This is a genomic window from Chitinophaga tropicalis, assembly GCF_009758205.1.
In the GTDB taxonomy this organism is placed as follows: domain Bacteria; phylum Bacteroidota; class Bacteroidia; order Chitinophagales; family Chitinophagaceae; genus Chitinophaga; species Chitinophaga tropicalis.
In genome coordinates this window covers 1326441-1384111 of sequence record NZ_WRXN01000001.1, presented here as the reverse complement: position 1 = coordinate 1384111, position 57671 = coordinate 1326441, and the positions used below count along the sequence as shown (strand labels likewise).

Sequence of the window (57671 nt, the reverse complement as noted above, 5' to 3'; positions counted from 1 at the left end):
TACATCGATAGAAGCGATATCGTCAGGGGCTATCAGGCTGATATCTACGCCAGGCACACCATCTACTACATAGAAAGGCTGTTGGGCAGCGCCGGTACGTAAGGTAGAGGCGCCACGCAGGATCATGGTAGAGGTTTTGTTAGGATCGCCGCTGTTTGTTACGTTCAGACCTGGTACTTTACCCTGGAGCAGCTGTGCAGGGTCGTTGATAGGACCACGGTTCAGATCTTCACTTTTTACGGAGGTTACAGAGCTGGTCAGTTCTTTGCGGCTCTGGCTACCGTAACCTACTACTACAACGTCACTCAGGCCCAGGGCGCCGGTTTGCAGGGCTATAGCAATGTTGCTGCGTCCTTCTACGGGAATCTCCTTTGTCTGGAAACCAATGTAACTAAATACCAGTACAGCCTTATCATCCACTCCGTTCAGGGTATATTCACCGTTGCCATTGGTCTGTGTACCTTTTGAGGTGCCTTTTACCTGTACAGATACACCTGGCAGCGGACTACCTTTATCGTCAGTTACTTTACCGGAGATTACCAGTGCAGGTGCGGCTTCAGGCTGTACCACCATAAGCGCACCACTGCCATGTTTTTTGGCTTTTACCACCACTGTTTTATTCACCAGCTCATAGGTGAGCGGCTGATCTTTAAATATTATGTCCAGTACCTTTTCCAGGTCAGTATTTTCAACCTGAAGGTTTACGTTCCTGGCATCTTCCAGCATCTGCAGCTTATAGAAGAAGGTATAGCCGGTTTTCTTTTTGATTTCGCGGAAAGCATCTTCCAGCGGGCGGTCCTTCAGGGAGAGGCTCAGCTTCTGAGCATATCCTGTGGCATTTGCCTGGAGAAAGATGACAGTCAACAGAAAAACAGTCAGTTTCATAACGAGAAATATTTTACGTGGCAACGAACGCGGTCTGACGCGGGTTGCGGTGCAGCAAGCTGCGTTTTTGGCTGATAAAGGCCGGAACATAGGAAGGGCCTTTACATAATCATGCAATTGCATAACTTTGCAGTGTTTGGGTTTAATGAAATAGTCCTTAGCAGATTGTTTTTAACGGCCCTGACAAAAAGGGGCGGGCTCAAGCGCCTCTTTTTCGTTGTATACGGGCAGTCTTTTTCAAGGTGATTTGTTCATCATACACGTGTAATTTGTTGATTTTGGTTGAATTGTCTTCTTGTTCGCCCCGTTATGGTTTTACTATAATCTTCCTTCCTTCTACGCGGAAATTGACCCCACTTGCTTCCAGTATTTTCAGTACAGACGTTATCTGTTCGCTCCTGAACATTTCACCCCGGAACAAGTCATGAGGAATGCCTTCCGGGTAAACAACCTCCATATCGTACCAGCGGCTTATCTGCCGCATTACTTCCTCTATAGTAGCATCATTGAATGTAAAAAGTCCGTTTTTCCAGGCCAGGGTGGATTCAAGGTCTGCCTTTACCACTTTCATGCCTCCATCTGCATCCAGCCGGGCCTGCTGACCAGGCTGCAGGACTACATTCCTGTTGTCTTTCGCCACTCTCACGGCTCCCTGTACCAGGGTGGTCCTGATTATTTTCTCATCTGAATAGGCCATCAGGTTAAAGCTGGTGCCCAGTACCTGTACTTCCATTCCTTCCGTCTTAACCAGGAAGGGCTGTCTGGCATTGGCGGCCACTTCAAAATAAGCTTCTCCTTTCACCTGCACTTCGCGGGCGTTGCCGGTAAATTTTGTAGGGAAAGTGATACTGCTGGCTGAATTGAGCCATACTTCCGTGCCATCAGGCAGGGTGACCTGGTACTGCCCGCCACGGGGAGTGGCAAGCGTATTAAGGGCTGCCGGCGCACCGGCAGCCGTCCCTTGCTCACTGTTGTAGGCCAATTGACCGCTTTTCAGCTTAATGATCTTAGTGCCCCCCTGAGTGCTTAATGCCCCGTTTTCTGCGTCCTCCAGGGTTATTACGTCCCCGTTTGCCAGGGTAAGGGTAGCCTTATTTCCCCCCGGACGCACTACCTCTGTCTTATTATGCTGTTTGCCTATTACGGCAGCTTTCCGCGATTGTGCCAACCACCAGCCTCCTGCTGCTATTAATAATAATACAGCTGCTGCGCTGCTCCACCGGATCACATTTTTCCTGACGGATAATTTCCGTACCGGTAATATTTCTCTCAGTAATTCCTGGCTCCGCTCCTGTGTATAAATGGGCGTAGCGCTTTCATTTTCCTTCCAGATGGCGTCCATGATCTCTTTTATAACCTGCTCATTGCCACTATCCAGCAGCTGCATCAGCTCCTCCTCCTCTTCGGGAGTAGTGGCTCCTTTATAATAGCGGAGCATCAGGTTATGTAAGTGTTGATCGGACATGTAATTTTGGTTGTCTATAATAGAAGACACCAGAAAAATGGAAACCGGGTAGTGGGGGAAGAAATTTTTTTAACTTTTTTTTGAGAAGGAGAGTTCCTGGTTCTTTAAAAGCTATTTCCTGAGAGAAATAATCAAAACCAGTATCAGGTGTAAATGTGACCTTACATAGGTAATAATGGAGCGAAGGGCGGCAGAAAGATGTTTCCGGGCTGTTTCGGGGGAGATATGCATATACTTGCCTATTTCAGCATATGCCATATGATGATGATGTTTTAACAGATAAACTTTCCTTTGCTGAGTGGGTAACAGGGAAACGGCTTTTTCAATCAGCGGGGTATAATCCTGTTCTTCTGTTCCTGCTGGCAGCGCTTCCTGCTCCTGTTCCCAGTTTTCCCGTTTCACCTTCTCCCTGGCCTGCTGCCGCAGGCAGTTAAAGGCTTCATTCCGGGCCAGGATGTACAGATAGCTGTCAATCTGCCTGATAACGGGCAGGGTTTCCCGCCGGGTCCAGATCTTCATGAAAACATCCTGTACAATCTCGTCTGTCATAGATTGGGAACGGGTCCATCCAAGCACAAAGGCACCTACCCTGTTGTGGTAGGTGTAAAACAATTCCGCAAAGGCAGCTTCGTCTCCCGCAGCTACCCTTTGCATCAAATCATCTCCACTGTGTTGAAAATCATACATATTTTGGCTCTTGGCAAACCCATCTTGTTACAAAATACGAAAACATCCGGATGTAAAAATGAAGTTTATCTTAAGATTTTAGTGACATAGCAATTTTTCTGATCGCGTAAATTAATTTCCGTATCTGAGATACTTACAGCCTGTATGGTTAATAATTTCATACAGCATTCTTAAAACCGAAAGTCTATGTCAATAAATGAAGTACAGGATAAACTGATAGAAGATTTTCTGCTGCTGGAAGCTCCGGAAAACCGTATGAACTATCTGAGAACTGTTGCAAAGTCGCTCCCTGTAATGGAGGATAAATATAAACATGATCATTACCGGGTACAGGGCTGGGTATCTGACCTGTGGGTACATGCTGTGTACATTAAGGAAAAGGTGTGGTTTTCTGCGGCAGGAACAGATACTCTCAGCAAAGGGTTGCTGGGATTGTTTATCAGGGTACTGTCCGGCAATCATCCCAGGGATATTGCCAATGCAGATATCTATTTTATGAATGAGCTTTCTGTTGCAGATATCTTTCAGCAACCGTTCAATATTCAATGGCCGTTAATATTGAAGAAGATGAAGTCTCAGGCGGTGGCTTATCAGATACAATTATTACAGGGTTTTTAATAAAAAAACGCTTTTGTCTGTGACAAAAGCGTTTTTTTATATGGGGGGATGTTCCCTAAAAACAAATTAAGGGTTGGTTGACCATAGCCCGGCTTCTTTCACGAAAGTACGCCTGTTAAGTTTCAGCTGCATTACTATCAGCTCTGCAAAATCTTCCGGCTGCATTACTTTTTCAGGATTGCCATCTGTGAGCTTCAATTCTATAGCCATATCTGTAGCAATAGTACTTGGCGTCAAAGTAGTAACACGGATATTGGATTTACGCACTTCCTGCATCAGTGATTCTGATAGACCTATCAGGCCAAACTTAGAAGCGCTGTAAGCACTTGTCAGCGGAGCACCCCGCTGTCCTGCAGTGGAAGAGATATTCACGATATCTCCTGTCTGGCGGGATAACATGCCCGGCAATACAGCCCGGATCACATAGTAGGCGCCAAAGAGATTCACTTTTATCACCTGCTCCCACTGCTCCGGTTCCAGTTCCAGGAACTTCGCAAACTTACCGATGCCTGCATTGTTAATGAGAATATCTATTGTGCCCAGTTCTGCTGTCAGCTTAGTGATAGCAGCTTCAACCGCCTGCCTGTCAGCTACGTCGGCAGCTGCATAAACTACTTTCACACCTGTTGCTTTCAGCTCTTCTGCCAAAATCTTCAGATCATTTTCTGTACGCGCCAGCAATGCAAGATTTACACCTTCTGCTGCCAGCTGCTTTGCTACTGCTTTACCTATTCCTTTTCCTGCACCTGTTACAAGGGCATTCTTACCTTTTATTGATTCCATCTCTCTTAAATTTAATCAGCTGCAAAGTTACAGTTATTCCCCCTTGCGTGTCAAACCACCCATCAATGGATCACTGAAACTGCCGGCGCCGGTTTCTACGTGACCAGCATAACGGCGAACAAACTCTTTATCTCCGTTTACTTCCACACTCAAATCATACCAGCCGTAACTGCTCTTCAGATCTAACTCAACAGTCTTCCTTGCACCAGGCCCTAATACCACTGTTTTACTACCCATGTTATAAGCGTTGTCTTGTATCACAATATGCTGCGATGCTGTATGGTGATTCTCCAGCAAAAGAGAAACATTACCGGTAAAGCGTTGTCCTCTCCGCTCATAGTCACACTTTACTTCTATCTGCGGATCATTCTTATATCCCTTAAACTCCCTGAAGAAACCGTTCGGGCCATATACCCTGAACTGGTAACGACCTGTCCCCTCTATGCTCCATTCATCAGTGAGACTGTCTCCCGCTGCTATAGCATAAGCTCTTACCTTGTTCTCAAAACCATAATATACATGGAAGGGGGCGCCTACCGCTTTTTGCCCTGCCATCTCTTTCCCGGCAGTGAATTTTATCCTGAAAGCGCCATCATCTTTCTTCCCATCTACGTACAACTCATAAGGCAATGCACAGGCAGGACGTATTCCTTCTTCCTGTTTAGCCATATGAGGAGCGTCAGCGGGATTTCTGTTGATAGCTGCAATCTCTTCCGGTGTAAGTTGTTTAAAGCCTGCAGGTACTTTTTTGAACTGTGCTTTATGGATCGTTTCTATAAAGGCATCTCTTTCCACAGGAGCAGGAGCATCCAGTTTCTCGCCGTTGTACGGACGGAATACAGAGGTCAGGTCTCCGCATATGGTACGCCTCCACTGACTGATATTTGACTCAACTATCTTTTTACCTGTTTTGTTTGTCAGAAAATGTTCCAGGAACTGCAGCACAGAGGTGTGGTCAAACACTTCCGAGTTAACATATCCGCCCCGGCTCCAGGGAGACGCCACTACCAGCGGTACACGATATCCTAATCCTATAGGGCTTTCTCTTGCATTCTCTTCCTTCACCCCTTTCTTTCTCATTTCCTGTTCCATCGTCACAAACTCCACGGAGGTATCTATACCTTCAGAAACAAGTCCGTTATCTTTACCATGAGGAGGAACAAAAGGAGGTACGTGATCAAAATCGCCATCATTTTCATCATAAGCCAGGATGAAGATGGTCTTCTTCCATACTTCCGGGTCCTGTGTCAGGATATCCAGCACCTCAGATATATACCATGCCCCATACCACGGAGCGCCTGGATGATCTGAGAAGTTTTCAGGCGCTACCAGCCATGAAACAGTTGGTAGTTGCTTATTCTTCACATCTTCCCGGAACTGATGCAACACATCGCCCTTCGGTACCTGTACGGTACGCTTTACGCCGTTATCATTATATTCAAGAGTAGTGAGCTGATGATAGTCCGGGTCATTCTTATTTGTAGTGAATGCCTTTTCGTGTAAGTTCTTTTCTCTCTGTGAAAGCGCAGCATATTTCTCCGGGCTCCATTTCTCCGTTTCTTCCGGCTGATCATTTTTTTTCTTCAGATAGTCATAATGTGCTGCAGAGAATTGCGGCAGGTATTGAGAAAAGAACTCCAGCGGGTTGTCCGTGAAGTTAGCCAGCCAGGCATCTTCTTCTCCTGTAAATCCAACGCCTACGCTCAATTCATTCTGGTATACCTTCCAGGAGATGCCATTGTCTTCCAGTCTTTCCGGAAATGTGGTCCAGCTTGCCGGTACTCCATAATCCACTTCTTCATTACGTACGTTGGGAGCGGCATCCGTGCTTTGCTTCTCCCTGATGGTGCCGCTCCAGAAATACAGGCGGTTAGGTGTTGTACCTGTCAGTGAAGAACAGAAATTCTGGTCACATATAGTAAACGCATCTGCGAAGGAATAGTAGAAGGGAATATCCTCCCGTGTAAAATATCCCATTGTAAGCGGCAGGTCTGCATATTCTTTATTCCCTGATCTCTTCACATCCAGCCAGCGATCATATTTACCGTCATTGCGGGCATCTACCTGGTTTTCCCAGGAGTGCGGGAGAGAGCTCATCCATGTAACCTTAGAGTCTTTCAGGTCCAGGCGGAAGGGTGCAAATGTTTGTCCTTCGGCATTAGACTGCAACCATACAAGGTTGTTATCGGGAAGTTTAACAGCGCGTGGATCGTTGAATCCGCGTACGCCTTTCAGGGTACCGTAGCAATGATCAAAGGAACGGTTTTCCTGCATTAACAGTACTATATGTTCTGCATCGAGGAAGCTGCTTCCCGGTGCAGGGTCAATGGCGAGGGCACGTTGTACAGATGCTGGTAATACGCCCAGCAGGCCGGTACCGCCGGATAATAATGCGGCTTTTTTGATGAAGTCTCTCCTGGTATCCATAATGATGACAATATACATAAGAGAGAGCAAGCTGCTGCTATTCTGAGGAAAGTTTTAAATGAATTAATATGGACCTATACCGGGAGATTATTATTATCTTTCGTCTGAACAAATCAGGTATATTATGAATAAGAGAATGTTGTGGTACCCGCTGATCATTGGTTTCTTCGGATTCCTCATCTGGCTTATCATCAGGCAGGGCAGTCATCTGCAGCAGCATAATATACACCAGGTATCACCTTCTGTGATCACTACAGCGGCATCGTCTGCAGAGAACGTGAAAAGTGCTCTTATACATAATATCCAGAATCCGCTGGCGCTGTTATTATTACAGATCATAGTAATCCTGCTGGTGGCCCGTTTATTCGGTAAGCTGGCCAATGCTATAGGACAGCCCTCAGTAGTGGGTGAAATTGTTGCAGGTATCTGCCTGGGCCCTTCCCTCTTTGGCTGGCTCTGGGGCAGCGGCAGTGCGTTCCTTTTCCCGGCAGATAGTTTTAAGAACTTGCAATTCCTCAGTCAGATAGGTCTTGCCTTCTTTATGTTTGTGGTGGGCATGGAACTGGATACCCATAAGGTAAAGAACAAAGCGCATGATGCTGTTATGATCAGTCATGCCAGCATTGTTGTTCCTTTCTTCCTGGGTGTATGTCTTGCTTATTACATGTATCAGCAGTTTGCACCGGCAAATGTGAGCTTCCTTTCATTTGCGCTGTTCATGGGTATTGCCATGAGCATCACTGCTTTCCCGGTACTGGCAAGAATAGTGCAGGAAAGAAAACTTAGCGGTACCCCGCTTGGTATGCTGGCTATTACCTGTGCAGCTGCCGATGATGTGACTGCATGGTGTATCCTGGCTGTAGTGATCACTATCGTTAAGGCCGGCACATTATGGACCGCGGCGCTGACGCTGGTACTGGCGCTTATTTTCCTGGGATTGATGCTTTATATCATCAAACCCTGGCTGTCAAAAAGGATCCCTAAGATGATGGAAGCCGGTAACTCAAAGTCAGTAGCAGCTCTTGGATTCATGGTGCTGTTGTTTTCTGCATGGCTTGCTGAGATCATTGGTATACATGCGCTGTTCGGCGCTTTCCTGGCTGGTGTGATCATGCCGGCAGATGTTTCTGTGCAGAAGCTGCTGACAGATAAGCTGGAAGATGTAAGTGTATTATTACTACTCCCTATTTTCTTTGTTTTCACCGGTCTGCGTACGCAGATAGGCCTGTTGGGACAGGGGCATCTCTGGGCAGTCTTTGGTCTGATCATGCTGGTAGCTGTAGGTGGTAAACTGGGCGGCAGCGCCTTTACGGCCAGGCTGATGGGACAATCCTGGATGGATTCTCTTGCCATCGGGGCATTGATGAATACACGCGGATTAATGGAGCTGGTGGTATTGAATATAGGTTATGACCTGGGTATATTATCGCCTGAAATATTTGCCATGATGGTATTGATGGCTTTAGGCACCACTTTCATGACCGGCCCGCTGCTGGATCTTGTCAAAAAGACGGAAGAAAGCCGGCTGCAGGCCAGTCAGATAGGTTAATTATCCGGCTATCTTTTTATGAATAACATAGGAGTAAGTGACCAGTATGGCGCTTACTCCTATCACAATAAAAAGAAGTAAGAACCGCAGCCATTGCACCGGCGCAAATACACAGAGAATAAATCCTGTTACCCCTGCCCAGAATGTCCATTTCGCTCCCAGTCTATGCGTTTTCACCCAAACCTCTTCATTACTTAATGTCCATGGTGTTCTGATACCAATAAACCTGTTAGGACGGATATTATACATAAAGTTCCCGATGATAGCCAGAAACAGGAATACAGCCTCAGGCACCAGGCGTTCTGCTTTCATTCCCTGACCAGCAAGGATAACGCCTATAGGAGCCAGGCTTGTTAACACATGTGTAGCTGCCCAGATGATATTGTATTGTTTCTCAGGCAAAGGTTTTTTCCCTTTGTTCTTCAGTTTGGAAAAGAGGAGATATTGGAAGATGTTAAGGATCACCAGTAACAGCACCATGACCAGGTTACCGGTTACAGTTTCGGAAAGGTCCGGTGTGTAGCCGGCTGCCGCCAGCATCAGGTAAACAGGCGCCAGAACAATGAACAGCACCATTGCCAGCTTGAAATAATACAGCCAGTTACCTGTGTATTGTTCATCCTCCCTTATCAGTCTGAAAAAAGAGGGAGCGGTCATGGCTGCATATACCACCAGGGCTGCTATGAAAAGAGAGATAACATTTCCCAGGGGGGACATGTACCTGTCTGCTACCCAGTTGCCGCTGTCATCTACTGTATAGTGAGAGGGGATGTGGTCAGGCAGTTGGGTATGCAGTAATAGATATGCTATCCATGGGATAGTGAGGATAATTAAAAAGATGCTTTCCTTATTCCAGTTAATTGTTTTCATATCCGAGGGTTTTATTGTCTTCAGGAAGAGGTTTTGAATTTGAAGTGAACTGCATTACCCATTTCAATAATTCATCTACTACAGTAGTGTTGAGGGAGTAATAAATGAACTGGCCTTTTTTCTCACTGGTGAGAAGTTCTGCCTGTTTGAGCAGGTCAAGGTGATGGGAGATAGTGGGTTTGGTATGCTGGAAGTGATCTGCGATCTCTCCCGCGGTTTTGTCACCGCTTTTCAGGAGTTCAAGAATGTCTCTTCTTGTTTTGTCATTCAGGGCTTTAAAGAGAGCGTTCATATATTTAGATATTTGTCTAAATATAAAATTAGTAGAAATTCCGGAATAAAAAAAGCCCGGTCAAATGACCGGGCTTTTCAGGTATTTTAATAAGCTAGTTAAGCTTTCTCAATGTTGTTGTTGTTTTCTTTGCAACTGGCTTTTTAGCTGCTGTCTTTTTTGTCGTTGCTTTTTTAGCTACTGCTTTCTTTTTAGCTGTGGCAGTTGATTTAGCCTTAGCTTTTGATGTTCTGGCAGTTGCTTTTTTAGCGGTAGTTGTTTTTGTGGTTACTTTTCTCTCAGCTACTGTATTAATTTTTGCCGGAGCAGGGAACCTTGATTTATCAACACCGCTGGCTTTGTCATCCAGCATCATCTGAAGTGATTCTTTCAGTATCTCTTCTTTCTCAGCCTGGAATTCCTTCATTTTATCTTTGGGAATACGCAGGTCGTAGCTGTTTTCCGGGCTGGCCATCATCCTGGCAAAGTCAGGGTTCAGATGTTCCAGTTCTGCCTGTTGCATGCTCAGCTTTTTAGCGATTGCTTCCAGGCGGTATTTACCGGATATATTGAATTCTACGGTATTGTAGATCTCTTCTTCTGTAAGTTCTGTTGTGTTGTATGCAGCGCTTGTAACAGGTATGTTTACAGGAGTGTTATCATTACCATCATCGCCTACACCGAAGAAGTTATTAAACCTGTCAAGGATATAACCGGTAGCGATGAATTTGTAAACATGGTTACGGGATTCTGCAGGCAGGAAGTATTGCATGCCCCAGAAATCACTGCGTCCGCTGGCATTCATAGCACGTTGTACACCGCCGGGGCCGCAGTTATAGGCAGCTACTACCAGGAGCCAGTCGCCGAACTGGTTATACAGTTCGTTCAGGAATTTGGCAGCGGCTACTGTGGATTTGTAGAAATCCTTACGTTCGTCCACTTTCTTACCTACGCTCAATCCGAAGATACGGGCGGTGCCGGACATGAACTGCCAGGCTCCTACTGCTCCTACACGGGAGCGTGCGTTTGTATTAAAGCTGGATTCAATAACAGCGAGGTATTTCATTTCTTCGGGGATACCATGTTCCCTGAATATTTTTTCTACCATTACGAAGTATGGTTGTCCTTTGGATACCATTACCTGTAAATGCTGGCTGTACCTGCTGGCAAAGTTGTTAATGTAACCAGCTACAATGTTGTTGTTGATCTGTTCATAGACCTTTGGACTGCTGATGCTGGACGGAAGGCTTTGTGCGTTCTTACGCACGGCCTGTGATGTTACCGTAGGCACAATTGCTGTGTCTTTAGGTAAACGCACCTTGTGGTTCAGTACCGTAGTATCCGGTCCTCCATAGGGAGTAACCATCTCTTTAGGTACTCCGTTGCCACCCATCGCCTCAGTATGCCACACACCCAAAGATGGTAACAGCAGTAGTAAAAAGATTTTCCTCATACACATATTTATTTTAAACAGGAGTGGCCTGGCTGATATTCATTACGTGATCTGCAATGTTCAGCAAGCTCGCTTCGCTAAATTGTTTTGTGATGATCTGTACACCATATGGCATTCCGTTTGAATGCCGGCGCAAAGGTACGGAAATTGCCGGAACCCCTGCCAGATTTGCCAGTACCGTGTAAATATCCGCCAGGTACATGGCTATTGGATCATTAGACTTTTCGCCTATTTTGAAAGCAGTGGAAGGTACAGTTGGCATTAAAATGGCATCGTATTCCGAAAGGATCTCTGATAATTTATCTACTACCAGTTTCCTAACCTGCTGGGCTTTAGTGTAGTACGCATCATAATAACCCGCGCTAAGCACAAAAGTCCCCAGTAATATACGCCTTTTTACTTCTTTACCAAACCCTTCTGATCTGCTTTTTTTATAGAAATCTGTTAACTCGAGATTTTTTAAAGATGTTCTGTGGCCATATTTCACACCATCGAACCTGGAAAGATTGGAAGAAGCCTCTGCAGTAGTCAGTACATAGTATGCAGGAACTACATAGTCAAGATAAGCGAAATCCACAGCAGTTACGGTATTGCCTGCAGTTTCCAGTTCTTCAAAAAAGATACTATACCCTTCTTTCATTTCGGGGTCCAGGCCCTCGTGATACAGTGCGTCTTTTAAATACGCTATTTTCCAGGATTTATTGTGTATTGTCTGATAATCAGGTACTTCTTCTTTTGAAGCTGTACTATCATATTCATCAGGCCCTGCAATTGACTGTAGCACCTTCGCTACATCCGCAATATTCCTGCCAAACACGCCAATCTGATCAAAAGATGAGGCATAAGCAATAAGCCCATGCCTTGAAATGCGGCCGTACGTAGGTTTCAGCCCAACAATGCCGCAAAAATCTGCCGGCTGGCGTACAGATCCTCCGGTATCGCTACCGAGGCTTACCATACACAGTCCTGCCTGAACTGCTACGGCAGAGCCTCCTGAAGAACCGCCCGGTACTCTTGTATTGTCCAGGGCGTTCAGTACGGGTCCATATGCAGAATTTTCATTGGTAGATCCCATTGCGAATTCGTCACAATTGAGATTGCCAATGATAATTACGTCTTCTGCAAGCAGCCTTTCTACAGCTGTGGCAGAGTACAGGGAAGTAAACCCTTCCAGTATACGGGAGGCAGCACTTACTTTATGCCCTTTATAACATATTACATCCTTAATACCTATTACAACGCCTGCAAGCGCCCCCACAGGTTCTCCGTTCTTTATACGGGAGTCCAGTGCGCGCGCTTTTTCCAGGGCTTCTTCTTCAAAAACCTCCAGAAAGGCATTAAGGTGTTTAGTCTGTCCGATCCGGTCCAGGTATAGCTGTACCGTCTCCGTACAGGTTGTTCTGCCGGCGTATAATGCTTCCTGGAAAGCTGATATACTGCTGAATTCAGACAAAGCCAAACCAGTTAATTGCTTATAGTGAAATAATAAATAAGGTCAAACCTGAAGCCGGATACTGAGCTGATCAGCTGGCATATTTGTATATCATATACCTGTTGGTATAATAGCATATACCTATCCTCTAGCGTGGTGATGCGACGTTTTTACTCCGGCACACTACTCCCCCATTCACGTTTGAATCAATTGAAGACAGTATAAAAACTACTCTTAGTTCTTATTGTCTGTGGTAGCTGGCTGTTCTTTCATGCCATCCTCGATCTCTTTGCGCACATTGTTCTTGGCATCGTTAAATTCACGGATACCTTTACCCAGTCCGCGCATCAGTTCGGGAATTTTTTTACCACCAAACAGCAACAATACAACCAAAGCTATTAAGAGTAATTCTGTCATACCTAATTCCTGGAATAATAAAAGAGGTGATTTAACTAAAACGGCAGTCATTTTCTCAGTTTTAAACGTTAAGCAAACAAAGATAGGTAAATATATCCGGGATTTAGCTACCGCCTTATTGGACCTGAGAAGTTTTAATTTTATTTTAAGAGAATCTCTCTCACGTGGCATCCGGTTTCCATAGGCATGAAAAAAACGGGAACCCGAACGGTTCCCGTTATCACTAATTTCCCTGTATTTATACTAAACCCTTTTCTCTTTGATACGGGCAGCTTTACCAGCGCGTTCACGCAGGTAGAACAGTCTTGCCCTTCTTACTTTACCAACTTTGTTCAGAACAATACCGTCGATGTTTGGAGACAGCAGAGGGAAAACCCTCTCAACACCAACACCGTCAGATATTTTTCTTACAGTAAAAGAGGCTGTAGCTCCAGTTCCCTGGATTTTCAGTACATCGCCTTTGAAGGACTGGATTCTTTCCTTGTTACCTTCAACAATTTTATAGTTAACAGTGACATTGTCACCGGCCTTAAACTTCGGGTAGTTTTTTTTACCTGTCAGTTGCTCGTGAACAAAAGAAATAGCGTTCATCTTTCAAATATTTATCGGAGTGCAAAGGTAACTTAGAAAAAGTTAAGTTCCAAATAACCCCAGGTTTATTAAAGAATAATTTTAAAAACAATTTGTCGGGTGCGGTTGAGCCTGATAGGAGTTTATAGCAGCAACGGCTTGTCTGTTCGTCATTTCTACCTCATTCCTACCTTATCTGTTCGTCATTTCTTCGTTTACAACAGGTCCGGGCGCCGTTCCTTTGTGCGCTCTACCGCCATATCATGCCTCCAGTTATCTATTTTCTTATGATCGCCGCTCATCAGCACATCCGGTACTTTCCAGCCTCTGAACTCTTCCGGGCGGGTATATACAGGAGGCGCCAGCAGGTTATCCTGGAAGGAATCCAGTAAGGCAGAGGTTTCATCATTGAGCACCCCGGGAATCAGCCTGCCTATAGCGTCTACCAGTACGGCTGCTGCCAGCTCCCCGCCAGACAGTACATAATCTCCTATAGAGATCTCTTTTGTGACAAAATGCTCCCGTATCCTTTCATCTATCCCTTTATAGTGCCCGCAGAGGATCAGCAGGTTTCCTTTCAGGGAGAGCTGGTTAGCCATTCCCTGGTTCAGGGTTTGTCCGTCAGGGGTCATGTAGATGATCTCATCATACTGCACCTTTGCCTGCAGGCTTTCTATTGCATTTACAACAGGTTCTATCATCATTACCATACCTGCGCCGCCGCCAAACTGGTAGTCGTCTACCTGGTTGTGTTTCAGCGTGGAATAATCCCGCAGGTTATGGGTATACACTTCCAGCAGCCCTTTCGTCTGTGCCCTTTTCAGGATGGAGTGCGAAAAGGGGCTTTCAAGCAACCCCGGTTGTACAGTAATGATATCTATTCTCATGATCTGTTGTTAATAGCCCTATTCCAGGTAAATGTCCAGCAATCCTTCCGGCAGGTCCACATGTACGATCTGTTTTTTCTTATCTACCTTCACCAGCGATTGTTCATTCAGGGGCAGGAGTACTTCCTTTTCCCTGAAGGTCAGCTTTGCCAGCGTCTGCATGGGCATTTCAATCACTTCCTCTATAGTGCCCAGTATGCCCTGCTCTTTATCCTGCACGGTAAATCCCAGTAAGGACAGGGGAGCGGAAGAGGAGGCCTGCTTTTTAAAATCGTCTTCAGCCAGGTATACAGGCATTTGTACCAACCGGCGTGCATCTTCTTTATTATCAATGCCTTCCAGCTTTACAAACACATGTTCATGGTCTTTGATACTGGTTTTCTGTATAAAATGAGGAATGAAGCTGTTCTTTTTTTCTTCCAGGAAGAGGACTTCCACTCCTGGCAGGCTGGTCTTTTTACCCAGGCTGTGTTTCAGAACAAACTCCCCCTGTAATCCGAAAACAGAGACCAGTTTTCCTATGCTGAAGTAATTATTCATAAGCTATACCCTCTCTCATGGCTATGAAAAAGGGAAATATCTGAAAGCAGATATTTCCCTTTAAATATGATCCAAAAGCTAATTAAGCTTCTGCACCGCCTTCTGGCTGAGCAGGAGCATCTTCAACTCTTTTTACGATAGGCTGAGCTACTCTTGCCTTTTTGTGGTTGTCACGACGGGCAGCAACTTTCTGCTCGTGCTCTGCCTGCCACTGTTCAAATTTCTGGAATGCTGTAGGCTCATCGAACAGACCCAGTTTCACACCTCTCAGGAGGTGTTTCAGGTAAAGAACACCTTTGAAAGAAAGTATTCTTCTAACTGTATCTGTAGGCTGTGCACCTTTCTGCAACCAACGCAGTGCTTTTTCTGTATCTATATTGATAGATGCAGGAACAGTCAGCGGGTTGTAAGTACCGATCTTCTGGATGAATTTACCATCTCTTGGCGCGCGAGCGTCGGCAACTACGATGAAATAAAAAGGTCTCTTCTTTGCGCCATGACGTTGTAGTCTGATCTTTACTGGCATAAATAATTCGAGTTATTTTTTTGCGAGTTAAAAAAAAATATTTAATCGGGCAGCAAAGGTATGCTTTAACCGGATTAGTTCAAAATAAATTCTGTTAAAAGTCTACAAAATGCAGGCACCTTTGACTGCCTTCAACCTGTCTCCCAATCTCTTTTTTACCTTCCTAAAGCCCTTAATCCTTTTCCTCCTGCCCCAAATTTATTCATCATTTTCATCATCTGGCGCATTTGGTCAAATTGTTTCATAAACTGGTTCACATCCTGGATATCCTTACCGGCGCCTTTTGCAATACGTTTACGGCGACTACCATCTATAATGTCCGGATTTCCACGCTCTTCGGGGGTCATAGACCCTATCATTGCCTCAATTCCCTTAAAGGCGTCATCACTGATATCGATGTCCTTGATAGCTTTTCCAACACCAGGTATCATGCCCATCAGGTCTTTCAGGTTACCCATTTTCTTGATCTGCTGAAGCTGCTCACGGAAGTCGTCAAAATCAAACTGGTTCTGACGGATCTTCTTTTCCAGCTTCTTGGCCTGCTCTTCGTTGAACTGGGCCTGAGCACGTTCCACCAGGGTGGTAATATCACCCATCCCCAGGATACGCTGTGCCATACGTTCAGGATAGAATACATCCAGCGTATCCAGCTTCTCACCCATGCTCACGAACTTGATGGGCTTTTCTACTGTATACTTGATGGTCAGCGCCGCGCCACCGCGGGTATCACCGTCCAGCTTGGTCAGCACAACACCACTGAAGTCCAGCCTGTCGTTAAACGCCTTGGCTGTATTCACGGCATCCTGACCGGTCATGGAATCCACCACGAAGAGGATCTCATTCGGTTTTACTGCGGTTTTGATATTGGCCACCTCGGTCATCATCACTTCATCCACAGCCAGACGACCGGCAGTATCTATTATAACGATATTATTCCCGTTCTGTTTTGCCTGCTGGATAGCGTTCTGGGCTATCTGTACGGCATTTTTATTCTCAGGTTCGTTATATACCTCTACTCCTATCTGTTCACCCAGTACCTTCAGCTGGTCTATCGCTGCAGGGCGGTAAATGTCTGCCGCTACCAGCAGGGGCTTCTTATTCTTCTTGGTTTTCAGGAAGTTGGCAAGTTTCCCGGAAAAAGTGGTTTTACCGGAACCCTGCAAACCTGCTATAAGAATAATAGTGGGATTCGCCTTGATGTCCAGCTCGGCCTCGGTACCACCCATCAGCTCTGCCAGCTCGTCCTTCACGATCTTTACCATCAGCTGTCCGGGAGATATGGCGGTGATCACCTTTTCGCCCAGGGCTTTTTCCCTTACACGGTCGGTAAAGTCTTTTGCTATTTTATAGTTCACGTCAGCATCCACCAGTGCGCGGCGTATTTCTTTTACCGTACTGGCCACATTGATTTCGCTGATACGGCCTTCGCCTTTCAGTTGTTTAAACGCCGAGTCAAGCCGCTCTGATAATGATTCAAACATCAGTAGTCTGTTTAGTGTTTTTTGCTGCCGGCCATCTGTTGCCGATTTGCAGCTTTAAGGGTTGCAAAAATAATATAAAGTAACATGCAAACCAGTATGCAGCTACAATTAACAAAAAAAGGTGAATATCTGCCCGATATTCACCTTTCTGGTTATATAAACTAAGTTAATTCTCTGTGACAGTTACTGCATTATCAGCTTCCCAGGTAATTTCTCAGCAGTTTGCTGCGGGAAGTGGTGCGCAGTTTGGTGATCGCTTTATCCTTGATCTGGCGTACCCTTTCGCGGGTCAGGCCAAACTTCTCTCCGATATCTTCCAGTGACATAGGATGTTCTACAGCTATACCGAAGTACAGGATGATCACATCTTTCTGCCTGTCTGTCAATGTGGAAAGGGAGCGTTCTATTTCACGGCGCAGTGAATCGTGATGGTCCAGTTCTTCGTCTGCGTTAACGGCGTTCGGGTTGGCCAGTACATCCAGCAGGGAGTTATCTTCCCCGTCAATGAAAGGAGCATCCATAGATACGTGACGGGCGGCTACGCCGAGGGTAGCTTCCACTTCTTCCGTATTGATTTCCAGGATGGTGGCCAGTTCGTCGGGCGATGGCTCCCTTTCAAATTCCTGTTCCAGCTGGGAATATGCCTTGCTGATCTTATTGCTCAATCCTACCTTGTTCAGCGGCAGACGCACAATACGGCTCTGTTCTGCCAAAGCCTGCAGGATAGACTGACGGATCCACCATACAGCGTAGGAAATGAATTTAAAACCACGGGTTTCATCAAAGCGCTGTGCTGCCTTAATCAAACCAAGGTTCCCCTCATTGATCAGATCACTCAGCGACAAACCCTGGTTCTGATACTGTTTTGCAACAGACACCACGAAGCGGAGGTTGGCTTTGGTGAGCTTCTCCAGTGCACGCTGGTCACCCTGCTTAATGCGGATAGCCAGGTTCACTTCTTCTTCCGGCGTAATTAAATCCACCTTCCCAATTTCCTGCAAGTACTTCTCGAGGGACTGGGATTCCCTGTTTGTGATGGATTTCGTGATTTTGAGTTGGCGCATTGACATAAAGACTCGGAACAGTTACAGGTTAATAAAATGTTACCCTATTTGATGAATGCCAGACAAAAATAAGTTTTTTTAGATAGCACCCAAAAAAAATAATTACTTATTAAACCATTTTTAAGCAAAAACGTTTCACCATTCATAACTCAATTTTGACAGGGCTAAAATTCAATACTGTCAATAAAAAGCTGTGAAACAGAACTACCGACCTGCTAATATATTCATATTTTATATAATAGAATTGTTATTTATAAAGTGTAAAAAGATTTGGGGGAATCATTAAAAAAAAATGCAAAATAATTTTGACAGAATAAATATTTTTCTATAATTGCAGCCAGATGATATTGATTTACTAATTACTTGAGCGATGTCTAAGAAAGTGCAATATGAGTTGGAATATCCGGTACGGTGCTCACCAAGTATCTTATACGAATTCCTTTCCACCCCGGCAGGATTGCAGGAGTGGTTCGCAGATAAAGTAGATTTCAGGGACAGCGTTTTCTCCTTTTCGTGGAATGGTTCCGTAGAAGAGGCAGAAGTGCTGGAACAGGAAGAAGATGAGTTTATACGCCTGCATTGGAAGCATGCCCCCAAAGAAGAATTCTTTGAGTTCCGCATTCAGATCTCCGAAGTGACCAATGAAACCATCCTGATCGTTAGAGATTTTGCAGAAAAGAAAGAAATAGCCGACCAGAGCCAGTTGTGGGATTACCAGGTGAAAGATCTCTTTCACAGAATAGGCAACTAAAGTTCCTGGTCCGTCTATTATCAGCGGATCAGTAATTGTAGCAGGAGCCCGTAATCTGTCACAATCTTTGGAATTATCTCTTCCCAATCTTCCAATCTATAAGGTTTAGCAAGTTTAATAAAGGAACGCCGGTATACAAGCTGCTTGAATTCATTTGCCGGTATAGCTGATATTAACCTGTAATTCCCATTCCCTAAATCGTGCTGCCAGGGGTCTTCCTGGACATATAGCTGAAACCGGCCTTCCGCCAGTTCAGACCAGGCATCTGCCAGAGCCTCGGAATACATTTCTTTTACCCTGCCGGACAGGTGAAGGGTAGCAATGAAATAATGCCCCCACCAGAACATAGTACGGAATGCAAAGATCTCTTCCTGCTTGAAATAACGGGGATAATCCAGTATTATATAGGGCAGTTCCTTATATTTCTCTCCACGGGAAATCTTCCCTCCCAGTTGTAAACACTGCCCGGGGAAAGGGAAAGTTCCTGTCAGCGGGTGTGTCTGCAATGCCTCCTGCAATTGTCCCATCAGTACCATTACCTTCTGTAAAGCACTGTTTTTCAGGTATAACCAGTTTGGGTTCTGTATGAGGGCCTGTTCTTCCGGTGTGAGCTCGAATGTGTCCATCCCGTAAATTTAGGGCTTCCTTTGCGCTGTACACACTGCCCAAAGGGGGCTGACAAGAAAATTAACTGTATTTTTAGACCTTACTTTATAAATTTGTACGATTTCTAATTAGATTGCCTGCGTGAAAAAACTGGATAAACTCATCATCAAAACATTTATGGGGCCCTTCGTGGCCACTTTTTTTGTTACCCTGTTTGTACTGGTCATGCAATTTCTCTGGAAATACATTGATGACCTGGTGGGAAAAGGGCTTGATACTCCGGTTATTATAGAGCTCATCACCTATACCAGCGCCAACCTGGTATCTCTGGCATTACCACTGGCAGTACTGCTCTCTTCCATCATGACCTTCGGGAACCTGGGAGAAAGCTTTGAGCTGGTAGCCCTGAAATCGTCCGGCATTTCCCTGCTCCGTTTCATGCGTCCACTTCTGGCGGTTTGTATCACCATAGCTGTGCTGGCGTTCCTGTTCAATAACTACGCCATGCCGGTGGCCAACCTGCGCGCCAAGTCCCTTCTGTACGATATTACCAACTCCAAACCTGCCTTCAATATCAAGGCAGGGGTGTTCTATACAGATATTCCCGACTATACTATCAAAGTAGCCAATAAGGAAAAAGACAATAAGACCATACACCAGGTTATGATCTTTGACCATACTGCCGGTGGAGGCGATAAGCTTATCCTGGCAGAAAAAGGCACGATGGTATTGTCGGCCGATAAACGCTTTCTTTTCTTCGTACTGGAAAAAGGATGGCGTTATGAAGAAAGACGCAGCCAGAGTATGAATCAGCCTGGGGAGCTGATTCGCCTGGGCTTCAGGGAATACAAGAAAGCGTTTGACCTCAGCTCTTTCGCCTTCAGCAGGCTGGATATGGGTCTTTTTGCCTCCAACCAGCAGATGCTGAACGTACGGCAGCTGGATAAAGCCATAGATTCCCTTTATAAACAGGAAAAACTGTTTACCCGTACAACAAACGCTTACATCACCACCCGTTATCCTTTCTACAAATGGGAAGATACCGGCTGGCTGGCCACTGCCCCTCCTATTAAGAAAGCCAGCTTTAAAGACTATATCCCTGAAAAATCACGCCGTTACGTGCTGGAAAGGACAGAACAGAATATCCGTGATGGTCAGAATAACCTGGAAGGCCCTGCGAAAGAATTTTCAGAAAAACATAACACTTTACTTTTGCATAAAGTAGAATGGCAACGTAAATTCACACTCGCCTTTTCCTGCATAGTGATGTTCCTGATAGGCGCCCCTCTGGGGTCTATTATCAGGAAAGGCGGTTTAGGCACTCCATTAATATTTGCCGTTGCTTTTTTTGTTATATTCAACATATTCTTTATGTTAGGGGAGAAGATGGCGCGCAAAGATGTAATGGCAACGTGGAGCGGTATGTGGCTTTCCAATATAGTCCTTATACCGATAGCTGTTTTCCTTATCTATAAAGCACTGAATGATTCTCAGCTTTTCAACAAAGAGTATTATTTCAGGATCTTCAATACAATAAAAAAGTTCTTTAAGCGATTTAGTATGAGACCTGCAACTGAAAAGGTGCAATAAATGTTATACTGTAAAATTTAAAACCTACAATGTGTCGTCCTTAATGGTCAGTTACCTTAATAGCTGACGTGCGGGGCTTACTATATAACCTACAACTTAAAACACAACATTTGAAAACGCTTATTACACTGTTCGGAAAGAACGCATGGTTCTTTCTGCCGTTCCTGATATGGATTGTAACAGGAGCATTATTACAAATGGTTTTTACGCATGAAGAATTATTCCTGGCTATTAACAGCAGACATTCCTATTGGGGTGATGTGATCATGACCGGAGTAACCTATATCGGGGATGGTATCACCTTTGGTGTGATGCTGGCCTTTATTCTCCTGCTCAGGAAATATAAGCTGTTCCTGACTGCGGCATCTGTATTATTGCTGACTACCCTGATAGTACAGATAGCCAAGCACTACTTTAATGAGCCCAGACCAATTAAATACTTCGGGGAAGACTCCTACCTGGTACATACCGTAAAATGGGTTACTGTACACGGCAGCTGCAGCTTTCCTTCAGGACATACAACCACGGCATTTGCCATGTTCTGTTTCCTGGCGCTGATCAGTAACAATAAATTAACAGGCATTTTATTTATGGGCCTTGCCCTGCTGGCAGCCTGGTCCAGGATCTATCTTGCACAACACTTCTTTGTAGACGTATATGTGGGCAGCATTATCGGGACCTTATGCAGTTTCCTGGTTTATACCCTGTTCCATCAGCGTACTCTTAAATCTTCACCTGAAATTTGTCCGGAAGCAATCGTGGGTCTTACATGATTTAGTTACTTTTGTTGATTCTGAGTCAAGCATCACTGATTAACAGCGGGAACAACAATACTTAACTGATCAACTGATAAGATAAAAGGAATGAGATACCTGTTGATTGCCATTGCGGCTGCTATCCTGTTTATACCCTTCCTGGGAGCGGTACATCTGTTTGACTGGGACGAGATCAACTTTGCTGAAGCTGCAAGGGAGATGCTGGTAAGTCATAACTATTCGCAGGTGCAGATCGACTTCAGGCCTTTCTGGGAGAAGCCGCCGCTCTTCATCTGGCTGCAGGCTATCAGCATGCATATCTTCGGCGTCAACGAATTTGCTGCCCGCTTCCCCAATGCAATCCTGGGTGTTGCAACACTGGTAACACTTTACGGTATCGGTAAAAAGCTGGCGGATGCCCGTCTGGGTCTCTGGTGGGCACTGGCCTATGCAGGTTCCTGGTTACCTCACTTCTATTTTAAGTCCGGTATTATAGATCCTACATTCAACTTCTTTATTTTCCTGGCCATCTATTGCGCCTTCCGTATAAACTATGTACCCAAACAATCCAGGATGGCCATACTGAGCGGTTTTTTCCTGGGACTGGCAGTGCTGACCAAAGGACCGGTAGCTATACTGGTAAGTATTCTCACCCTGCTGGTATACTGGACCTGCAAAAAATTCAGGATCGGGATGCGCCTGGTACATGTAGGTCTGATAACGCTGGCCGCCTTCGTTACCACTTCCCTCTGGTTTGGTTACGAGATCATTGCCCATGGATGGTGGTTCGTGAACGAGTTCATTTCCTACCAGGTAAGACTGCTTACCACTCCGGATGCCGGGCATGGCGGTTCTTTCTTTTATCACTGGATAGTATTGCTGGTGGGATGTTTCCCTGCCAGTATCTTCCTTCTCTCCTACCTGCGTGGCCGTAAGAAGCAATCTATCTATACAGGCTCTGCCGCACTGGAAATAAAAGACTTTATAGTATGGATGTGGGTATTATTCTGGGTAGTGCTGATCCTGTTCTCTATCGTGGAAACAAAAATAGTTCACTACTCTTCCCTCTGTTATTTACCGCTCAGCTTCCTGGCTGCATGGCAGATTTACCGTATTGCGGAAGGTAAGTTACAGTTACGCGGCTGGATCACGGCAATAATATTGATCACAGGCCTTATAATTGGCCTGGCCATCACGTTGCTGCCTGTGGTTGGAGTTTATAAGAGCGAGCTCATTCCGCATATAGGCGACCGTTTTGCACGGGCCAACCTGGAAGCGCAGGTGCCCTGGTCATTATGGGAATCTGCCTACGGCGCCGTATATATGCTGCTTATTGTTATAGGTGCAGTACTGCTCTTCAGCCGTAAGAAACAGGCGGGCATACTCACTGTTTTCTTCAGCACCATCCTGGCTATACAGATCACTATCGTACATTTCACGCCCAAGATTGAACGCTTTTCACAAGGCGCTGCTATCGATTTCTTCAAGTCTTTTGTGGGTAAGGACGATTATGTACAGGTACTGAGCTATCACAGTTATGCACATCTTTTTTATACCAAAAAGCTGCCTCCGGCCAATAAGAAGTATTATGACAAGGAGTGGCTGCTGAATGGCCCGGTAGATAAGCCAACCTACTTTATCTGCCGCATTAATAACGCTGATAAATGGAGGTATCATCCTAACCTCCAGGTGATAGGAGAGAAAAATGGGTTTGTCTTCTTTAAACGTAAATAATTCTCAACAAAAAAGCTTTTGCCGAAGGCAAAAGCTTTTTTGTTGAGCGGAGCTTTTTGAAGCTACGTGCGGCTTAAAGTCTATTTAATAGCTGCTTTATATAATTTATCTACCTCATTCCAGTTCACCACATTCCAGAACGCTTTGATATAATCAGGGCGTACGTTATGATACTTAAGGTAATATGCATGTTCCCATACGTCCAGTGCCAGGATAGGCGTTCCTTTCTCTTTCACGATATTGTCCATCAGCGGGTTGTCCTGGTTGGGTGTAGACACAACAGACAGCTTCTTACCCGGCGTAACTATAAGCCAGGCCCAGCCGGAACCAAAAACGCCTTTGGCGGCAGTGCTGAAAATGTCCTGGAATTTTTCCCATGAGGTGAAGCTGCTGTTGATAGCTGCTTTTAGCTGATCAGAGGGTGTTGTTGTCCGGGGGGATAATAATGTCCAGAACAGAGAGTGGTTATAGTGACCGCCGGCGTTGTTACGGATAGCTTTATCCTCCGGCTTTACTTTGGCAAGTATCTCGTCTAATGTGAGGCTTTCGTACGCAGAGCCCTTAATTGCGTCATTCAGGTTCTTTACATAAGCGCCATGATGTTTATCATGGTGTATCTCCATTGTTGTTTTATCAATATTTGGTTCCAGGGCATCATAAGCGTACGGCAGTGCAGGAACTTCGAACGGCGCTTTAGGACTGTTGGCGGCTGCGCGGCGGGTACCCCGGGTAGAAGGTGCAGCAACAATGCCTGTCGGATTGCTCAGAGCCGCAACGCCTGCCAGGCCTGCCAGCTTAATAAATTCTCTCTTATTCATATATTTTAGGCATTAAAATGATAAAGAACTTTAGTGAAATAACGTATCGGAAGGCAGCAAAATCTGCACCAATATTATAGAATTTTATTTCATAAATGAGTTCTACCTTCGGGTGGCTTTTGATAAAAGACACATTCTCAGGAAAATAACTTGTAACATTTCATAATCTTTTGAAATTAATTGTTATTTTACCATACGCTTTCATGTGAAACTTTAACGTTTATTTTTATTCTGAACATAAAAATAATTTTATCCCAGACTATATGTTAAACATCTAAAATATGTAGTCAATTCACTAGCTTACCTTTTATTGGGCCTTATGCCTTTAAAATATATTGACCATAGCATTATACCATTGAGATTTCCATTCATTGTTCAAAAAATTTATGCCAGGCAAGATGACAGAATTAGAGCAATACATCAAAAAACAACAGGACGAAACGGAAGTTCATACGCCCGTTTTATATTATTTGGATCAACAGAAAGATTATGAAGCATTAACAGCCTTACTGGCAAAAAATCCAAATATCCGGGTATATGATCAGATCTATTCCCAGCTGAGGGAACTGATGAAAATCCGTAATCCTACCAGGAAGCTTACCCCGGAAGAATACGAAGAAACGGTCAGGGAATATGTCGGAGATACTCCTATCTATGCATTTGGGGTATGGGTATATTATCCGTGGTCGGAACGCCTGGTACATATTGTGGATCAGGATGACTTTATAGAGCTTCGTACCAGCCGGAACAAGGAAAAAATTACTGACGAAGAGATAACTTTGCTGAAAAGCCGGAAGATAGGCATCATCGGGTTGTCAGTAGGACAGTCCATTGCTCTGACCCTCGCTATGGAACGCGTTTGCGGGGAGCTGCGGCTGGCCGACTTTGACAAGGTGGAGCTCACCAATATGAACCGTATCCGTACTGGCATTCATAGTATCCAGGTATCAAAAGTAATTGTAGCAGCGCGTGAAATTGCAGAACTGGACCCTTTTATTAAAGTAGTAACCTATATGGATGGCGCCACAGAAGAGAACCTTGACGATTTCTTTACCAAAGGAGGAAACCTGGATATACTGGTAGAAGAATGTGATGGTTTAGATATTAAAATACTAAGCAGGGTGAAAGCTAAAGCATTAGGCATACCTGTTGTGATGGATACCAATGACAGAGGAATGGTTGATGTAGAGCGTTTTGACCTGGAACCGGACCGGCCACTATTACATGGCTTTATTCCTGATGTGGACCTTAAGCACCTGCAGGGCCTATCAGATGCAGAGAAACTACCCATCTTACGCCCTATGGTTGCTATTGATGATATGTCTGCCCGTATGAAATATTCATTGGGTCAGATCGGCAAAACAATTACTACCTGGCCCCAGCTGGCATCCTCGGTAGTACTGGGAGGTGCCGTTGTTACCGATACCTGCAGGAGGATCCTGCTGGACCAGCTGAAAAGCTCAGGCAGGTATTACGTGGATTTTGAACAGATAATCGTTTAGAAGATCCTGGGACAATGATATCATTTTGCAATCGAATTCTTGAAGAGCACCCACATGCAATATCATGATTACAGTAAGGGCATTTAGAGCACCGGACGATCCAGAGGCTTGCCTTAGATTTTATAACGGCCACCTCCGGCTGCTGGAAATATATTTTGGCATCGCCAAAATCACTTCCGGCAGTGCGGACTGGATGCAGCATGAAAATAGCATAGTGATCATAGTGGAAGATGAAACACGTACCAAAACATACGGTGGTGCACGTGTTCAGCTGGCAGACGGCGTACTGCCGTTACCTATAGAAACGGCCATAGGCAAATACGATCCTAAAGTATATGCCTCTATCAAACAGGGCAGTGCAGAGATCTGCGCCATGTGGAACTCCAAGGAAGTAGCCGGTATGGGAATAGGCAGCCAGGTACTGGCAAGGGCCGGCGTAGTACTGGCAGCACAGCTGCCTATAGATAACTTCCATGTATTATGCGCCCCTATCACCACCCGTATAGGGAAAAGAGTAGGATTTGTAATTGATGAGTCCCTGGGTGATAAAGGCACTTTCTTCTACCCCAAAGATGACTTCATTGCCACCGCAATGGTCATTAACGACGTCAATACCCTGGAGCACGCAGACCCCAAAGAACGGGAACTGATCTATGATTTACGGGAACATCTGATACAAACCAAAATCGAAGTGGGTCCGAAAGGCTCTTATGAAGTAAATTACAATCTCGAAATAACCGATTATCAATATTCAAAGGTGAAGAGGTAGTGTATCAGTCTGAACTTTTTGATGAGAGGCAGTCTGGCCCTTCAGGCCAAACTGAAACATTATAGATGAAGAGTGAACGGTGAATTTTCTATAAATTTAACGCATGTTCCGCTTTCTGGCTTTATTCCTGTTTATACTCCCTGGCTTCCTGCAAACGCAGGCGGCAGCCCCCTTTATTTACCATAAGGACATGCCCCTGTCAAGGATAGGCAAGTACCTGGAGATCTATACAGACAAAACCAATCATCTGGATATCAACCAGGTACGTAGCCTGACATTCACACCGTCAAAAGATAATGTACCTAATCTCCTTATCACCGCGCATACTTACTGGGTCAGGTTCACTATCAGTAACCAGTCTGATCTGACCAACCTGATGCTGGAAGTGGAATACCCTACCATAGACGATATTACACTATATGAAACCCAACAGGACGGTACTTATAAGACTACACGCCTGGGAGAATTTACCCGGTACGCTAACAGGCTGGTAGACCATCAGAACTACATTTTCCCGCTTTCCATACCGCTGAACAGTACCCGGGAATATTACCTGAAAGTACGGGCTGGGGAACAGCTTCAGCTGCCTATTTACGTGGGTACGAAAGAGCAGGTTTCCAATAAGAACAATTACCGTGAGCTTATCTTTGGTCTTTATGTAGGGCTGATCCTGGCCATGTCATTCTATAACCTGTTTATCTATCTGTCCACGAAAGACAAGAGTTATCTGTCTTACGTTTCCTATAACCTCTTTGTAGGGCTGACGCAGGCTACCCTGCAGGGCTACTCTTTCCGCTTCCTTTATCCGGGCAGCCCCTGGCTGGCCATGCATGCTACCGCGCTGGTGCCTATTTTTAACGGGCTTACCGCCTTATGGTTCATTCAACAGTTCCTGCTTACCAAAGAATATTACAAACCCGGTCACCGGCTCATTAACATATTACTGATCGCCTATACGGGCTGCTTCATACCTACCTTCCTTGATCAGTATATCGTGGCGCAGGTATGGGTACAACTGGTGGCTGCCGGCGCTTCAGGAGCTGTGCTCTATGTAGCTGTCCGAATGAGCCGTATGGGTTATAGCTCTGCCAGGTATTTCCTGCTGGCATGGAGTATATTCCTGGTCAGCGTAATGGTATTTGTATTGCGCAATATGAACCTGCTGCCATACAATGAATTTACCTATTACGCCCTGCAGATAGGCTCCGGCCTGGAAGTGCTGCTGCTGTCCTTTGCACTGGCCCATAAGATCAACGTATTTAAGGCGGAAGCACTGGAAGCGTCCCAGGAAAACGAACGCCTGGTAAGGGAGCAGAACGTTATCCTGGAAGACAAGGTTAATAAACGCACAGAAGAGTTGCGCACCAGCAATGAAGAGCTGAGCGTGGCTATGAAAAACCTGAAGGATGCACAGACCCAGCTGGTAGAAAGGGAGAAAATGGCCTCCCTGGGTCAGCTTACAGCGGGTATAGCCCATGAGATCAATAACCCTATCAACTTTGTCACGTCCAATATCAAGCCGCTTAAACTGGACATACAGGATATCCGCACCTTGCTTGAAAAGTATGAAGAGTTGCCGGCACAGAAGGATATGCAGCAGGCGCTTAAGGAGATCACAGCCTTTAAACAGCAGATAGACCTGGAATATATTCATGAAGAGATAGATTCCCTCATTAAGGGTATTGAAGACGGTGCAGTACGTACTTCCGAGATCGTTAAAGGATTGCGCACTTTCAGCCGCCTGGACGAAAGTGATATCAAATCCGTAGATCTCCATGAAGGTATTGACAGTACCCTGGTGTTACTACGTAACAGCATTCCCCCTAATGTAAAGGTTATAAAAAACTACGCCTCACTGCCTAAAATAGAGTGTTACGCAGGGAAGATCAACCAGGTATTCATGAACATACTGACCAATGCTTTTAATGCCATCCAGTCAGACAATCATGAAAAAGAAGAATCTGTTACCATTACCACCTCGGAAGACAACGGACAGGCAGTGATCAGTATCAGGGATACCGGCCCCGGTATGACAGAGCAGGTGAAAGAAAAGATCTTTGACCCCTTCTTTACTACAAAAGATGTGGGTGAAGGTACCGGGTTGGGGCTGTCCATTGTATTCAGTATTATCGAAAAACATCATGGTCGTATAGAAGTAATCACTGCCCCCGGAGAAGGTGCAGAATTTATTATATATTTACCAATGAGCATACCCGTTCAAGCGTCTTAAATATACCCACGCAGTAGATCCATTTTGTCTTGAAAAAAGACATCGTACTGCGCACAAAACGAAAATGGATGAAAGAGAACCGTATCAGAATCTTGTATATTGACGATGAAATTCATAACCTCAATGCTTTTAAAGCCAGTTTCCGCAGAAGTTATGAAATTTACACCGCCAATTCCGCCCAGGAGGGCAAACAGCTGTTGAAAAGCATTGATGTTCACATCATCATAGCGGACCAGAAAATGCCGGTTTCTACCGGGGTGGAATTCTTTAATGAAATAAAGGACACCCTGCCGGACCCCATGCGTATCCTGCTTACCGGCTATACTGATGTAGAAGATATCATCGATGCCATCAACAAAGGGCATATTTATTCGTATATCAAAAAGCCATGGGATGAACATGAGCTGCAAAGGACCATTAACAACGCATACGAGATCTATACCACCCGCCGGCAACTCAAGGAAAAGATCATTGAACTGGAGAAGATCAACGATGAGCTGAACCGTTTTATTTATTCCACATCTCACGATCTCCGTTCTCCGCTTATGTCTGTATTAGGTATTATCAACCTGAGCAGGCTGGATAATTCTGTAACTGATCCTAACGGTTACATTAATATGATAGAGACCTGTATCCAGAAGCTGGACGGCTTTATCCAGAAGATCATTGAGTATTACCGTAATTCACGGCTGGATGTGGAATATGAGAAAATAGATTTTAATCACCTGATCAATGATTGTATCTCATCTTTCAAACACCAGAACACGTCTATAAAGTTCCAGGTGGATGTAGAGCAGCCGGTAGATTTTAAGGGAGATACTTTCCGTATCAGTGTTATACTGAATAATCTTATTTCCAATGCTGTAAAATACCAGAAGCCCGATGAAACGCATCCTATGGTACAACTTTCGGTAAAGGTAGAGCCGCATAAGGCCACTATGTTCATCATTGACAACGGTATCGGCATTCTTAGTGAACACCTGAACAACATCTTCAAGATGTTTTTCCGCTCAAAGAACAATAACAAGCCGGGAAGCGGTATTGGGCTTTACATAGTAAAAGAAGCGCTGAATAAAATTGGCGGTACGATCAATGTAGAATCAAAGTATGGAGAAGGTACCCAATTTGAAATAAGCATCCCAAACAGAAATGATTTCGATACCTGATTTAAGAATAATACTGATAGATGACAATGAGGTTGATCTGATGCTGCATGAGAAACTTATCTCTATTCAACAGATCAGCAGAACTGTGCTTTCTTTTAACAACGCCAACAAAGCGCTGGAATTCCTGTCGTCCAACATTTCTCTTCCCCGTATACCTCCTACCGTTATTCTGCTGGATATACAGATGCCGGAGATGGATGGGTTTGAGTTTCTTGAAGCCTTCCACAGTTATCCGTCGAAGATCAAATCGCAGTGTCATGTCATCATGGTATCTTCCTCACTGGATTATGGAGATATAAGCCGTACCCATGCCAATCCTATTGTTGTGAAGTTGCTTAAAAAGCCTTTAATGGCCAGTGAGCTGACCAGCACTATTGCGGGAATATTCAGGAATGAATAAAATATATTGCAGGAAATAAAAAAGGGAACATTTTACAATGTTCCCTTTTTTTGTGGAGGATACCGGAGTCGAACCGGTGACCTCTTGCATGCCATGCAGTAAAAATGTCATAATATTAGGATCTATCTTGATTCACAGAATTTACATATAAATTGACTATCAACTACTTATGTTTCATTTGAGTTTTTTAGGTTTCATGGAATAACATGTCATTTTGTTAGTAATTTGTTAGTTTTAGGGGCTGTTCGTCTGCTTAATTCCGTTATATTCGCCTTATAAAGTGAAAGTGATATGAGAGTTGAAGATGTAGTTTTTAGCCTCAAGTTGTGGGTCTATAGCGACCCGGAAGCAAACGGATCATTCCCGATTTATCTACAGCTTTACTGCGCAGGGGACCGAAAATACCTCACCACAGGATTCCACTCTAGTCAGTCCTATTGGGATTCGGAAAAGGATGTCTTACTTGATAGCCATCCACAATACCAGGCAATCCTCGATAAGACAAACTCCTTAAAGGATGACGTGAAATTCGAGATCCGCAAATCTTTAGAGAATGGGGATGACTTCCTTACCCTCGCGGATATAAAGAAGAAGGTTAAAGAGAAATCAAAGCCTCAGTATGAAAAGCCGGCCTCCCGCAAAAAATTTTATGAATTTACCCAACAGGTTATCGAAGAGTGCTTCGAAGAGGACCGTCCAGGAACAGCATCGGTGTTCGTGTCATGTCGAAACTCCTTAAAAAAAGTGATAAAGACAGACAAGGCATTTACGGCTTTTACTAAGGAGGATTTTCAGGCATATGAGAAGTTCTTAAAGAAAACCGTTCCGGAAGACAGTAGCATTTCTGTATATCTACGAACTTTCTACAGGATATGGAATATTGCTCAGAAAAAGAAACTCTGCCCAGAGAAGCATCACCCAAAGTTTCATATTGAATTTAAGCCTTACAGAAGATTTGAATCCAGAAAACGCACAATTGAAAAGAAGTATATTGACGCCTTATGGGGCCTAAAACTTGATATATCGAGCAGGCATAATCGTTCAAGATATGTATTTCTTCTACTTTATTATACCCGCGGCATGGAGTTTTGTGATGCTGCATTGCTTAAAAAAGGAGAAAACTGGGCAGGTAACCGGCTGAAGTATCGCCGCCAAAAGTCAGGGAGAAAATACGATTTTAAATTACATCCCAAGGCAGTGGCCATTTTAAAATATTTTGAAAATTACCCTCTGCAAAGTGATGGCGGTTATATACTACCGTATATCACTTCCAAACATGACACTGCTAAAAAGATAAAACAAAGAATTATCAGTGCCCTTCGGGACGTCAATGAAGATTTACTCGACCTGGAAAAAATGATCAAATGCCCCAAACATATTACTACTAAGGTTGCGAAGCATGCTATTGCGTCCCACCTGCTGAAGAAACGAGTCGATATGAAGTTCATCCAGGAAACGCTAGGCCACGAAACTGAATTGCAGACAAGGATATATACAGAAGCCCTTGATTTTGATGACGAGGTAGCCGATACCTTAGAAGCGGTAATATAATGTAAGTCATATGAGTCAGAACCGTCTCCATCCAGACAATTGCAATAAGGCGCAATGTAAATCCTGCATATTTGGGCCAACACCATTGGATCTGACTCCTCAAAGGAAGGCAGAGATTGAACTCTACCTGGCTACCTTTAAGGCAAGTCATATCTGTCATACAACGAATAAAACGTGCTATGGCGCCCTGCAATATCAGGCCAAAATACTTCATGCTATGGGTATGATTGATCAACCCACCACAGAGAGTCTGCTAAAAGGTGCGGCAACCTACCTTAAAGATAATAGGATATACTCGCAGGAAAATAATGTCATTTCCTGCCCAAGTGACCAATCAATTAAAAAGGGACCAATGATGCGGATTAGCCGCCGAAAGCGAGGGAAACACTCTCCGAAATAGTTGTTTTTCATGAATAGCCGGACGTTGCCGTTAGCGACTTAATCAAATCCCATCCTTATTGGGAATGTCGCCCCCTCCATTAACCGTCAATAATACATAGGGGCAATTTTTTATTACTATTCTTTGATCTTTTTCATAAAATGCCTACCTTTAATATCATCACAGTATCTATTTTATTAGATTTTACGCCCCTTTAATTAGTTCTCAATTGTTCCATGACAAACACTTATACTAGTAAAAATGGGCATTCCACCTTCCTTAAGCAAGGTGGCAATTGGCAGACCGGCAAAGTAGACAAGAACAACCCGGATGTGAAAAAAGGAATTGAGACTGCCCGTCAAATGCAAAAACAAATAATGCAGCAAAAAGAAAGCAACCCTGAATCCCTAAAGCGGGTTGTCAAGTTATAACTAAAGCTCACGCACTTGTTTGATGTAGTCGAATTTTCAGCGGATAATTTTGCCCAAGCCTTATCCACCGATATCACTCCCCCAGAGGTCATCAAGGGCAAATCCCACTTTGTATACCTAATGCATTATCTGCGGCCACGAACGGAAGTGAACGCCAAAACCATCGTCATTGAACAGAACTACATCAGCAAAGACTATCTACACGACTATGCCGATTACTATTCACTATGCTTTGAACCGTATAAAAAAGTCTGTAAACGGGTACACCTGTTTAAGAATAAATTTTCGGATAAGCAATTCCGAAATATCCTGCTGAGCAACGACCCCAAAAAACAGGATGCATTTTGGGACAACTATCTGGGCTACATCGTTGTCAAGCCAATTCCCGTTACAGTGATAGGCACTACCATTTTAAAGACCTACCCTCATTCAGATAGATTTACCGGACGTAATTATTGGGGCCTCAAGGATTATACGGTGCATGTTTTCGGTGTGAAAAGGGTAATTCGTTCGTTGGTCTTCCAGGAGCAGGATAAAGTAACTGCAGCCTGTGCTACTACCGCAATCTGGTCTACTTTAAGCAAAGTATTCCACGATACTCAATCCTCTCTCAAATCACCCAGCGAGATCACCCGGGACGCTGATAAGATGTCGCAGGATGGCAGCCGACTGTTCCCTAACAAAGGACTAAGTGTGTTGCAAATTTGCCAGGCTATCGAACGGGCCGGGTTAGTTTGCGAAGTCTTGCATACAGAAATGGATGAAAATAACCACGGAATTACGACCAATTCATATTTGAAAGAACTGGTTCGTGCCTACTCCTCCATTGGTATCCCCATTATTGTGATCTTGCAAGTAATGGGGCAATATCATGCCATCACGTTAGTGGGGCACCGCCATCAAGGTCCTAGTGAAAATCCCAGTAGAGACAAAATAGCATTTGCTTCCGATAACATTGACCGGCTTTATGCTCACGATGACCAGTGGGGACCATTTGCCCGGATCAAATTCCAAGATGAACGCCAATTGGTCACTCCGTGGAATGAAATAAAAGGTGCTACTAGCCTTATTTATGCCACTGATGTTATTGTAAGCCTATATCCCAAGATCCGCATTAACTATGAGGATATTAAATGCATTGTGGTGGCTCTGCACGGTATTTTTACGCAATTCCTGAAAAGTAAGGCCAAAAAAGGATGGTCATGGGACATCCGGTTGGAATATAGTGAGAATTACAAAAGAGAAGTCAAAAACCTAAGGCTGGACGCTGATGTTACTCTGGGTTTGATCACGCAGTCATTGCCCCGATTTATTTGGGTGGTGACGTGTTATGGTGGCAAAGAACGACTGGTGGATTTTACTTTCGATGCCACAGGAGTCATCACAGGCATGGTCGGATTACGTGTTCTGACCTTTGTTGAAGTACTCAAAACACAATTGCATACATTTATTGAAAACAATGAAGACCTACTCTCTGATTATTACGACAAACCAAGTGCTTCATTGTATCGAAAATGGCTTTTACGAGAAACAATATAAACAAAGGGGCATAAAGCCCCTTTGTTGTAATCGTCCTCAATGATGACACCACTGCACTTGACCTCGTCTTAGAAAAAAATGGCTACAGCAACCAGCCGTCCTCCATATGGAGGGCGATAGCGTGATACGCTTTTTGTCTACACTCCAAGACCAGCATGGCCGATATTTACCTACCAGGTTCAGATGAATTTGTTCACGGCACCCACAAGGGCACATCATCACCGCTTGCCATGGAACTTCCATGTGTGTCTGCAGGTATACAATCTTGGGCGAAAGACGCTCTGGTAGCTCAGCTACAAACTGAGATCGGTATCGAGGGGCGTTCCTTCCAAGAAAGAATCGCCAAGCCTTAATCATCGTTCTGATCATCGCCGAGTTCCAAAAGGTTTAACAATAAATCCCGATCACCCCAGCCCAGATACTTGCTAAAAAAAGCGCAAGGGGACGGATGCCTTTCATGCAGTACCTTGACCAGATTGAAATGGATGCGAATTGTATCAATATCCTGACTGGCGACAAAACGGTATGCATGGATACGAGCCAACAACTCGTTGACAGCATAGCCAGCCGGTATTATATTCACTGAAATGACCGCAGGGGTGTCCTCGTTTACCGCAGCCAGGTACTCGTTACGGTGATACTCTTCCGGACTTGCTCGCTTGATGGAGGCTGCTCGCAGCTGTTCCAGCGTGTACTGACCCCGGCTGAGCAAACTAGACCCACCCGGCTGGATATAGTGTACAGAGGCATAAATGCCATCAATGCTACCCATTCCATCAGCATCAAGTTTGACCCCCAGGTCAAGTAAGGGAACCAGGTAGAAGGTGGAAATAAGGTTGAGTACATGCCGTGCCTCCACCCCGTCTACACAGCTAAACAACACATCACACTGGGACAATTCTTTCACCACATCACGGTCAACAATGTCCCTGGCAAAAGCAATGACATGGGTTCCGAAGCCTACCTTTTCAACCTCTCTTTCTACTACAGTAATTTTGTTTACCTGGCTTAAAGCGTCCTGTCGAGTGGTGCCAATAATCCGGTTCAGGTTATGCACATCCACGTAGTCGGGGTCTACTACTACCAATTCACCCACCCCCAGCCGCTTTAACTGTTCAATGACCGGGCTTCCCGTGCCAGAGCACCCCACCACACCAATCCTCATTCGACTGAGCCTTTCCATGGTTCCTTTGCCGAAAGCCTGCAGATTACGGCGGTGCATGTGCTCATCTAGAGACATGCCATGATCGTAATACCACTCCTGGATGTCAGCTCCTGCCACTGTAATCTTCTGGATCGGCTGCGGCTTAAGATCAGGTCCAAAAAAACGGCCAAATAATCTGCCGTCTGGCAGCATGATACAGCTTGCATGAGGCAGATCCGTTTGTAGCCAGGCAAACAGATGCTCAAATAAATCATGGTCAGCGATATCATCATAGCCTGAAAAAAAATCACCACCACCAGGGTGGCAGTGAATTTTTAAAATAGCCAGATTATCCTTTTGAGCCTTTCCAACCAACGCATTAATCATTGCAGTGGGCCAGGTCACTCTGTCGGACGTCCGTTCCTCGCATTTGTCATAAGGAATCAGCAATAACTCCATCACTGTTAGTGTATGATTTTGCTCGTGTTGACTGCGTCCACAGAGAGCTACAGCTACAGCCTCTTTATTGTCGCCGGGAAACAAATGGGTCTTTAGTTCATCGTAATGCAAACCGGCAATTTTTACCTTTCTCATGGTCAGCTGTTTTTTTCTTTCAGTAACCATTGTTTTACCAGATGCAGATGTGTAGCAATGTTGTCAACCCCAGGTTGCCAATCTCCAGGCCCACGGTGGCGGGACCATCTCTGGAAGGACTGTTGGCCAATCATATACTCGGTCAGTGCTTTTATCGGCCTTCCAGAAAGAAGGGCTAACACAGGATAGAAATAAGCCATGTCGATCTCAGAGGCTGGATAGGTGGGAGGAATGATCAAAGCTACCTTTGCCTTATCGACGTTATAACCCTTTGGGATAGGAAAATCCTCTATCAACAGGCAATACCCTTGAGGCGTCAGCAAAGTCTCCCATGGGAGACCTTGCTGGTTTAAGAATTCCTGATCATCGGGCAGCAGAGCAAACTGACGCCTTAATTCCCTGCCCTCTGTCTGCTGTTTGGGCTGCAAAACAAAGTGCAGTATACACGGCTGGAGCAAATCGATTACATCACCAGGCTGTAGCTTTACCGGATCTGCTTGGTTACTTAGGAACTTCAGGACATCCCACCGGGTTGGATCCGGCTTGCCGCCTAACAAGATCACCTGCTGGACCGATAGATATGGGTTATCCACCAGGTGATATTTGTTCTGGATCTTTACTTTGTACTGTCTGGCCACCGGTACTTTCTGACAAGTTTTTCCGAATTGCTCGATGTCTGCCACATCCACCCAGGGGCGGGAGACGAACTTCATGCCATTGCAAACCATATCAAAGGATGTATCCAGATGCCACGCTAAAACCAGCTCTGGTTTATCAGGGAAAAGACGTACCAGGTACTCTTTTGCGGGATCAATGGCCGCGCGTTGCATGATCTGCAGCGGAGTCATTTGCGCCAGGTCAGTGGTTTCAGGTTCTTCGTTGACTAAATAATTAAATACGACCGGTGCTTTAATACTGAACTTCTCATGACCGATCTCGCGCAGGTCAACCACCTCGTCAGGCCGGATGAGCTCAAAATCACAACCTTCCAGACCCTTATAAACTGAATAGCAGTCCGGAGGGTTCTTGTTCGCTTTTTCTAATATGTCCAACGAAGTCACATGGGACTGATCGAATTCGTAATGTTTGCCATCAATGATGACAGAGAAAGCTGGGCGATGCTGATGCCCACCAATTAAATTACTCATAACAAAATTTTAAAAATTAATCATTAAAATTTAGCACCCGGAAATATTTCCGGCTATCACGCTGTAAATCAACGCTTTGTAAGAGTGAGTACTTATAAATATTTAATTGGTGAGTAGTTAGCCAGATAGGAATCCGCCGCAGGCTTGCTTTTCAGAAAAAAAGCGCTAAATTTGTGTCGTCAAACATACAAACTTAGGTGGGTATGCTAGTAAGGCACCCTGCCTTTTTCAAAAAATTAAGCCAGATTGGAACTTTCCAGTCTGGTTTTTTTGTGCTCCAAATTGGAACACAAATCCAATGTAAATGTATGTAGGAAATTTGAATGCGCCAAATTTACGAAGTATTTTTTTTGTTCAGAATTGTAAACTTTATTTTGCTAATATCAGTTTTTCTATTACTTTTACTGTGAACTTCCGAGGCAAACCATGAATCAACAACAGGAACAAGACTTCTATCTCCAAATTGGGAACAACATCAGTGCTGCACGTAAAGCCGCCGGTCTGTCCCAGGAGATTCTTGGTGACCAGTTAAGTCTTAGCCGTGCCTCAATTGTCAATATTGAAAAAGGCCGACACCGTCTTATGATTCATGTACTGGTGGAAATTGCCCAAGCCCTCAAGGTGGACCTCTCTACCCTACTTCCTGCAAAAAAAGTTACCCAAGATAGTGGCAAACTTGTTGCTGCATCACTTTCAAATAATATTATTACTGATCAGGAAAAGGTTGATCCTGAAACCGCACGAGCCGTAGAAAGATTCGTCTCATTTCTGAATAACAAATAATGACCGTAAAAAGCATACATAAAGCTGCGAATGACCTCCTGGAACAATTCGGCAGTGATCAGCTCCCTGTTAGAATTGAGGATGTCGCACGTTTCAAGGGAATCAATGTAGTGCCTTTCCCTTTGGAAAACGATGTATCCGGTATTCTGGTAATTGAGCCGGGCGGTGCTACTATAGGCTATAATCAGGAGGAATCCCGTGTAAGGCGTCGCTTTACTGTTGCTCATGAATTGGGACACTTTATGCTGCATAATACACAGAATGATCGCAAAGTCTTTGTGGACAACACTTTTAAAGTTAGCAATGAGTTTAAGGTGTTGTTCCGTAGCAAACACGGTCAAGAAGAACCGACTACCGCCCGTATGGAATTTGAAGCCAACACCTTCGCCGCTGCCATCCTGATGCCGGAAAAATATGTGTTTCAACTCATCAACGAGATCGAATTCGATCTAGGAGATGAAGCAGCTGTAAAGGAACTTTCTCGACGTTTTGACGTCAGCTCAACTGCCATGTACTATCGCCTGCTAAATTTGAGATAAGTATTATTCTCCATTTCCGTTCTAGAACTTCCCAGAATAATCCTATACTAAGTTTATGAAATTACTCTAATTACGAAACTTGCAGGATTCCGGATAATGTAGTTTCAACATATGGCTCAAAGCAGAAGATCTATCGATTAAAAAGGAGCCTATGACACGGACCATCCACCGAAAGCAAGGGAAGCGCTCCCGAAAAATCGCATCTCACAACATTAAAACCTACCATCTAAACGAAGTTTTTTTCCAATTTCTTTATTATCGATTCTTTTATTTCCAACCATTCAGATATTATAATACTGTATACCAGAGAATCTCCCAAAGAGCCATTTCTTCTGATTCTATAGCTCCTTAGTGTTCCCTCCAGCTTTGCCCCAATTTTTTGCAGCGCTTTCTGCGATCTTATGTTAGTTATATCAGTTTTAAACTGCACACGATTAAGGTACAGTGTTTCAAAGGAATACGTTAACAGTAGCAGTTTTGCTTCGAGGTTTATCTTTTGTCCGAAAAACTTAGGATCAAGCCAGGTCCAGCCCATTTCCGCAGTTTTGTGCTTGATATCCACGTCAAACAGGCGTGTGCTGCCGATAATTTCAGCAGTCTTGTTCTCCTTAATAACAAAGGGGATTACCTTTCCTTGCGTCTCTGCTGCTTTTGCTTCCTCATACCATTGATCAACGTCCTCTCTACTATTAAGGGAAACGGATAAAAATTTCCAGATTTCGGGATCGGTTGAAAACAAAGCCAAGGCGTCTAAATGTTCAGATTCTAAACTGACGAGAGAGATCCTGTTGCCGATTAGTTCCAAGCTCATTGAAAAATTTATTTAAAATCGGAGAGAAAGGCCACATACTCCTTTTCGGAATACATGCTTAAGGCGGTAGCCATCAGAAATCCCCGAAGGTTATCTGCATTCGCCATAGCGTTTTTCCTTTCCTGTATGTCCGGATATAAATATTTAAGCCACTTGGCGCCGACATGTCCATGCCGAATCTCGTCGTTTTTGTCATACTGAAAGGATTCCCGAATATCGGGATATTCTTTGAAAAAAACTGATTCCATCCTTTTGGTAAGGTAGCGCACAGCAGGGGCTTCTGTCCGGATATTGAGCAAAATCATCCGCTCCTGTAGCGTGGCATTCTGCATTGCTTCATAGAAGTTTTTCTCTTTCGGGATAGGCAGTGTACCGGTTTCAAAATATTTTTCAAGGATACCTTTCAGTCTACTGTTATTTGTTTTTGCATATACTTCCGGCAGAAGCTTTTTTGTCAATTGCAAATAGTGACAGGCATGGCGGGTTTCATCCCAGGACTGGGTAATAAAATCATAATAAAAATCAAATGGCAGATTATCGTACTCAATGACCGATAGGCTACAGAGATCGGCGGCTAAAAGCTCTTGCGTTGCCAGGATCCAAAAGTATTCGATGTTGTGATCAATGTTATCGCCAAAGGTTAATGGCTTTCTTTCCTGGGCTGAATATGTGGGCTCATAAATTTCATCGAGTAATTCATGCCTTGGTCCGGTTGCGGTTTTTATTATTACAGCCTCGCGTGGCATTCGTACCTCTATGCAGTGTCCAACTGCCGATATTGAACCGGTTTCGATGGCCAGCTGGTCTACCAGGAAAAGGCCAGGAAGATACATGAGTTTGTTTTCAGGCTCGGCAGTGCGCAGGGCCGCAACTACATATGCAAGCTGCTCTTGGTACTTACGAATATATGATTCTGATAGCTCGATGTTGGCGCCTTCCAGGTCAATCAGTCTTTCGATATCAACACTGCCAACATCCCAGGCACAAGCCCTGGCCTTCTGATTGTAGGTATACTGGAGACAAGTAGCGACGAGATTTGCCTTATATATAGCAGTATACGCGTTACTGGAATACTTCAATTTTGCTTCAAAACTTCCCACTCCAAAAGTATTAATGGCCTGTAACCTGGCAATGGAAAACAGTAGGAATTGTATCTCGGTAAGCTTTTCAACTATTCTCTGTTGGGTCATGGTATGGCATTTTTAACATATGGATAAAAGCAAAGTTATTCTTCAGAGAATAACTTTGCTTTACGACTACCGTCCACTCAAGAGTACATACTCTTTTGTGGCTTCGGTTAATCCTTTCATCTTCTTGGCGGTTAAAATTACACCCTTCCCACCGGAAGCTAATTGTTTGGCGTTATCCAATGACTGACAGGAGCTCTGCCAGGCAGCTACTCCTGCTGGACTTAAAATATAAGCCTCCCCTGCTTGCTGATTATGGATGAAGCCATAACCGTTTGATAATTGTCTCATGGTTTAATGTTTAATGTTAAGGAATAATTGTTACCAAATTTTTCTAGGTCGCTGCAAAAAGGACCGTCCTGGAAATAAACCCAAAACCTCCGTTACATGCAACGTATAACTTCGGATAAAACAGACCTGAAGGCTTCGTATCATAGGGAAACGTACATTTTTCTTTTAATGACGATTGGCGTTTCAAAAGTCGTGTGGTCGGCTCCTGCGGCGGTACATCCCGAAAAATAATTGAGAGAGAATAGGTGATCAGCATATCCTCATCACTATTATTTTTAAAGTATACCCAATCCTGGTAACTGGTTTCATTACAAAGTGGGCGGTGCCGGTAAAAGCTGCATTCCAATTTCATTGAGGGCATATCACGAATAACGCCACAGACCGAGCACACTTCACTTTCCCGCTCAACAAATGAGTTAGCTAAAGCCCGGTGAATAAAGACAGAACTCGGACTTCCGCAAATTTTGCAGGAGGAATGGTACTGGCCATTATGGCGTGGGGTATAGAATAATGCACCATATTCATGATCAAACTTCCAGCCCTGGGACGCATTTCGAAGGGCTTCTTTTATAAGGAACCCATTAACCTTTTTGAACAAATTTTCGTTATAGTCGCGCATAGACTTCCAGACATTCTGCCAGGGCTTATTTACCGTATTGTGTTCAATCCTATTAAATTTGATTATCTGCTGTTGAATCTCTTTTAAATTGAGGATTTCAAAGATCCGCCTATATGGCTGTACCGTTTGATATGCTGACAATTCATGATACAGGAACTCCAATTGCCTGCAGGTGATCGAAGCGCCCTGACTCTTCTCTGTTGCAATACGCATTGTAACCTTCTCGCTCAAAAACTTTGTGCCTGCCTTCTTAAAAAGAATGGTTGAGTACTGAGAGAAATGGTTATAGAGAATATTCCCATACAGAATCGGCATATTGGTTGGAGTCGGCGGCACCGTGATACTAATAAATCCTTTTGCGAACAAGTGCGCCAGTGTTTTGCCCTGTACCATGACGCATAGAAATTGGTTAGTGTCGTTCCATTCTAGATTCATTACTTCTGCATAGGGCTCGTGCATGAATGTAATAGAATGATTTGTATCAGATGCGGTGTACTCCGCGTCCCCAATAAACATGCTCACATTTTCGTGCTCCCGATTCTCGATTTTTCGAAGTTGATCGATCAACTTCACAATCCGTGCCGGCTTCATCTTCATTTGCAAAAATGTCCGCATCCAGTCGAGATCAGATTCATACGCCCGTGTCACCAGTGTATTGCCTATATAGCCCAATACCGTTCCAGACAAGGCTGCATATGCCAGAGTATAATTATAGGGAATGCCGTTAGTTGATGGGCTTACCGATGCCGAGGTGCACCCATTAAGGAATAGCAGTTCAGTGTTTAAATCAGCAATGGTTACTTTGGGCTTATCCTTGTAGCTACAATTAGTGCCAGCAAAGCATTTCCCATTCTCTCCCTTGGTCGGAGATCCGCAAAGGGCCACTGTCTGCTCTTTACATTGTAATACCGCGCAATTCGACTTTGAATGAGCGAGCACCAGGATCTGCCCATATGATTCCTTCAATGAGGCGATAAGATTCCCCGATTGGCGCAAAGGAGTTAAGTGATCAACTGCCATGCTAAAGTCGGTGATTTTGCCTTCTTCAGTAGCAGTAATAAAATGCACAATTATTTTAATCAGGTAATTGCAAACTGCCTCTATAGGCATGGGGGGAATATAGCCGAATGATAACTTGCGCCTTAACTGCCTTTCAACTGCATTTTCAAAGGCGTTTTTCCAGAGCGTAGTGTTCTTAATAAGTCGGGGAACAAAAACTGTGGCAGACCTGACATTTTTTACCATAGTGAAATCGACCCTGCCTGTCGTAACAAGTGAATAATCAATAAATGGCCTGCCCAAGAATGCTGCATAATGCCTGGCCAACATCCCGGCTTTAGAATGAGTATCAGCAATTATGCAAGCCTGTGGCATGGCCAATTGCTCATTGATGTCAAATATTTCAATAAGCTTTTCCGATAATTGATTGTAGCAGGTTAGTTTATCCTTAAGTTTCGCAAATTCACTATTTAGGCATGGCATTCTACGCACCTGAACAGGCTGTAGTAATTGTGCGGTAAAATCGATGGGCGATCCCGCCAGGATAAGGTAATATAGTTGATCAGGCCGCATTTAGTCCTATTATTGGAGTTAACCATGGACAATAATTTGTCGTAATTAAATGCCAAGATTGATCTGAAAGACATGTCTTTCAAGACTCAACCGTTTCAACATTCAGTGATTGCACAAGTTTCCGTTAGGCACAGTCAATAGCATTACAGCATAACGTATGGATTACGCTCTTATAGTAACAGTATAAAATAAAAAATATGCTTGGGGACGGATAAAGGGAGTATTTTATTGCGTGATTTCCCAATGATAATCACCTTTCATTATAAAATTATCAACAATCATTTATCCACGCGGGAGAATTTCATTCTAAAATGAGAAAATTATTGACTGCGGAAGGTGTTTGGCAGTTGATTATACTTCTTTTTAAATGCCTTTATAAAGCTCGGTAAACTTTTGAATCCCACTTTTTTGGCAATGGCCGCCTCGGTTAGTTTGGTTTCTTCCAATAAACTTTTAGCCCTCTCCAGCTTTTTAATTCTCAAATACATGAACACTGGATGCCCATAAACATGCTTAAATCCTTTCTTCAATTTATCTTCATTAATTCCCACTTTTTGAGAAAGTATAGAAATTGAATAATCGTTAGTAATATTTTTTGTAATAAGTTCCTCTACTTGTTGAATACAAGTGAGATCATGCGCACTGATTTTCATCAAAATAAGGTTTATACTAATATACTAATTTGTCCTGTTGTAGTATGATGCATCATAAAATTTAATAAAATGCGGGAATTTCATATCGTCCTTCCTCTGTCAGCGGTTTTATTAGTTGGATTGTTAGTTATTCTTATGAAGCACCTGGAAGCGGTACAACCTGTATGGGAACGTAACAGGAAAACGCAAGCCCTAACAAGTCCGTTTGCGACGACGAATGAATAACATTAATCAGCTACCTATGTATCTATTGGGAATAAGAGGGACTACTTTACAATCCTGCTGTGATCATTGACCAGATCCCCAGCACAGAGTAGTTTAATGATAGTCGCAAGGTTTTAATTGCCCTGCTTTTTTGATTATATACAGTACTAACGGAGACTTTTAGGATTTCAGCTACTTCAGCGGGGCTCAACTCTTCGTAATATAACATCTTAAATACCCTACGACATTCATCTGGAAGTTCATTTATAGCAGCACGTACCTTTTCTATGAGTACATCTTTTATTTCATACTCCATTTGTAATACATAGTCGTCCTGCATATCTGCCACGAACCGTGCTTGCTTTTCTTTTTGAATATTGTGCGAACGTAAGAAATCAATGCTGTTGTTACGGGCAACCTTGAATAAAAAAGCTTTAATGCTGCCTGCCGTTTCAAACGAAGCACACCCCTCAAATATCTTCATAAAGCTATTTAAGCAAATTTCCTCGGCCTCTGTCTGATTCCCGGTAAGCTTGAAAGTAAAGTAATATAGTGAACGATAAAAAGCGTCAAATACTTGTCGGAAAGCGATGGGGTTGCCTTGCCGGAACTGCAATACTATATTCTCATCAAGATGGTAATTCATCCTCGTTATGATTTCGGCTATTGTAGAACGAAGCCTACAACCGATTTTTTTGTTAATAGATACAGGAAGAATTCACTTGTCTAAATTAATAAAATTGTAAGATTAAGTACTGGTTTTTAGCTCAAAATAAATTAAAAATTTACTTTGTTTTAAGGATATTAACTTGCTTGTCTGGTGGCCTAACTGTATTGCAAATGCGCCTGTAGGAATTAAAAAAATAGCTTGCTTATATGAAGTATATGTACGTGTTTTGAGTGTGTAACCAGTAATTGAAAGCATATGCAATAAATGACGGTCGTCTATATCATTACTGGCACAGCATATTTGTAAACTTAAAAAATGTTCCGTTATGAAAAGAATCCCATTTAGTTATTCAACATTCGCCGAGGTACAGGACAAGGCAAAAACAAGAGCCGCACAGGAAGGCCATACTGTATCTACGGTTATTCACCGATTCTTGATAACTTATACAAAAGACGAAGTATCTCCATCAAATCAGGCGCCGCCAGTGGACGCTGGAACTCCCCTGCCGATAGCAAACGAGCCCGCAGCGGAGACTGAAACACATACGGATGAGTTATCCGCACCCATATTTTTCGTACCAGGTACAGATCCAATTTCTGCTGAAGCAGACGATACTCCACCTGCAGAACCAAAGCAGCAGCAAACGGTTGCTGTAACAGATACGAAACCAGCTCGCGTGACACAGCAACCAAAAGCTGCGCGCCAGAAAGGAAAGACTACCGTTAAAAAAGGGAAGCAGTCCCTTGCCTCAAAAAAGAAAAGATAGCTTCTACTAACACCAGGTAGTTATGTAATGCCGGCATTTACATTTTCTTTATCCAATTCCTACTTAGGCTGCCTCAAAGGAATTTTTAATTTGACAAGAACCCCATTGCCCAGCCCTTTCATTTGTTTGTCGACAACTTCCATGTCAGCTTTCTTACCAGTTTGTTTTCCTAAAATATCCAGCCTTTCTTGGGTTATAGCCGTCGAAAGCGACCGTTTATGTTGACTCTGAGATCCATTATCGAATCCGCGTCCATTGTCTTCTATTTGACAAATCAGCATATCATTATCTCTATTGACTGTAACTGATACATGCCCTGAATGTTCAAGGTCGTGAATACCATGTAGTATCGCATTCTCAACAAAAGGTTGAATTAACATTGGGGGAATCAACACCGCATCCTGCTCATACTCTGTATATACCTCCACGCTATAGGTGAATTTATCGGGGTACTGCATGGCCTGCAGCGCTAGATAACTTTCCAGTGCTTTAATTTCCGCTTCCAACGGCACTAAGCTCTGCCGCGCGTTTTCAAGGCTGAGCCGAAGCAGGCGCCCAAAGCGTGACAAAAACTCCTTTGCCCTGGTGATATCCCCGGATCGAACGATAGCCTGGGCAACAGCTATAGTATTGAAGATATAATGGGGCTCCATTTGCGAACGCAGGACCTGCTGCTGCATGGTCGCTTCCTTTAACTTCAGTTGTAACTGCCGACGTTTGATCTGCATGTAGCCAATAAATCCCCCGAGAATCACACAACAGGCTAACACATAAATAATTATGCGTTGTTGGTAACTTGTCTTCTTTGTCATTGAATTTATTAACGCCAGAGAGGTTATTTGGTCATTTTTTGCTTTGACCTGGTAACGGGTTTCAATATCCTTCGATGCATGAAATATTGACGAATCCAACTCCACCCGATACAGATTGTATGCACTGTCAAGCGCTTGCCAGGATGCTTCCTTTTTACCTATATCTTTTAAAATAGTTGCTTTCGTATACATAGCCCTACGCTGAAATGACCAATTCTCTTCCTCGGCTGCCAGTAAAAGCGCTGTATCCAAATAATTAATGGACGCCTCATGCTGCTTTAGAAAGCCATAGGTTGTCCCTACATTAAAGTAGCTGATGGAATTATCGGTATGTGCCTTCTTGGCGGCTGCTAACCCTTTCAACTGGTATTCCAACGCCAGGTCATACTGCCCATTTGCATTATACATTGCACCCAAATTCTCTTGTACAGTTGCAATAAAGTGAGGGCTAAAAAAGCGTGGATCCTTTTCTAGTTGCTTCAGAATAATTATTGCTGAATCAATTTTGTTTATCTTCTCATAGTACCTTGCCAGCTCGTGCGTAAGAACAGCACGATGGGCGGGCTTAACACTTACACGCAGGCCATCTTCCAGGTACCTGCGAGCCGCAGGAAGATTTCCAGCATCCATGTGTAACTTTGAGAGCTTGATTGTTAGCAGCGGTAATGCTGTGCGATCTATTTTATGTGCCAGGTAATATGCCTCTTCTGCTATTTCAATAGCACTGTCGATTTCCAATTTATCTGCCAGCACAGAGCTCATACCTATTTTGGCCGCCAATAATTCCCGTTGCGTAGTGTCTTCTTTGGCTGCCTTGTCCATGGCTTGTTGTACCAGCAGTTGCGCACTATCTAAATCTCCTTCTGCTGCCTTAACAATGGCGACCATTCTGAGCCAAAGGCAGGTCGTCTGATAGTTGTTGAACCGGTCGACGACTGGTTTAAGGCTATCAAGTATGGGCAATGCACTGTCTGTCCTGTTGTAATTGAAAATTGGGTTGATAGTGCCACGCATATAAGATGCCAGCGAATCTGCAGTCATGTCGCTTTTAACGGATGATGGCATTTGTTGTCTGCATGCCAGCAGCATACAGATCAGCAGTAGGGTACGTAACATACAGCTAAAGTCGTGTAGTCAGAAACTTGGTAACAAACTCCTTCCGCCTGTCGGAAACAATAATCTTTGTCCCATCCTTTAACAGAATATAACCGTCTTCTCGATAATATCGGTCGATGTGCACCGTATTTACCAAAAAGGATTGATGCGTACGTAAAAATTGTGATTCGGGCAGGATTTCTTCATACTCTTTTATGTAATAGGAAGTAACGATCTTCCTGCCATCACTTAAATAAAAGGTAGTATATCCGGAATCACTTTGACAGTATTTAATAATACCTATCTCTACCACCTGCAGAAACTGTTGTGATCTTAAGGCAATTCTGCTTGGAATGGCCCCATTCCTGTATTGATTGACCAGTCGCAACTGGTCTTCCCTCGCTGGCGGCTCCTTTGACACTTTTTGTAATGCCGTTTGCAGTTCCTCTGCATCCAGGGGTTTTAGAAGATAATCCAACGCTCCCAGCTTGATTGCCTTTATGGCATGTTCCTGATGCGCTGTAAGAAAGATAACCTTATACCCATATTTTTCAGGTGGAACCATTACCAATAAGTCGAAGGCTGTCCCGTCCTCCAGATTTATATCCAGTAGTACAAGATTGGGCTTTGAAAGTTCGATTAGCTTTTGCGCGTCTTTAACAGTCCCACACGTACCGATGACGATGAACCCGGGTTGTGTTTGGACGAGGGTTTCAACATCTTTTTGTATGATAGTCTGGTCGTCGACAATAATAGTCTTTATTATCTCCGTGGGGTACATAGTAATTGGACTAGATATAAATAAGATACGAAAAAAAATACAGTATTTCGGTTGTTCTATAGAGTTATAATAAATCGAAAGATTACAAACGTGTTAAATGTAGCCTGAATTAGTAATATGACAACTTATTGCATAGTGGCATGCAATACTTGTACTGGTAGTCACGAAGTGTGTGCCTCCTGCCTATAAACATCAGCTTCCCTTTACAGAATTTTCCCTATAAAAGTCCTATCTGGGTAATGTGTTGCGGCCAAATAAACACTTTTGAGTCGTAAATCTCATTGTAGGATATGGCTAGTGAAGTAGGGAGAGTTACCAGAGACCAACTGGTTACATTGGGTGATCTCCAACAATTGAAGATGGAGTTGCTGGAAGAGGTGGCTGGCCTGTTGGCCGGTCACCTTGCCGGCAAAAGACAGCAACCCAAACGCTGGATGCGTAGCGAGGAAGTTAAAGCATTACTGGGAATTTCGACCGGCAAGCTCTTCCGTCTTCGCAAACTCGGTATTCTTCCATATGCTCAGATTGACCGGGTGTTCCTCTACGATGTCAGCGACGTGGACCAAATGCTCAGTGAAAGGAAGATTGGGACACGGATTTCGCTCCCCCAAGTAGATAAACGATTACGATCAAAAAAGGAAAAAAGATGAACTGTGAGCAAGCGAGAAAGATTGACATCGTGGATTTTTTAGGGCGGCTGGGCTTTTCCCCTGCTCGCCACCCCAAACCACAGATATACTGGTTTCACTCCCCTTTCCGGGATGAAAATACGCCTTCCTTTAAGGTAGACCGCTCTGCCAATGAATGGAGGGATTTCGGTATTGGCGAGGGAGGATCGATAATCGACTTAGGCATTAAATTATATGGCTGTACAGTTTCTGAATTTCTGGACCGCCTACAGTCCGGTGTATATGGTAACGACTTAGTCAGGCTTAAGGAGATTAAACCAAGATCCACTGAACCCGGAATTGAAATTATCAGTGTGAAGCCACTCAGTCACCCTGCTCTTTATAATTATCTACTGGAACGTGCGATTTCTCTTTCAATTGCCCGCCGTTATCTACAAGAGGTAGTGTTCCGTATTGACAAAAAAGAACAGTTCGCCCTTGGTTTCCCTAACAGATCCGGTGGGTATGAACTGCGCAACAGACTCTTTAAAGGTAGCTCGTCTCCAAAAGACATTTTTATAGAAAGGCATGGCTCCAATGAACTGGCTATGTTCGAAGGCTTTATGGATTTTCTATCCTTTATGACTGATCCCAGGCAATCACTCAAACAGCTACCCGACATCCTTGTCTTAAACTCCACAACAAATTTTGTCAAGGCGCTGGAGTTAATGGACGACTACCAAAGGTGTCGGTTGTTCCTGGACAACGATGATACCGGACGGGCCTACACTAAACTGTTTATTGAAGCATCCAGTAATCCGAAAAGTGTAGGCGACGGCGCCAGTTTGTATACTGGATTTAAGGACTACAATGCCTGGTGGATCCTGCAACAGCAACAAATTCGGATCAGGTATCCCACGCAGCTCCCAAAGTTATAAACCAGCCACTCCCTGAATAAAGGAACCCACGCCCACCTCACAGGGCGCCCCACCATCCTGTCGATTCGCTTTCGGCAGTATGAAACACGGATCACTTTTTTCAGGACTTGGCGGCTTTGACCTGGCCGCCACATGGATGGGCTGGGAAAATATCTTCCACTGCGAGATTGACCCCTTCTGTCAAAAAATTTTACAACACTATTGGCCAAATGCGAAAAGTTACCAAGACATCCGGGCCTTCCCGGCAGCTGAGCTTCGAGGACAAGTGGACATCATCACAGGGGGATTTCCCTGCCAGCCTTTCTCCCACGCCGGAAACAGGCAAGGGACGGCAGACGACCGCTATCTCTGGCCGCAAATGTTTCGAGTCATTACAACAGTTCAACCACGTTGGGTCGTGGCAGAGAATGTTCCAGGAATTATTGATATCCAACGGGGAATGGTATTCGAAAACGTGCAAACTGACCTGGAAACTGCAGGCTACCAGGTATGGACGGTTGTACTGCCGGCTTGTAGCGTCGGCGCCCCCCATCTCAGAAACCGGGTCTGGATTATTGCCTACGCCCAGAGCTACCATGATCCAGGAAACGCCCGAACAATGGCAGGCTCGGCGCAACCGGATCCACCAAAAGATGGGGCCGTCACTGGTAGTCAGGGTTCAACAACTACTGGCCCAGGGACTGCTTCCAACACCGACGGCCCGGGACTGGAAGGGACCACAGGCCCGGTCTTATCACGGCCAACTGGACAACCTGCCTGGTGTAATCAGATTCCAGCATGGAATGACTGGCCAGCTGTCCCCCCTGTTTGTTGGCCAGATGATGGGGTTTGCCCCCGACTGGACAATATCTCCTTTCCTCGCTGGAGAAAGGAAAGCATAAAGGCTTTCGGTAATGCCATTGTGCCGCAGGTTGCCTACCAGCTCTTTAAAATCATTGCAATCATGGAACAACAAACATTTGAGCCACATTTAAAAACCGATAAATGATGACCCATATTTTTTATAAACACGACTACAATTCATCCTCCCAGGTGCGCTCCCTTGTTCACAGGATGAAACATGGCGAGGAAGCCGCTATTTCTCATATTGCTGACGAGCTGTATCATATGGTAGGCGAGGGCACCACGCTTGTCCCCATACCCGGACGGGACGGGGTTGCCATTGCAACTCTGCGGCTTGCACAGTTTATCGCCTCAATGGTAACTGGTGTGAATGTCATGGATATTTTAAAAGGACGCCAACGCAGCTCATTTTATTTACACAAAAAGCAGGGGTTACCGCAGAACGAACATTTTTTCGGGTTTTATCTAACTGGTAAATTACCCCGCCACAGTAATCTGCTATTGCTGGATAATGTACTCGCAACTGGATTTACAGCATCCTCAGCGCTACAACTTCTACCTGATGCAAACGTTCTGGCATATGCAGTAGACTGCAACAAACTGCAACTATCCCGCTACCGGTATAAGTTTTCCGGCCTCACCACCATGCACCCACTTCCGGTAGGAACACCACGTATTCAGCCAATCTTCCTGCGACCTGGAAGGCACCGCTAACCCTTCAAACAACAAATTGAATGCGCGCGTCTATTGCTTTCTTTTCACGGCAAAAAAAAATTATTGTATGAAAGTAGAGCTGAAAAATATCCAAATTAATAAAGCAAAATCTGAAACATCGAACGCATACTCTGCAGAGCTCTTCGTGGACGATGTTCGCGCTGGAGTCGCAACAAATGATGGTCAAGGTGGAGTGACCTTTATCTCTCCATTTGATGAGGCCAGTATAAATATTATCAGGGCTGCACAAAAATACTGCGAAACACTGCCTCCGTTGGTTATCGGCGATGGAGACGATAAAGACTCACTTCCAATGACGCTAGAACTTTATCTGGACGAGTTGGTAGACAAATTTGCTTTTAACCAGCAGATGCAAAAAGACATGAAAAAAGGAATTATCATGGGAATAGAAGGTGAGCGTTATCAGCTTTGTGAATTGTCCCCTAGTCCTGAAGCGTTACTTAATAATCCAAAGGGAAGAGCTTTGCTTGCAAAATTTATGGTCGATTTCGTAAAACCTGCTTTAAAGGAAGGTCAACGCGTGCTCAACACAAATCTGCCGGAAGAATTCCTCGCCCTCGTCAATCCTCCGGCAGACATGACAAACCAACCTGCGTCAAAAGCTTCCTATGCCCGATCTCCACACAAGCGCAAACCACTGCCAGGTAAGAATGGCCTGGCTTAGATATCCAATGAAAGATTACTGCTCTCTTTAAAAAATAAAAGTTATGAGTATATACCATGAATTATATGAAGCACATAAAGTGCTGCTGAGTGACCGTGGCTTTGATGAGCAAACACTGAGCAGCCCAAACAGAGATGGCTTCCTGTTCGATACACTTCGCGTCCAACTCGATCAATGTATAAGGGAAATGACATTGGGAGAGACGAAAACCGGATTTAGCTTACTAACAGTAGGATTTTTCAATAATGATAAGGATATGGTGAACTATAGACTGGACTACAACTTTGATGCAGATACACTCTCATTGGATATAAGCAAGCTGGAGATCAGGTGGCAGGGCAAGTCGAAGGTGATCAAGCTTGGCGCCAACGAAGACCTGCCATATGCCTCGGTAGCATTTGAGGAATTCAAAAAGGAAGTTCTGGCAAAGCAGGCACAAGCTTCAGACCGACGAAGCAGAAAACGAATGGGGCCAACAGATAACAGATAGATTCGACAGTTACTGAACAGAAAAAATTATCAATACTATGGCAGTTATCAAAAAAAGAGTACTACAGCTCAGTACAGGAAAACAGGTCAAGTTATCCGGCATGACCCTCTGTATTACCAGTTTTCTGGAAGTTGGTGAAGGGTTTACCCGCAATATTCTGTATTCCGATGAAGATAGGCCCAAAGAAGCATCTCCATCACCCGTTGCCAACCCTTATGGGCTGACACAGGATGAAATCATGGAGATGGCAGATTATTGTATCGGATTATGGATGCAACTAAAGGACAGGATACGGCAGCATGGCATCAAAAGCCCGGAAATTTTCAGGAGAAACCCCTGATGAGCTCAACCTATGCAACTTTGAACGAACCTGAATATGATTTTGCATAAACAAGTTATAAAAAAGGTACTGGTCGACATCAGGGAGGGACTACTCCAAGGTGCAGATACGGCCATATGCCAGGAAGGATTAGTTAAACCGTCCGATATCCACTACCGTAAAACAGATGTAGCCTTACCACTGTTGATATTGCGGATGCCAGACAGAGAAATAAAACTACACAACTATGACATGCACGCTTTGCGTGACACATTACTGCAGATCAAAAAGGGTGCGCTACCTGCTTATCTTGAAGAAATAGGCCTGGTAGGTAATAATAAGCAATTAGTAAATGTGGGCGCTATTATCCTGCGCAAGATGGCCGATAGAGAGATGCAACAGCATGCCCGACTCACGGTAAAAAAATTACGTGGCTCAGTCCACAAAGGCAAAAGAAGATGGTAGCTCGCTCAAATCCTAAGCTCCTTTTCCCAGCGCTGGCGCCCAATACCCTTATATATAAACACGTACGCTACTTATAACAGAAATTGAATAGTGACGCCTTCGGGCCGGGACATGATCTATGCCGACAAAGATATTATACAGTAGCCCTTTCAAAATTTTGCTGAGGCAACAAACATTGCTCAGCGGAAGATCACAAAAGTGTTGTTGATATGGATAAGCTAAAGGACCTGATCGCATTACATATTGAGATGTTGAGTGCGAAAGGATACGATGACAAAACCTTGAATAACCCCAGTAATAGCAAATTGCTGGCGGATTTCATCTTTGCTGTTTGTGAAAGAGCCATGGTCACGACTGCAACATCCCCCTCTTCGCCATTAAGGTTTGAAGTGGAAACTTATGGCCAGCCTAAAGCGAATATGTCGCCGGCTTTTTTCAGGTTCTTTCATGAGTTTGATCCACTCAACATGAGCATCAGGATTTATCAAATGGAAATGAGGCTGAGCACTGTTGCAAAGACAATCGATATATACCGCCATGGTGACATTCCTCATTCCACTGAAGCCTATGCGGAGCTGCAACAACAAAAGCTAACCCCAGCTTCACAACGGCCAAAGCAAAGGCCAGGTGCCCCGACAAAGGGACAACGACGGGACCACACCCGTTGAACCTGGCTAAGTGATGGTATCAGATGCCTGATAGTTGTCCCAAACGTTTGATGGCCGACTGTTATAAAAAAACACTATTAAACCATGAGAATCGAGTTGAAAAAATTTCGTAGCAGTACACCGGAAACAAATTCATCTCCTGAATACACTGCTGCACTGTACATTAATGGAATCTCAGTAGCAACTGTCGCCAAAGACAACAGCGGCGACATTGAAATAAAGCCAGTCTGTCTGGAGTCAGGGCGGTTACTATCTGGAGCCAACCTTTACTGTAAGTCGCTTCCTCCGCGCTGGGTTATCGATGGGCCTCACGCAGCACTACTGCAAATGGACCTTACAGCTTATGTGCGTGAACTTGCTGATGGCATTTTGTTTCAGCGGCAGTTAGCCCATGACATGCACACCAATATTCTGATCGGTGACCCAGATAAACAACAGTACAGGAAATATCCCCTGCAGGATTATTCGATTTGGAAACTGCTCAAGTATCCAGAAAGGACAGAGACGTTAAAGCAAATCCTGCTTGAAGATGTGATGCCACAACTACAGCCAGGTGAGATCATACTGAATCCAAACATACCATATAACCTTCTTGCTTTGGTAAACAAAAGACAGGAAATCATTGCACAACACATACCTGCGGCTGCTACCAGGAACGGCCCACCTTTGCGTAAAGATCAGCTAAGCAGGAAAAAAAGGGGGCCATAATTTTTCCTGCACACAGGTCCGCAGACGGATAGTTCTACCATTATATTGATGACAGTAACTCCTAACCACTACATCCAAGGTAATGGATATCCCCTTGCGCAAATGCCATTTCTTTTTCAATGCATCTATTGACTTAAACTTTGGTAGATGGCACTTCCAATCCCAGTTCAACACCCAACTGCTGAATTATAGCCATAGCCGATGACGGCGAAAAACGCTGAAAACCGACGCTTGGCTCGGTTAGCAAGATGTATTAATGTCCACAGGAATCAACTGCCCGGATTTCAAGCACTTTAAAGTTACTCCAGCACCACACCACCCACCAGGAGATCAACTTTAAATGGAGACATTATGGCCAGAAAACCATCACCTAAACCTGAACAGTTATATGTGCGTTCCGTACGCACGCGAGTGACCGAGAAGGTTTACCAAAGATTACAATACATGGTCAGCGAAGGCGACTGCAATTCCGTGGGGGAAGCGGCGCGACGCATCCTCTCAGGGGATAAGATCGCCATATTCTACGTGGACAACAGCCTGAACGTGCCCATGCAGCGGCTGGTGGAGATCCGGCAGGAACTGCGGGATATCGGGGTTAATATCAACCAGGTGACCCGGTATTTTAATTCCAGCACCGGTTCTGATAAAAAGCTGTTCCATTCCCTGAACGTTTTGGAAAGATACCAACAGGTAAATGAAAGGGTAGATGAACTTCTAGAAATCGTAAAAGCGCTGTCAAAAAAATGGTTGCAAAAGTGACAAGTGGTAAGAGCATTCGTGGAGTATTGCAATACAATGAGCGAAAGCTAACCGCTGGTAAGGCCGTTATGCTGGATGCCGTCGGCTTTGGTGCTGATGGTGGAGAGTTGAGCATTTCGGAGAAACATGCGCGGTTTCAGTTACTGACCCGGCTCAATAAAAAGGTAAAGACCAATGCCGTTCATATCTCCTTAAACTTTGACCGTTCCGATCTGCTGCATCCCGAAAAGCTTCGACTTATTGCCAAACGATATATCGAGGAAATTGGATTCGGTGACCAGCCGTTCCTGGTTTACCAGCACCTGGACGCCGCCCATCCGCATATTCATATCGTGACCACTAACATGCAGGAGAGCGGTAAGGCCATCAGCCTCCATAACATCGGCAAGGAAAAGTCGGAGCCTGCTCGGAAGCTCATTGAGAAACTATTTGACCTGACCATCGCCGAAAGCAAGCGCAAACAGGAACCCTATGTACTGGAACCGTTGACGCCGGAGCGTGTGCGATACGGAGAAGTGGAAACCAAATCCGGTATTTCAAATGTCGTGCGGGCTGCTGCACGCCAGTACAAGTTTACCGATCTGGAGGGCTTTAACGCCGTACTTCGGCAATTTGGTGTAGAAGCCAACTGGGGACAACCGGGCAGCCGGTTATACGATAAAAAAGGAATCACCTACTCGATCCTTGATGAGGCGGGTCGCAGAACCGGTGTCCCCATCCGTGCTTCGGACATTTACACCCGACCAACTATGAGCAGCCTTCAGGGTCGCTTCGAGGTCAACCGTATCGCAAGAACTCCTTATCAGCAACGGATCACCAGAATAGTAGAAGCAACTTTTGCCAGGAAAAGCGGCCCCACCACACCGAAGGAATTTCAAGAGGCGTTACAACGGTATGGGATATATGCCGCCTTAAAGCTGGACAACCAGGGCGCCATCTGTGGCATCACTTACGTTGACAACCGTACTAAGGCCGTGTTCAGCGAAAGGGACCTGCCCACCTCTTGTGGCGCCGCAAGTGTTCAGGTCGGGCTCAATACCTTAGCAACCAGCGAGGCCGGATGGAATGAACGGTATGTGGAGCGGGCACTGGCCGCGACCCAAAATTCGGAGGACATCACCCGGCTGCTGGGTACATTACTGGCTGCAGGAACACTGGTCCGCGCAAAGGAAACGCCACGCGGCACCCAATACCTGATTGGGCATAAGGACATTGCCCCCCGTCACTATAAGGAAGCTCCCCGGCAATTGTCCAACTACCTGCGGCAGTGTGGCTACACTGAATCCTGCAGCCATTTTATCGCCAACCGTGTGCGCGAAAGGGACACCCGGCCTGTATCCTCACATAAGGATCATTCCGTTGAACAGGTATTTGGAGAGCTCGCGATCTTGGCCGACACGGTCATGCATGTTCTGCTTTCCATCATCATCGAGGCGCTTAAGGTACATGCTGTCAAAAGCAAGGTGCCTTTCCATTTCCACCAACCAACTAAAAAGCGACGACGGCGACTTTAAACCGTTCACCCACCCGACCCAGGATCATACATAGCACCCACAGCCCAGCATTACATCACTTTTAAAAAGTTGTTTATGCTGGCACATGATGATGAATCCTCCCTTAAAAAAATTATTGACCTTATCCGGCTGGGCAGCATTGTGCTGCTGCTGTTACATCTTTATTATTATTGCCACACTGCCTGGGCAGAGCTGGGGCTCTCGCATCCTGTCGTGCGCAAGGTTCTGGAAAACCTCACGCGGACCGGCCTGTTCTCCTCCTGGTACATCAGCAAGCTTTGGGCGCTGGGACTGTTAATGCTCTCTGTAATAGGAAGCAAGGGAAAGAAGAACGAGAAAATACGGGCGGGGGAGATTGTCGGTTACCTCACCTGCGGCCTTGCGCTTTACTGGATCAGCTTCCTGCTTTTTTACCTGCCCTCTACCGCCCAGGTAATCGCCTTTTCCTACGGGTTGATCACGGCGGCCGGGTACCTGTTCATCCTGGCGGGTGGCGCCCGTCTTTCCAGGTTGCTCAAGCTCAAGCTGACAAAGGACGTTTTCAATACCATGAACGAGACGTTCCCCCAAGAGGAACGGCTGCTGGAAAATGAGTATTCCTTTAACCTGCCGGCCCGGTATAACCTGAAGGGCAAGATCAGGAAGAGCTGGATCAATTGTGTGTCGCCCACACGCGGAATTCTCGTCGCTGGCAATCCCGGAAGCGGAAAATCGGCGTTTGTTATCCGGGAGATTATTGTACAGGCTATCAGGAAAGGTTACACGCTTTGTGTGTATGATTTCAAGTACGATGACCTTACCCGCATCGTATACAATACGCTTTTGCGTTACAAGGGTGCCTACCAAAAGGAGCCCGCCTTCTGCCTGATCAACTTCGACGATCTCAGCCGCACGCATCGGTGCAATCCACTGGATCCGCATACGATGACAGATATCACTGACGCTTCGGAGTCAGCGCGTACTATAATGCTTGGGATCAATAAGGCCTGGATCCGTAAACAAGGGGATTTTTGGGTGGAGTCACCAATTAACTTCATCACCGGGATACTGTGGTTCCTCAGAAAGTATAAGGATGGCCGTTATTGTACTCTTCCTCATGTCATAGAACTGATGCAGGCGCCGTATGATGACCTGTTCCCTGTGTT

General features: G+C 44.7%; 59 protein-coding genes (2 of these 59 cut by a window edge). 30 read left to right on the top strand and 29 right to left on the bottom strand.

The features are described from left to right. From GO493_RS05900 to GO493_RS05890, 3 genes are all read right to left on the bottom strand, one after another. Positions 1-885, bottom strand: the beginning of a protein-coding gene (locus GO493_RS05900) for a TonB-dependent receptor (protein WP_157305163.1). It extends 2412 nt beyond the left edge of the window; 885 of the gene's 3297 nt are visible here — the first part of the coding sequence; it begins with the start codon at positions 883-885; its stop codon lies off the left edge, out of view. Between the two features lie 307 nt (positions 886-1192). Beyond that, the gene (locus tag GO493_RS05895) at positions 1193-2350 is read right to left on the bottom strand and encodes a FecR family protein (RefSeq protein WP_157305162.1); all 1158 of its coding nucleotides are present in this window, start codon (positions 2348-2350) and stop codon (positions 1193-1195) included. Between the two features lie 111 nt (positions 2351-2461). Next, positions 2462-3037, bottom strand: a complete 576-nt coding sequence (locus GO493_RS05890) for an RNA polymerase sigma factor (protein WP_157305161.1) — start codon at positions 3035-3037, stop codon at positions 2462-2464. Positions 3038-3223: 186 nt separating this feature from the next. Between GO493_RS05890 and GO493_RS05885 the strand changes: the two genes are divergently transcribed. Next, the gene (locus tag GO493_RS05885; RefSeq protein WP_157305160.1) at positions 3224-3655 is read left to right on the top strand and encodes a SufE family protein; all 432 of its coding nucleotides are present in this window, start codon (positions 3224-3226) and stop codon (positions 3653-3655) included. A gap of 66 nt (positions 3656-3721) precedes the next feature. On the opposite strand, the gene GO493_RS05880 is transcribed toward GO493_RS05885, so the two are convergent. Together GO493_RS05880 and GO493_RS05875 are read right to left on the bottom strand one after the other, a co-directional pair. Then, positions 3722-4438: a 3-ketoacyl-ACP reductase gene (locus tag GO493_RS05880; protein ID WP_157305159.1), complete on the bottom strand. Its 717-nt coding sequence runs from the start codon at positions 4436-4438 to the stop codon at positions 3722-3724. A 33-nt stretch (positions 4439-4471) separates the two neighbouring features. Continuing rightward, entirely contained in the window at positions 4472-6865 is a 2394-nt protein-coding gene (locus tag GO493_RS05875; protein WP_157305158.1) for a phosphocholine-specific phospholipase C, read from the bottom strand. A 124-nt stretch (positions 6866-6989) separates the two neighbouring features. On the opposite strand from GO493_RS05875, the gene GO493_RS05870 reads away from it, so the two are divergent. After that, complete coding sequence (locus tag GO493_RS05870; protein WP_157305157.1) at positions 6990-8414, top strand: cation:proton antiporter; 1425 nt, start codon at positions 6990-6992, stop codon at positions 8412-8414. Here the strand turns inward: GO493_RS05870 and GO493_RS05865 are convergent, their stop codons facing one another. The 11 genes from GO493_RS05865 to GO493_RS05815 all read right to left on the bottom strand — a co-directional run bounded on the left by GO493_RS05865 (position 8415) and on the right by GO493_RS05815 (position 17925). Continuing rightward, positions 8415-9284, bottom strand: a complete 870-nt coding sequence (locus GO493_RS05865; protein WP_198315506.1) for an SdpI family protein — start codon at positions 9282-9284, stop codon at positions 8415-8417. It lies immediately after the preceding gene. Beyond that, complete coding sequence (locus GO493_RS05860) at positions 9271-9576, bottom strand: autorepressor SdpR family transcription factor (RefSeq protein WP_157305156.1); 306 nt, start codon at positions 9574-9576, stop codon at positions 9271-9273. The genes GO493_RS05865 and GO493_RS05860 overlap by 14 nt, the downstream gene beginning before the upstream one ends. 94 nt (positions 9577-9670) lie before the next feature. Further along, on the bottom strand, positions 9671-11008 hold the full coding sequence (locus tag GO493_RS05855; protein ID WP_198315502.1) for a lytic transglycosylase domain-containing protein: 1338 nt from the start codon (positions 11006-11008) through the stop codon (positions 9671-9673). A 13-nt stretch (positions 11009-11021) separates the two neighbouring features. Then, the gene (gene gatA / locus GO493_RS05850; RefSeq protein ID WP_157305154.1) at positions 11022-12461 is read right to left on the bottom strand and encodes an Asp-tRNA(Asn)/Glu-tRNA(Gln) amidotransferase subunit GatA; all 1440 of its coding nucleotides are present in this window, start codon (positions 12459-12461) and stop codon (positions 11022-11024) included. Positions 12462-12674: 213 nt separating this feature from the next. Further along, entirely contained in the window at positions 12675-12908 is a 234-nt protein-coding gene (locus GO493_RS05845; RefSeq protein WP_157305153.1) for a Sec-independent protein translocase subunit TatA/TatB, read from the bottom strand. A 192-nt stretch (positions 12909-13100) separates the two neighbouring features. Beyond that, positions 13101-13448: a 50S ribosomal protein L19 gene (rplS, locus tag GO493_RS05840; RefSeq protein ID WP_157305152.1), complete on the bottom strand. Its 348-nt coding sequence runs from the start codon at positions 13446-13448 to the stop codon at positions 13101-13103. Positions 13449-13642: 194 nt separating this feature from the next. Continuing rightward, entirely contained in the window at positions 13643-14314 is a 672-nt protein-coding gene (trmD, locus tag GO493_RS05835; protein WP_157305151.1) for a tRNA (guanosine(37)-N1)-methyltransferase TrmD, read from the bottom strand. 18 nt (positions 14315-14332) lie between these two features. Continuing rightward, positions 14333-14854, bottom strand: a complete 522-nt coding sequence (gene rimM / locus GO493_RS05830) for a ribosome maturation factor RimM (RefSeq protein WP_157305150.1) — start codon at positions 14852-14854, stop codon at positions 14333-14335. An 82-nt stretch (positions 14855-14936) separates the two neighbouring features. Further along, the gene (gene rpsP, locus GO493_RS31410; RefSeq protein ID WP_157305149.1) at positions 14937-15380 is read right to left on the bottom strand and encodes a 30S ribosomal protein S16; all 444 of its coding nucleotides are present in this window, start codon (positions 15378-15380) and stop codon (positions 14937-14939) included. A 155-nt stretch (positions 15381-15535) separates the two neighbouring features. Further along, complete coding sequence (gene ffh, locus GO493_RS05820; RefSeq protein WP_157305148.1) at positions 15536-16861, bottom strand: signal recognition particle protein; 1326 nt, start codon at positions 16859-16861, stop codon at positions 15536-15538. 194 nt (positions 16862-17055) lie between these two features. Next, entirely contained in the window at positions 17056-17925 is an 870-nt protein-coding gene (locus tag GO493_RS05815; protein ID WP_044218015.1) for a sigma-70 family RNA polymerase sigma factor, read from the bottom strand. A gap of 370 nt (positions 17926-18295) precedes the next feature. Here GO493_RS05815 and GO493_RS05810 point away from each other — a divergent pair, with 370 nt between their 5' ends. Beyond that, complete coding sequence (locus GO493_RS05810) at positions 18296-18676, top strand: START-like domain-containing protein (RefSeq protein ID WP_157305147.1); 381 nt, start codon at positions 18296-18298, stop codon at positions 18674-18676. 20 nt (positions 18677-18696) lie between these two features. On the opposite strand, the gene GO493_RS05805 is transcribed toward GO493_RS05810, so the two are convergent. Further along, on the bottom strand, positions 18697-19302 hold the full coding sequence (locus GO493_RS05805; RefSeq protein ID WP_157305146.1) for a hypothetical protein: 606 nt from the start codon (positions 19300-19302) through the stop codon (positions 18697-18699). A gap of 121 nt (positions 19303-19423) precedes the next feature. Between GO493_RS05805 and GO493_RS05800 the strand changes: the two genes are divergently transcribed. The 3 genes from GO493_RS05800 to GO493_RS05790 all read left to right on the top strand — a co-directional run bounded on the left by GO493_RS05800 (position 19424) and on the right by GO493_RS05790 (position 23361). Next, the gene (locus GO493_RS05800) at positions 19424-20872 is read left to right on the top strand and encodes an LptF/LptG family permease (protein WP_317165403.1); all 1449 of its coding nucleotides are present in this window, start codon (positions 19424-19426) and stop codon (positions 20870-20872) included. 110 nt (positions 20873-20982) lie between these two features. Then, a complete protein-coding gene (locus GO493_RS05795; protein ID WP_157305145.1) occupies positions 20983-21645 on the top strand; it encodes a phosphatase PAP2 family protein in 663 nt (220 codons plus the stop codon). 90 nt (positions 21646-21735) lie between these two features. Further along, complete coding sequence (locus tag GO493_RS05790) at positions 21736-23361, top strand: ArnT family glycosyltransferase (RefSeq protein WP_157305144.1); 1626 nt, start codon at positions 21736-21738, stop codon at positions 23359-23361. An 80-nt stretch (positions 23362-23441) separates the two neighbouring features. On the opposite strand, the gene GO493_RS05785 is transcribed toward GO493_RS05790, so the two are convergent. Next, on the bottom strand, positions 23442-24179 hold the full coding sequence (locus GO493_RS05785) for a superoxide dismutase (protein WP_157305143.1): 738 nt from the start codon (positions 24177-24179) through the stop codon (positions 23442-23444). Positions 24180-24577: 398 nt separating this feature from the next. On the opposite strand from GO493_RS05785, the gene GO493_RS05780 reads away from it, so the two are divergent. The 8 genes from GO493_RS05780 to GO493_RS05745 all read left to right on the top strand — a co-directional run bounded on the left by GO493_RS05780 (position 24578) and on the right by GO493_RS05745 (position 34146). Further along, positions 24578-25681, top strand: a complete 1104-nt coding sequence (locus GO493_RS05780) for a ThiF family adenylyltransferase (protein WP_232538745.1) — start codon at positions 24578-24580, stop codon at positions 25679-25681. 64 nt (positions 25682-25745) lie between these two features. After that, complete coding sequence (locus GO493_RS05775; protein WP_157305141.1) at positions 25746-26450, top strand: hypothetical protein; 705 nt, start codon at positions 25746-25748, stop codon at positions 26448-26450. A gap of 103 nt (positions 26451-26553) precedes the next feature. After that, on the top strand, positions 26554-28680 hold the full coding sequence (locus GO493_RS05770) for a sensor histidine kinase (RefSeq protein WP_157305140.1): 2127 nt from the start codon (positions 26554-26556) through the stop codon (positions 28678-28680). Between the two features lie 29 nt (positions 28681-28709). Next, entirely contained in the window at positions 28710-29846 is a 1137-nt protein-coding gene (locus tag GO493_RS05765; RefSeq protein ID WP_232538744.1) for a sensor histidine kinase, read from the top strand. After that, positions 29830-30246, top strand: a complete 417-nt coding sequence (locus GO493_RS05760) for a response regulator (protein ID WP_157305139.1) — start codon at positions 29830-29832, stop codon at positions 30244-30246. Before GO493_RS05765 ends, GO493_RS05760 begins: the two co-directional genes overlap by 17 nt. Positions 30247-30537: 291 nt before the next feature. Further along, positions 30538-31797, top strand: a complete 1260-nt coding sequence (locus tag GO493_RS05755; protein ID WP_157305138.1) for a site-specific integrase — start codon at positions 30538-30540, stop codon at positions 31795-31797. A 615-nt stretch (positions 31798-32412) separates the two neighbouring features. Next, a complete protein-coding gene (locus GO493_RS05750) occupies positions 32413-32607 on the top strand; it encodes a hypothetical protein (RefSeq protein WP_157305137.1) in 195 nt (64 codons plus the stop codon). Between the two features lie 15 nt (positions 32608-32622). Continuing rightward, entirely contained in the window at positions 32623-34146 is a 1524-nt protein-coding gene (locus tag GO493_RS05745; RefSeq protein ID WP_157305136.1) for a hypothetical protein, read from the top strand. A gap of 36 nt (positions 34147-34182) precedes the next feature. Here the strand turns inward: GO493_RS05745 and GO493_RS31405 are convergent, their stop codons facing one another. From GO493_RS31405 to GO493_RS05735, 3 genes are all read right to left on the bottom strand, one after another. Then, on the bottom strand, positions 34183-34365 hold the full coding sequence (locus tag GO493_RS31405) for a DUF6527 family protein (protein WP_394350709.1): 183 nt from the start codon (positions 34363-34365) through the stop codon (positions 34183-34185). 130 nt (positions 34366-34495) lie between these two features. Continuing rightward, a complete protein-coding gene (locus tag GO493_RS05740) occupies positions 34496-35884 on the bottom strand; it encodes a ThiF family adenylyltransferase (RefSeq protein ID WP_198315498.1) in 1389 nt (462 codons plus the stop codon). 2 nt (positions 35885-35886) lie between these two features. Next, on the bottom strand, positions 35887-37032 hold the full coding sequence (locus GO493_RS05735; protein ID WP_157305134.1) for a multiubiquitin domain-containing protein: 1146 nt from the start codon (positions 37030-37032) through the stop codon (positions 35887-35889). 426 nt (positions 37033-37458) lie between these two features. Between GO493_RS05735 and GO493_RS05730 the strand changes: the two genes are divergently transcribed. Together GO493_RS05730 and GO493_RS05725 are read left to right on the top strand one after the other, a co-directional pair. After that, positions 37459-37815 carry a helix-turn-helix domain-containing protein gene (locus GO493_RS05730; protein ID WP_157305133.1) on the top strand — a complete coding sequence of 119 codons (357 nt, stop codon included), beginning with the start codon at positions 37459-37461 and terminating at the stop codon, positions 37813-37815. Then, positions 37815-38354 (top strand): ImmA/IrrE family metallo-endopeptidase, encoded by a 540-nt coding sequence (locus GO493_RS05725; protein ID WP_157305132.1) that lies wholly within the window; start codon positions 37815-37817, stop codon positions 38352-38354. The genes GO493_RS05730 and GO493_RS05725 overlap by 1 nt, the downstream gene beginning before the upstream one ends. A gap of 226 nt (positions 38355-38580) precedes the next feature. Here the strand turns inward: GO493_RS05725 and GO493_RS05720 are convergent, their stop codons facing one another. The 6 genes from GO493_RS05720 to GO493_RS05695 all read right to left on the bottom strand — a co-directional run bounded on the left by GO493_RS05720 (position 38581) and on the right by GO493_RS05695 (position 44337). Continuing rightward, the gene (locus tag GO493_RS05720; RefSeq protein ID WP_157305131.1) at positions 38581-39165 is read right to left on the bottom strand and encodes a GNAT family N-acetyltransferase; all 585 of its coding nucleotides are present in this window, start codon (positions 39163-39165) and stop codon (positions 38581-38583) included. Positions 39166-39173: 8 nt separating this feature from the next. Next, positions 39174-40355 (bottom strand): hypothetical protein, encoded by a 1182-nt coding sequence (locus GO493_RS05715; protein ID WP_157305130.1) that lies wholly within the window; start codon positions 40353-40355, stop codon positions 39174-39176. 66 nt (positions 40356-40421) lie between these two features. Beyond that, positions 40422-40643 carry a hypothetical protein gene (locus GO493_RS05710; RefSeq protein ID WP_157305129.1) on the bottom strand — a complete coding sequence of 74 codons (222 nt, stop codon included), beginning with the start codon at positions 40641-40643 and terminating at the stop codon, positions 40422-40424. A gap of 43 nt (positions 40644-40686) precedes the next feature. Next, positions 40687-42834: a hypothetical protein gene (locus GO493_RS05705; protein WP_157305128.1), complete on the bottom strand. Its 2148-nt coding sequence runs from the start codon at positions 42832-42834 to the stop codon at positions 40687-40689. Between the two features lie 320 nt (positions 42835-43154). Further along, complete coding sequence (locus GO493_RS05700; RefSeq protein ID WP_157305127.1) at positions 43155-43487, bottom strand: helix-turn-helix domain-containing protein; 333 nt, start codon at positions 43485-43487, stop codon at positions 43155-43157. Positions 43488-43758: 271 nt separating this feature from the next. Further along, entirely contained in the window at positions 43759-44337 is a 579-nt protein-coding gene (locus GO493_RS05695; RefSeq protein ID WP_157305126.1) for an RNA polymerase sigma factor, read from the bottom strand. 349 nt (positions 44338-44686) lie between these two features. Here GO493_RS05695 and GO493_RS05690 point away from each other — a divergent pair, with 349 nt between their 5' ends. Beyond that, positions 44687-45127: a hypothetical protein gene (locus GO493_RS05690; protein ID WP_157305125.1), complete on the top strand. Its 441-nt coding sequence runs from the start codon at positions 44687-44689 to the stop codon at positions 45125-45127. Positions 45128-45186: 59 nt separating this feature from the next. Here the strand turns inward: GO493_RS05690 and GO493_RS05685 are convergent, their stop codons facing one another. After that, entirely contained in the window at positions 45187-47055 is a 1869-nt protein-coding gene (locus tag GO493_RS05685) for a tetratricopeptide repeat-containing sensor histidine kinase (RefSeq protein ID WP_157305124.1), read from the bottom strand. 4 nt (positions 47056-47059) lie between these two features. Beyond that, entirely contained in the window at positions 47060-47815 is a 756-nt protein-coding gene (locus GO493_RS05680; protein WP_157305123.1) for a LytR/AlgR family response regulator transcription factor, read from the bottom strand. Positions 47816-48105: 290 nt separating this feature from the next. On the opposite strand from GO493_RS05680, the gene GO493_RS05675 reads away from it, so the two are divergent. The 13 genes from GO493_RS05675 to mobC (GO493_RS05615) form a co-directional block, all read left to right on the top strand. Continuing rightward, a complete protein-coding gene (locus GO493_RS05675; protein WP_157305122.1) occupies positions 48106-48465 on the top strand; it encodes a helix-turn-helix transcriptional regulator in 360 nt (119 codons plus the stop codon). Continuing rightward, positions 48462-49361: a toprim domain-containing protein gene (locus GO493_RS05670; RefSeq protein WP_157305121.1), complete on the top strand. Its 900-nt coding sequence runs from the start codon at positions 48462-48464 to the stop codon at positions 49359-49361. The genes GO493_RS05675 and GO493_RS05670 overlap by 4 nt, the downstream gene beginning before the upstream one ends. Positions 49362-49440: 79 nt before the next feature. Then, entirely contained in the window at positions 49441-50349 is a 909-nt protein-coding gene (locus GO493_RS05665) for a DNA cytosine methyltransferase (RefSeq protein ID WP_157305120.1), read from the top strand. Next, on the top strand, positions 50346-50918 hold the full coding sequence (locus GO493_RS05660) for a hypothetical protein (protein ID WP_157305119.1): 573 nt from the start codon (positions 50346-50348) through the stop codon (positions 50916-50918). Before GO493_RS05665 ends, GO493_RS05660 begins: the two co-directional genes overlap by 4 nt. 67 nt (positions 50919-50985) lie before the next feature. Beyond that, positions 50986-51603 (top strand): hypothetical protein, encoded by a 618-nt coding sequence (locus GO493_RS05655; RefSeq protein ID WP_157305118.1) that lies wholly within the window; start codon positions 50986-50988, stop codon positions 51601-51603. A 43-nt stretch (positions 51604-51646) separates the two neighbouring features. Continuing rightward, positions 51647-52093 carry a hypothetical protein gene (locus GO493_RS05650; protein ID WP_157305117.1) on the top strand — a complete coding sequence of 149 codons (447 nt, stop codon included), beginning with the start codon at positions 51647-51649 and terminating at the stop codon, positions 52091-52093. Between the two features lie 37 nt (positions 52094-52130). After that, a complete protein-coding gene (locus GO493_RS05645) occupies positions 52131-52433 on the top strand; it encodes a hypothetical protein (protein WP_157305116.1) in 303 nt (100 codons plus the stop codon). Positions 52434-52475: 42 nt separating this feature from the next. Then, a complete protein-coding gene (locus tag GO493_RS05640; RefSeq protein WP_157305115.1) occupies positions 52476-52877 on the top strand; it encodes a hypothetical protein in 402 nt (133 codons plus the stop codon). 209 nt (positions 52878-53086) lie between these two features. Next, positions 53087-53545, top strand: a complete 459-nt coding sequence (locus GO493_RS05635) for a hypothetical protein (protein ID WP_157305114.1) — start codon at positions 53087-53089, stop codon at positions 53543-53545. Positions 53546-53629: 84 nt separating this feature from the next. Continuing rightward, entirely contained in the window at positions 53630-54253 is a 624-nt protein-coding gene (locus GO493_RS05630; RefSeq protein WP_157305113.1) for a hypothetical protein, read from the top strand. A 351-nt stretch (positions 54254-54604) separates the two neighbouring features. Further along, the gene (gene mobC, locus GO493_RS05625; RefSeq protein WP_157305112.1) at positions 54605-55012 is read left to right on the top strand and encodes a plasmid mobilization relaxosome protein MobC; all 408 of its coding nucleotides are present in this window, start codon (positions 54605-54607) and stop codon (positions 55010-55012) included. Next, positions 54997-56526, top strand: a complete 1530-nt coding sequence (locus GO493_RS05620) for a relaxase/mobilization nuclease domain-containing protein (protein WP_157305111.1) — start codon at positions 54997-54999, stop codon at positions 56524-56526. Before mobC (GO493_RS05625) ends, GO493_RS05620 begins: the two co-directional genes overlap by 16 nt. Positions 56527-56601: 75 nt before the next feature. Then, positions 56602-57671: the 5' portion of a conjugal transfer protein MobC gene (gene mobC, locus GO493_RS05615; protein WP_157305110.1), read on the top strand. 931 nt of this gene lie beyond the right edge of the window; 1070 of the gene's 2001 nt are visible here — the first part of the coding sequence; it begins with the start codon at positions 56602-56604; its stop codon lies beyond the right edge, outside the window.

Excerpts from the sequence above, each read along its gene's own strand:
- GO493_RS05895 (WP_157305162.1), bottom strand. The coding sequence starts at position 2,350 with ATGTCCGATCAACACTTACATAACCTGATGCTCCGCTATTATAAAGGA.
- GO493_RS05890 (WP_157305161.1), bottom strand. The coding sequence starts at position 3,037 with ATGTATGATTTTCAACACAGTGGAGATGATTTGATGCAAAGGGTAGCT.
- GO493_RS05885 (WP_157305160.1), top strand. The coding sequence starts at position 3,224 with ATGTCAATAAATGAAGTACAGGATAAACTGATAGAAGATTTTCTGCTG.
- GO493_RS05880 (WP_157305159.1), bottom strand. The coding sequence starts at position 4,438 with ATGGAATCAATAAAAGGTAAGAATGCCCTTGTAACAGGTGCAGGAAAA.
- GO493_RS05875 (WP_157305158.1), bottom strand. The coding sequence starts at position 6,865 with ATGGATACCAGGAGAGACTTCATCAAAAAAGCCGCATTATTATCCGGC.
- GO493_RS05870 (WP_157305157.1), top strand. The coding sequence starts at position 6,990 with ATGAATAAGAGAATGTTGTGGTACCCGCTGATCATTGGTTTCTTCGGA.
- GO493_RS05865 (WP_198315506.1), bottom strand. The coding sequence starts at position 9,284 with ATGAAAACAATTAACTGGAATAAGGAAAGCATCTTTTTAATTATCCTC.
- GO493_RS05860 (WP_157305156.1), bottom strand. The coding sequence starts at position 9,576 with ATGAACGCTCTCTTTAAAGCCCTGAATGACAAAACAAGAAGAGACATT.
- GO493_RS05855 (WP_198315502.1), bottom strand. The coding sequence starts at position 11,008 with ATGAGGAAAATCTTTTTACTACTGCTGTTACCATCTTTGGGTGTGTGG.
- GO493_RS05845 (WP_157305153.1), bottom strand. The coding sequence starts at position 12,908 with ATGACTGCCGTTTTAGTTAAATCACCTCTTTTATTATTCCAGGAATTA.
- rplS (WP_157305152.1), bottom strand. The coding sequence starts at position 13,448 with ATGAACGCTATTTCTTTTGTTCACGAGCAACTGACAGGTAAAAAAAAC.
- trmD (WP_157305151.1), bottom strand. The coding sequence starts at position 14,314 with ATGAGAATAGATATCATTACTGTACAACCGGGGTTGCTTGAAAGCCCC.
- rimM (WP_157305150.1), bottom strand. The coding sequence starts at position 14,854 with ATGAATAATTACTTCAGCATAGGAAAACTGGTCTCTGTTTTCGGATTA.
- rpsP (WP_157305149.1), bottom strand. The coding sequence starts at position 15,380 with ATGCCAGTAAAGATCAGACTACAACGTCATGGCGCAAAGAAGAGACCT.
- ffh (WP_157305148.1), bottom strand. The coding sequence starts at position 16,861 with ATGTTTGAATCATTATCAGAGCGGCTTGACTCGGCGTTTAAACAACTG.
- GO493_RS05815 (WP_044218015.1), bottom strand. The coding sequence starts at position 17,925 with ATGCGCCAACTCAAAATCACGAAATCCATCACAAACAGGGAATCCCAG.
- GO493_RS05810 (WP_157305147.1), top strand. The coding sequence starts at position 18,296 with ATGTCTAAGAAAGTGCAATATGAGTTGGAATATCCGGTACGGTGCTCA.
- GO493_RS05805 (WP_157305146.1), bottom strand. The coding sequence starts at position 19,302 with ATGGACACATTCGAGCTCACACCGGAAGAACAGGCCCTCATACAGAAC.
- GO493_RS05790 (WP_157305144.1), top strand. The coding sequence starts at position 21,736 with ATGAGATACCTGTTGATTGCCATTGCGGCTGCTATCCTGTTTATACCC.
- GO493_RS05785 (WP_157305143.1), bottom strand. The coding sequence starts at position 24,179 with ATGAATAAGAGAGAATTTATTAAGCTGGCAGGCCTGGCAGGCGTTGCG.
- GO493_RS05780 (WP_232538745.1), top strand. The coding sequence starts at position 24,578 with ATGACAGAATTAGAGCAATACATCAAAAAACAACAGGACGAAACGGAA.
- GO493_RS05775 (WP_157305141.1), top strand. The coding sequence starts at position 25,746 with ATGATTACAGTAAGGGCATTTAGAGCACCGGACGATCCAGAGGCTTGC.
- GO493_RS05770 (WP_157305140.1), top strand. The coding sequence starts at position 26,554 with ATGTTCCGCTTTCTGGCTTTATTCCTGTTTATACTCCCTGGCTTCCTG.
- GO493_RS05760 (WP_157305139.1), top strand. The coding sequence starts at position 29,830 with ATGATTTCGATACCTGATTTAAGAATAATACTGATAGATGACAATGAG.
- GO493_RS05755 (WP_157305138.1), top strand. The coding sequence starts at position 30,538 with ATGAGAGTTGAAGATGTAGTTTTTAGCCTCAAGTTGTGGGTCTATAGC.
- GO493_RS05750 (WP_157305137.1), top strand. The coding sequence starts at position 32,413 with ATGACAAACACTTATACTAGTAAAAATGGGCATTCCACCTTCCTTAAG.
- GO493_RS31405 (WP_394350709.1), bottom strand. The coding sequence starts at position 34,365 with ATGATGTGCCCTTGTGGGTGCCGTGAACAAATTCATCTGAACCTGGTA.
- GO493_RS05740 (WP_198315498.1), bottom strand. The coding sequence starts at position 35,884 with ATGAGAAAGGTAAAAATTGCCGGTTTGCATTACGATGAACTAAAGACC.
- GO493_RS05735 (WP_157305134.1), bottom strand. The coding sequence starts at position 37,032 with ATGAGTAATTTAATTGGTGGGCATCAGCATCGCCCAGCTTTCTCTGTC.
- GO493_RS05730 (WP_157305133.1), top strand. The coding sequence starts at position 37,459 with ATGAATCAACAACAGGAACAAGACTTCTATCTCCAAATTGGGAACAAC.
- GO493_RS05725 (WP_157305132.1), top strand. The coding sequence starts at position 37,815 with ATGACCGTAAAAAGCATACATAAAGCTGCGAATGACCTCCTGGAACAA.
- GO493_RS05720 (WP_157305131.1), bottom strand. The coding sequence starts at position 39,165 with ATGAGCTTGGAACTAATCGGCAACAGGATCTCTCTCGTCAGTTTAGAA.
- GO493_RS05715 (WP_157305130.1), bottom strand. The coding sequence starts at position 40,355 with ATGACCCAACAGAGAATAGTTGAAAAGCTTACCGAGATACAATTCCTA.
- GO493_RS05710 (WP_157305129.1), bottom strand. The coding sequence starts at position 40,643 with ATGAGACAATTATCAAACGGTTATGGCTTCATCCATAATCAGCAAGCA.
- GO493_RS05705 (WP_157305128.1), bottom strand. The coding sequence starts at position 42,834 with ATGCGGCCTGATCAACTATATTACCTTATCCTGGCGGGATCGCCCATC.
- GO493_RS05700 (WP_157305127.1), bottom strand. The coding sequence starts at position 43,487 with ATGAAAATCAGTGCGCATGATCTCACTTGTATTCAACAAGTAGAGGAA.
- GO493_RS05695 (WP_157305126.1), bottom strand. The coding sequence starts at position 44,337 with ATGAATTACCATCTTGATGAGAATATAGTATTGCAGTTCCGGCAAGGC.
- GO493_RS05690 (WP_157305125.1), top strand. The coding sequence starts at position 44,687 with ATGAAAAGAATCCCATTTAGTTATTCAACATTCGCCGAGGTACAGGAC.
- GO493_RS05685 (WP_157305124.1), bottom strand. The coding sequence starts at position 47,055 with ATGTTACGTACCCTACTGCTGATCTGTATGCTGCTGGCATGCAGACAA.
- GO493_RS05680 (WP_157305123.1), bottom strand. The coding sequence starts at position 47,815 with ATGTACCCCACGGAGATAATAAAGACTATTATTGTCGACGACCAGACT.
- GO493_RS05675 (WP_157305122.1), top strand. The coding sequence starts at position 48,106 with ATGGCTAGTGAAGTAGGGAGAGTTACCAGAGACCAACTGGTTACATTG.
- GO493_RS05670 (WP_157305121.1), top strand. The coding sequence starts at position 48,462 with ATGAACTGTGAGCAAGCGAGAAAGATTGACATCGTGGATTTTTTAGGG.
- GO493_RS05665 (WP_157305120.1), top strand. The coding sequence starts at position 49,441 with ATGAAACACGGATCACTTTTTTCAGGACTTGGCGGCTTTGACCTGGCC.
- GO493_RS05660 (WP_157305119.1), top strand. The coding sequence starts at position 50,346 with ATGATGACCCATATTTTTTATAAACACGACTACAATTCATCCTCCCAG.
- GO493_RS05655 (WP_157305118.1), top strand. The coding sequence starts at position 50,986 with ATGAAAGTAGAGCTGAAAAATATCCAAATTAATAAAGCAAAATCTGAA.
- GO493_RS05650 (WP_157305117.1), top strand. The coding sequence starts at position 51,647 with ATGAGTATATACCATGAATTATATGAAGCACATAAAGTGCTGCTGAGT.
- GO493_RS05645 (WP_157305116.1), top strand. The coding sequence starts at position 52,131 with ATGGCAGTTATCAAAAAAAGAGTACTACAGCTCAGTACAGGAAAACAG.
- GO493_RS05635 (WP_157305114.1), top strand. The coding sequence starts at position 53,087 with ATGGATAAGCTAAAGGACCTGATCGCATTACATATTGAGATGTTGAGT.
- GO493_RS05630 (WP_157305113.1), top strand. The coding sequence starts at position 53,630 with ATGAGAATCGAGTTGAAAAAATTTCGTAGCAGTACACCGGAAACAAAT.
- mobC (WP_157305112.1), top strand. The coding sequence starts at position 54,605 with ATGGCCAGAAAACCATCACCTAAACCTGAACAGTTATATGTGCGTTCC.
- GO493_RS05620 (WP_157305111.1), top strand. The coding sequence starts at position 54,997 with ATGGTTGCAAAAGTGACAAGTGGTAAGAGCATTCGTGGAGTATTGCAA.